This is a genomic window from Granulicella sp. L56 (assembly GCF_009765835.1).
Lineage (GTDB): Bacteria > Acidobacteriota > Terriglobia > Terriglobales > Acidobacteriaceae > Edaphobacter.
In genome coordinates, this window is the sequence record NZ_LMUS01000006.1 from 2,487,369 (window position 1) to 2,545,039 (window position 57,671).

The 57,671-nt window shown below is 54.4% G+C and carries 34 protein-coding genes and 1 pseudogene (1 of these 35 only partly in view); 21 read left to right on the forward strand and 14 right to left on the reverse strand.

Annotated elements, in window-relative coordinates:
• The coding region (locus GSQ81_RS18120) for a beta-galactosidase trimerization domain-containing protein (protein ID WP_174237975.1) at positions 1-608 on the forward strand (608 nt) is incomplete at its 5' end.
• A 281-nt stretch (positions 609-889) separates the two neighbouring features.
• On the opposite strand, the gene GSQ81_RS18125 is transcribed toward GSQ81_RS18120, so the two are convergent.
• A complete protein-coding gene (locus tag GSQ81_RS18125) occupies positions 890-3,844 on the reverse strand; it encodes a sensor histidine kinase (RefSeq protein ID WP_158912013.1) in 2,955 nt (984 codons plus the stop codon).
• A gap of 414 nt (positions 3,845-4,258) precedes the next feature.
• On the opposite strand from GSQ81_RS18125, the gene GSQ81_RS18130 reads away from it, so the two are divergent.
• The 5 genes from GSQ81_RS18130 to GSQ81_RS18150 all read left to right on the forward strand — a co-directional run bounded on the left by GSQ81_RS18130 (position 4,259) and on the right by GSQ81_RS18150 (position 12,081).
• Positions 4,259-5,851, forward strand: a complete 1,593-nt coding sequence (locus tag GSQ81_RS18130) for a hypothetical protein (protein WP_158912014.1) — start codon at positions 4,259-4,261, stop codon at positions 5,849-5,851.
• Between the two features lie 5 nt (positions 5,852-5,856).
• Positions 5,857-6,489, forward strand: a complete 633-nt coding sequence (locus GSQ81_RS18135; protein WP_158912015.1) for a response regulator transcription factor — start codon at positions 5,857-5,859, stop codon at positions 6,487-6,489.
• 154 nt (positions 6,490-6,643) lie between these two features.
• A complete protein-coding gene (locus GSQ81_RS18140) occupies positions 6,644-7,084 on the forward strand; it encodes a carboxypeptidase-like regulatory domain-containing protein (protein ID WP_158912016.1) in 441 nt (146 codons plus the stop codon).
• Complete coding sequence (locus tag GSQ81_RS18145; protein ID WP_216846477.1) at positions 7,002-10,541, forward strand: TonB-dependent receptor; 3,540 nt, start codon at positions 7,002-7,004, stop codon at positions 10,539-10,541. Before GSQ81_RS18140 ends, GSQ81_RS18145 begins: the two co-directional genes overlap by 83 nt.
• A 214-nt stretch (positions 10,542-10,755) precedes the next feature.
• Complete coding sequence (locus GSQ81_RS18150) at positions 10,756-12,081, forward strand: sulfatase-like hydrolase/transferase (RefSeq protein ID WP_254060321.1); 1,326 nt, start codon at positions 10,756-10,758, stop codon at positions 12,079-12,081.
• Here GSQ81_RS18150 and GSQ81_RS20395 read toward each other — a convergent pair.
• Positions 12,062-13,239: pseudogene (locus GSQ81_RS20395) on the reverse strand (beta-N-acetylhexosaminidase). The gene GSQ81_RS18150 and the pseudogene GSQ81_RS20395 sit on opposite strands and share 20 nt — an antisense overlap.
• 270 nt (positions 13,240-13,509) lie before the next feature.
• Here GSQ81_RS20395 and GSQ81_RS18160 point away from each other — a divergent pair.
• From GSQ81_RS18160 to GSQ81_RS18190, 7 genes are all read left to right on the forward strand, one after another.
• Positions 13,510-14,994: a hypothetical protein gene (locus GSQ81_RS18160; RefSeq protein WP_158912019.1), complete on the forward strand. Its 1,485-nt coding sequence runs from the start codon at positions 13,510-13,512 to the stop codon at positions 14,992-14,994.
• Positions 14,995-15,138: 144 nt separating this feature from the next.
• Positions 15,139-16,167 (forward strand): LacI family DNA-binding transcriptional regulator, encoded by a 1,029-nt coding sequence (locus GSQ81_RS18165; protein WP_158912020.1) that lies wholly within the window; start codon positions 15,139-15,141, stop codon positions 16,165-16,167.
• Between the two features lie 78 nt (positions 16,168-16,245).
• Positions 16,246-17,535, forward strand: coding sequence for an MFS transporter (locus GSQ81_RS18170; protein WP_158912021.1), 1,290 nt, complete (start codon positions 16,246-16,248; stop codon positions 17,533-17,535).
• 5 nt (positions 17,536-17,540) lie between these two features.
• Positions 17,541-19,835 (forward strand): FAD-dependent oxidoreductase, encoded by a 2,295-nt coding sequence (locus tag GSQ81_RS18175; protein ID WP_158912022.1) that lies wholly within the window; start codon positions 17,541-17,543, stop codon positions 19,833-19,835.
• 75 nt (positions 19,836-19,910) lie between these two features.
• Positions 19,911-21,395 (forward strand): hypothetical protein, encoded by a 1,485-nt coding sequence (locus tag GSQ81_RS18180; protein ID WP_158912023.1) that lies wholly within the window; start codon positions 19,911-19,913, stop codon positions 21,393-21,395.
• Positions 21,396-21,442: 47 nt separating this feature from the next.
• Positions 21,443-25,024 (forward strand): TonB-dependent receptor, encoded by a 3,582-nt coding sequence (locus GSQ81_RS18185; protein ID WP_158912024.1) that lies wholly within the window; start codon positions 21,443-21,445, stop codon positions 25,022-25,024.
• Positions 25,025-25,120: 96 nt separating this feature from the next.
• Positions 25,121-26,836: a glycoside hydrolase family 2 protein gene (locus GSQ81_RS18190; RefSeq protein WP_158912025.1), complete on the forward strand. Its 1,716-nt coding sequence runs from the start codon at positions 25,121-25,123 to the stop codon at positions 26,834-26,836.
• Between the two features lie 3 nt (positions 26,837-26,839).
• Here GSQ81_RS18190 and GSQ81_RS18195 read toward each other — a convergent pair whose 3' ends face one another.
• On the reverse strand, positions 26,840-28,111 hold the full coding sequence (locus GSQ81_RS18195) for an MFS transporter (protein WP_158912026.1): 1,272 nt from the start codon (positions 28,109-28,111) through the stop codon (positions 26,840-26,842).
• Positions 28,112-28,123: 12 nt separating this feature from the next.
• The gene (locus tag GSQ81_RS18200) at positions 28,124-30,406 is read right to left on the reverse strand and encodes an FAD-dependent oxidoreductase (RefSeq protein ID WP_158912027.1); all 2,283 of its coding nucleotides are present in this window, start codon (positions 30,404-30,406) and stop codon (positions 28,124-28,126) included.
• A 174-nt stretch (positions 30,407-30,580) separates the two neighbouring features.
• On the opposite strand from GSQ81_RS18200, the gene GSQ81_RS18205 reads away from it, so the two are divergent.
• Positions 30,581-32,779: a TIM-barrel domain-containing protein gene (locus GSQ81_RS18205; protein WP_158912028.1), complete on the forward strand. Its 2,199-nt coding sequence runs from the start codon at positions 30,581-30,583 to the stop codon at positions 32,777-32,779.
• A 54-nt stretch (positions 32,780-32,833) separates the two neighbouring features.
• Here the strand turns inward: GSQ81_RS18205 and GSQ81_RS18210 are convergent, their stop codons facing one another.
• Both GSQ81_RS18210 and GSQ81_RS18215 read right to left on the reverse strand, forming a co-directional pair.
• Positions 32,834-32,989 (reverse strand): hypothetical protein, encoded by a 156-nt coding sequence (locus GSQ81_RS18210; protein WP_158912029.1) that lies wholly within the window; start codon positions 32,987-32,989, stop codon positions 32,834-32,836.
• A gap of 513 nt (positions 32,990-33,502) precedes the next feature.
• Positions 33,503-34,618, reverse strand: a complete 1,116-nt coding sequence (locus GSQ81_RS18215; RefSeq protein ID WP_158912030.1) for an IS110 family transposase — start codon at positions 34,616-34,618, stop codon at positions 33,503-33,505.
• Between the two features lie 149 nt (positions 34,619-34,767).
• Between GSQ81_RS18215 and GSQ81_RS18220 the strand changes: the two genes are divergently transcribed.
• From GSQ81_RS18220 to GSQ81_RS18240, 5 genes are all read left to right on the forward strand, one after another.
• The gene (locus GSQ81_RS18220; RefSeq protein WP_158912031.1) at positions 34,768-35,034 is read left to right on the forward strand and encodes a hypothetical protein; all 267 of its coding nucleotides are present in this window, start codon (positions 34,768-34,770) and stop codon (positions 35,032-35,034) included.
• Positions 35,027-36,220 (forward strand): MFS transporter, encoded by a 1,194-nt coding sequence (locus GSQ81_RS18225; protein WP_158912032.1) that lies wholly within the window; start codon positions 35,027-35,029, stop codon positions 36,218-36,220. The genes GSQ81_RS18220 and GSQ81_RS18225 overlap by 8 nt, the downstream gene beginning before the upstream one ends.
• Before the next feature lie 572 nt (positions 36,221-36,792).
• Complete coding sequence (locus GSQ81_RS18230) at positions 36,793-37,653, forward strand: hypothetical protein (RefSeq protein ID WP_158912033.1); 861 nt, start codon at positions 36,793-36,795, stop codon at positions 37,651-37,653.
• Between the two features lie 46 nt (positions 37,654-37,699).
• On the forward strand, positions 37,700-38,026 hold the full coding sequence (locus GSQ81_RS18235; protein ID WP_216846478.1) for a hypothetical protein: 327 nt from the start codon (positions 37,700-37,702) through the stop codon (positions 38,024-38,026).
• Positions 38,027-38,032: 6 nt separating this feature from the next.
• On the forward strand, positions 38,033-38,281 hold the full coding sequence (locus GSQ81_RS18240) for a hypothetical protein (RefSeq protein ID WP_158912035.1): 249 nt from the start codon (positions 38,033-38,035) through the stop codon (positions 38,279-38,281).
• Between the two features lie 405 nt (positions 38,282-38,686).
• On the opposite strand, the gene GSQ81_RS18245 is transcribed toward GSQ81_RS18240, so the two are convergent.
• The 3 genes from GSQ81_RS18245 to GSQ81_RS18255 all read right to left on the reverse strand — a co-directional run bounded on the left by GSQ81_RS18245 (position 38,687) and on the right by GSQ81_RS18255 (position 41,579).
• Positions 38,687-39,241, reverse strand: coding sequence for a hypothetical protein (locus GSQ81_RS18245; protein ID WP_158912036.1), 555 nt, complete (start codon positions 39,239-39,241; stop codon positions 38,687-38,689).
• A 234-nt stretch (positions 39,242-39,475) separates the two neighbouring features.
• Positions 39,476-39,961, reverse strand: a complete 486-nt coding sequence (locus tag GSQ81_RS18250) for a cupin domain-containing protein (protein ID WP_158912037.1) — start codon at positions 39,959-39,961, stop codon at positions 39,476-39,478.
• A 61-nt stretch (positions 39,962-40,022) separates the two neighbouring features.
• The gene (locus tag GSQ81_RS18255) at positions 40,023-41,579 is read right to left on the reverse strand and encodes a triacylglycerol lipase (protein WP_216846479.1); all 1,557 of its coding nucleotides are present in this window, start codon (positions 41,577-41,579) and stop codon (positions 40,023-40,025) included.
• Positions 41,580-41,850: 271 nt separating this feature from the next.
• Between GSQ81_RS18255 and GSQ81_RS18260 the strand changes: the two genes are divergently transcribed.
• Entirely contained in the window at positions 41,851-42,849 is a 999-nt protein-coding gene (locus GSQ81_RS18260; protein WP_158912038.1) for a hypothetical protein, read from the forward strand.
• Between the two features lie 180 nt (positions 42,850-43,029).
• Here the strand turns inward: GSQ81_RS18260 and GSQ81_RS18265 are convergent, their stop codons facing one another.
• From GSQ81_RS18265 to GSQ81_RS18275, 3 genes are all read right to left on the reverse strand, one after another.
• Complete coding sequence (locus tag GSQ81_RS18265; protein WP_158912039.1) at positions 43,030-43,428, reverse strand: hypothetical protein; 399 nt, start codon at positions 43,426-43,428, stop codon at positions 43,030-43,032.
• 285 nt (positions 43,429-43,713) lie between these two features.
• Positions 43,714-44,262 carry a hypothetical protein gene (locus GSQ81_RS18270; protein ID WP_158912040.1) on the reverse strand — a complete coding sequence of 183 codons (549 nt, stop codon included), beginning with the start codon at positions 44,260-44,262 and terminating at the stop codon, positions 43,714-43,716.
• 235 nt (positions 44,263-44,497) lie between these two features.
• Positions 44,498-55,276, reverse strand: a complete 10,779-nt coding sequence (locus tag GSQ81_RS18275; protein WP_158912041.1) for an SdrD B-like domain-containing protein — start codon at positions 55,274-55,276, stop codon at positions 44,498-44,500.
• A 529-nt stretch (positions 55,277-55,805) separates the two neighbouring features.
• Here GSQ81_RS18275 and GSQ81_RS18280 point away from each other — a divergent pair.
• Positions 55,806-56,768 (forward strand): peptidoglycan-binding protein, encoded by a 963-nt coding sequence (locus GSQ81_RS18280; protein ID WP_158912042.1) that lies wholly within the window; start codon positions 55,806-55,808, stop codon positions 56,766-56,768.
• A gap of 17 nt (positions 56,769-56,785) precedes the next feature.
• On the opposite strand, the gene GSQ81_RS18285 is transcribed toward GSQ81_RS18280, so the two are convergent.
• Together GSQ81_RS18285 and GSQ81_RS18290 are read right to left on the reverse strand one after the other, a co-directional pair.
• On the reverse strand, positions 56,786-57,139 hold the full coding sequence (locus tag GSQ81_RS18285) for a hypothetical protein (RefSeq protein ID WP_158912043.1): 354 nt from the start codon (positions 57,137-57,139) through the stop codon (positions 56,786-56,788).
• Between the two features lie 435 nt (positions 57,140-57,574).
• Positions 57,575-57,671, reverse strand: the 3' portion of a protein-coding gene (locus GSQ81_RS18290; RefSeq protein WP_158912044.1) for a hypothetical protein. It continues 317 nt past the right edge of the window; only the last 97 of its 414 coding nucleotides appear in the window; the start codon falls outside the window, past its right edge — the gene reads right to left on this strand; the stop codon is at positions 57,575-57,577.

The window sequence follows — 57,671 nt, forward strand, 5'->3', positions numbered from 1 at the left end:
TGCAGGAGCTGGGGAAAGAGTTCGAAAAAGCGGCTCCCGTTCTGGCCGGCACTACTCTGGTCGCGCAGGTCTCGTTGCTCCATTCTTATGAGAGTCGATGGGCCATTAATTGGCAAAGGCACAATCAGCATTACGATCCGATTGAAGCGATCAAGTCATTTTATGCCCCGCTCAAACATCAAGCTGGAAACGTCGACATCGCATCGCCAGACACTGATTTTACGCACTATAAACTCGTGATTGCACCGGCACTCAATCTTCTGACTGAAACACAAGCTACGCGTCTGATCGCCTACGTGCAAAATGGCGGTCACCTTGTGTTGGGACAGCGAAGTGCCATGAAAAACGGAGAGAACGGGCTGGAGCGTCAACCCGGTCCCTTCCACGAGCTGCTGGGTGGCCAGGTTTTGCAATTCTACGCGCTCGCCGATCCAGTCCCTGTCAAAGGCACATGGGGAAGCGGTGAATCGCGTTTGTGCGCTGAACAGCTGAAAGTAGAAGGCAGCGATACCGATGTCTTGCTGCGGTATCGCAGGAGCAACGGATGGCTCGATGACCAGCCAGCTGCTGTCACACGCGTGGCCGGCAAGGGAAAATTACATATATAGGTGCATGGCTTGACACTGCACCCATGAAGAACGCAGTTCGTGGATGCTGACGGACAGCGGTGTAAACAAGTTTGAGCTGGAATTGCCCGATGGAGATGAAGGTTCGACCCTTAGCGGCGCCGGAAAGAAAATCTTGATCTTGGTCGACGTCGCGGACGGCGCGAGATCGGTTGCACTTCCTCACCCAATGTTCGATCTCCTTACTAGAGAGAGGAAGAACACAATTAAGTTGGATCGATTCGACGTGGCTGTCCTCAAGGAGTAGTACAAGGGTAAGTGGCTCATCGCTGTGAGCGCTGAATTTTCATCTGCACTCGGGTGCCGACGCCAACCTCCGACTCGATCGAAAAGCCTGCTCCAATTCGCGTCATCCTTTCTTGCATGCCGATGACTCCGTAATGAAGGCTGTCGTCCCGAAATCTCTCCCGCGAATCGAATCCGCGCCCGTCATCCATGATGCACACATCTAGACAACCGTCTGTGTACAGGAGCGTCAACGTGCAGGAATGCGCTTCTGCGTGCCGGGCGACGTTATAAAGAGCCTCCCGAACCACCATGAGCACTTCATGTTCATGTTCAGCAGACAGAGGATAGGGCCGTCCGCAAATCGACACCGATACAGGAAGCGAGAAGTCTTTACGAAACTGTGCCGAAAGTTCGCGAAGACGGGAGCTTAATTCGACAGATGTGTGCTCACTCCTGAGGTTCCACACCGCCCGTCTCGCGTGATCGATTGTCTCTCGCATCTGCGCTTTTGCGTATCTAAGGAGCGATGCTTCATTTTCCGTTTCGACGTTGACAAGCGTATGAGCATCCAGGAGCGCGAAAACGCTCGTGCAACCTTGAATCAAGGTGTCATGAAGCTCCCTGGCCATTCTGGCACGTTCCTCCAAGGCGGAACGATATCGGAGCCGCAGGATGTGCAAACGCCATAAATGAATGGGCCAAGCCATCGCAATGAGACATATAAGGGAGAGAATGCGGAACCAAGGTTTTTCATAAACATGAGGCAGTTGAACTATTGTCAAACCAGTTTGCCATGTCCTGCCTGGCTGAGTGACGTCAAAGACCCGGACGGAGAATGTATGAGATCCGGAAGGAATATTGGTATATTCGGCCCTCTCCAGGCCATTGGTGGGCACCCAATCCCTGTCAACTCCATCGAGTTTGTACTGGTAACGAATGCTGCTCGGTGAGTACGGCATCACCGTGAGAAAATGGATAGAGAGCCGCATGGTCCCGGGCTTGAGACTTACGGATGATGATGGAGAAAGTTCGGCGCCATTTGCCACAATCTCTTCAATTACCGGCTGAATGGCGACGTTTCGCATATGGAAAGTGATCGGCATTCGAATAGGTCCGTGCAGACCTGGTAGCCAGACATGACCGTCGTCACTTACTGCCCCAGCATCTTGAATCCCCCCATATAGCTGTGCACTATTCAATTCTGAATTGGGCACGAAGGAACTTAACGGGAACCGCATTTCAGATATGTCCGCTGGATCGAACGCGCTCTCTGGCGCAGTTAGAACTCCGACGGACGTACTGATCCACAGTTGATGCTGAGTATCCTCTAGAACCTTCAATATTCGATTGATCGGCAGGCCCCGGCCAACATTCCAGTGAAAGATCCGGTCCCTGCGCATGAGATAAAGGCCCTCATTTCCAGAACCAATCCAGATGTCTCCATTCTGAGCTTGAAGCAGGCTCCAGACATGAGCGCCGGCTAACCTTTGCGGATAAAGGTTGGATACATCACGTCCATTTCGTAGCCACGTCAGCCCCTGATCGGTTCCGATGAGCATATCGTGGTTGGGCAATTCGACCATATCCCGAACCGAAGCATATCCCATAAGTTTTGTTCCCCGAACCGAACCACCGGCAAACGTGAATCGTGTAAGTCCACCGTCCGTCCCGATCCAGACGCTTCCATCATCTGCCTGACGAATGACGTTTATGAAGTTGTTAATGAGTCCTTGCAGGAACCCGAGATGAAGCAAGCGTCGATTTTGATACAAATAGACGCCCGCCCCGTCCGTCCCGATCCAAAGACGCTCCGCCGTGTCTATGAAGACATTGTGTATCGACACTTGCGATGGCAGACCTGTAGGTAGGACGCGTTCAAGATGTTCATTATGATATCTGTAGATTCCTGAGTAAGTGAACCACAAGGAACCCGACTTGTCTTGAAAGACGGTGCCGGAATCGGCAGTTTGTGCTTGCTTAATCGGTAATGTGCTAACTTCAGTCTCCCGCATCTGCAGCAACCCTGTCTGGGTCCCTATCCAGAGATCGTGATTTGAATCGCGGAAGAGGCAAAGAGCTACTTTGTTGTCTGCATGAGGGGGCAGATCGATCTGCTCTGGTTTTAGTCCCACGAACTTAAGCAACGCGCGTTTGGTTGTCGCCACCCAAAATGCTCCGTTGGCTTCAGTTTCGATATCGCGCACGGTATCTTCCCCTATATAAAGGGGCACAGTGGATGGGATTGGATCGCCCTGATCTTGTCTCAATAAGAAGAGCCCACCTACGGTTCCCACTAACAAACCTGTCTTTGAAAGCTCGTGTATCGTCTTAATATTCAGCTGCGAGGAGCCAATCTCTAGCAAGACGTCATGTGCCACCCCGTCAACATAATGGACGAGTCGCGATCCGCCGATCCAGACGGACCCATCCTGGGCGAGCAAGACTGCTCCAACGGTGATTCGCGGAAAAGCCGAGGTCGCGTCCAACCTCGATACTATTTTCCCGTCATAAAGAAAAACGCCGTCGTCAGTTCCGATCAAGATCGATCCACTTGATAGCTCACAGACGCTTCTGACGAATCCATTCGTCAATCCAACGCGCTTGTCGATTGATGAGAAGCGGCCATCCTTGAGACTAACAATCCCTCCACCATCGGTTCCAATCCAAAGAGAGCCATCAGATCCACTTGCCAGCGCAGAGATATCGTCTTCGTGGAGTTCTGGGGTATTCGTGTGATCGAAGGTGCGAAACCGGGCGCCATCAAAGCGCGCTAGCCCATTGGATGTTGCTAACCATAAATAGCGGTCAGGTGTCTGTGCAATCGCATGGATGGTGTCGTCAGGCAAGCCTTGGTCTGCTGTCCACTGTCGGAACACCGTGTTCTGTTTTGGGAATATCCGCAACTGCGCGCTGGCTGGCGGAGCCATCCCAAAGAACATCGTTACTATCAACCAGACGAGGAACTGAATCTTATGCGTCGCGAACTTCATCGTTAATACGGTGCAGCTGAACGATCGATATTCGTCCGCCGCACCGCGAGTCCTCCAGGCGCTGGAATGGATCGGAGATGGCTGCCGAGCACTATCGTACGGCATTCATCAGAATGAATCATCGCCAAAACCATCGAATGTTTGCCAGTCTTTCGTATAGGTTGGATCTTTCCTACAGTGGATAGACTGAGCGCGAGGTATGCGCCGTTGAGGAAGCCGCTCTATACATTGATCTTTGTCATGTTTCTTGGGATCGTCTTCCGGCCTTGCCATTCAACAATAGGCCTCGCCCTTGCCCAAGTGCGGGACTCCCGCCGAATCGATCCCGTGTTTACAGAAATAGAATCTCTTAAGAGTCGATATGACCAACGAACCAAGAGTGTTACCTTGCTCTGTCAGAATGGGAAATCTGCAGTGAGACTCGGATTCAGCTCGATCAATCTCGGGCCGGCGACTGCAATTCGTATTCACGTACACAATTTTAGCTCGAATCCGTTGCGACTCTTCGCAGAGCTAAATAACTCATTTTGGGTGATGAACTATAGCATCGATTCTCCGCAGAAGGACGATGAAATACTCGTATATATACAAAGGAAGGAGTTTGAGCCGAAGTCTCTTGCGTTGGCCTACCCCAATATGAATGGAATCCCCGGGGGCCAAATGGGCCTCTGGCCCGATGCCGACATCGATGCCACGAATGTTCATGAACTTACTCTATTTACCTTAGACGAGCTGCCACAACCTGCACGAGTTGCAATTAAAGGCATAGAGCTTGTGGACGCGGCAATCGAACAATCTAATTTAAGCAACTCGAACCAACCAATCATCGATGAGTTCGGGCAGTATAGCCGCGCCACCTGGCCAGAAAAGATACGTACAATTCACGATCTCAAACAAGCCGCAAAAGAACAGACTCGAGGGAATCGAGTCTTCCAACAAGAACGCGATCAGTACGGAGGATGGGCTCAAGGACCACAACTAGATCAGACCGGACACTTTCGTGTCGCCAAGATCGGCGAAACGTGGTGGTTCGTCGATCCAGCCGGGAAGCTCTTCTGGTCAGACGGGGTAACCGGCGTTTCATTTGCCAGTCAGACGGATGTAACCCGGCGATCACAACTCTTTCGTCATCCGCCTTCTGATGGTGATTTTTTGCATCGAAATCTGGCTTGGAAATATGGTGCGGAGTGGGGCAAAGTGGTTCAAGGCGTGACATTCGAACGATTCCGTATGTGGGGTCTGAATACGATCGGCCCGTGGTCTGAGCCGGTGATGACTAGTCAACGCAAAATGCCGTACACCATAGAGATATCATCAAAAGATAAAAATGGCCGTATCGATCCTTATTCAGTAGCGTGGCAAACTAGTTTGCGCGAAGCATTGCGTGCAGAGCAACTTGAAGCCAGCGAAGATCCGTGGTGTGTCGGCGTGTTCGTTGACAATGAGATTCACGAGACAAATCCTCGATGGTGGGAAGCGTACTACACAAACGTCGAAAAACTGATGAAGGAGAATATGCCAAAAACTCTTTATCTTGGCAGTCGTCTCGACTATTCTTCTTATCCGGACGTTGACGCAAACAGAAAACAAATAGTCGAGATCGCGGCAAGGCACACCGACGTTCTTAGCTTCAATCTGTACCGTTATACGCTGGAAGACTTTACCTTGCCGAAGGATATCGACCACCCCGTAATCATCGGGGAATTCCACTTCGGTGCGCTGGATCGGGGCATGCTGCATACCGGCCTGAGAAGCGTGAAGTCTCAAGATCAACGCGCCGAAGCCTATTTGCACTACATGAATGCGGCCGTCACGAACCGCTCGATAGTCGGTGCACACTGGTTCCAGCTATATGACGAACCCACAGCGGGGCGTTTTGACGGTGAGAATTATCAAACCGGTTTGATCAGCATTACTGATACGCCGTATGATGAAATGATTGAAGCCGTCACTAAAGTGGGTACGCACCTATACGCGAACCGCTCTACCACCGCTACATCGCACTAGAGCGCATGCTGTCAGTTGACGAAACAATCCGGCTCGTTATTGTCGAGGACCACCCCTTGATGCGCTTGGGGGTCAGAACTATGCTTGCCTCTCATGCAGACATGATAGTAGTTGGCGAGGTTGGAACCGGGACCGACGCGATCAACCTCTGCAAGAAGGAACGGCCAAATGTTGTCGTCGTCGATCTCGGTCTCCCAGATATGAGCGGAGTTGCCGTCATCAGAGCGGTAAAACTATTTTCTCCCACGACACAATTTGTCGTCCTAACGACCTACGAAGGGGATGAAGACATCTATCAGGCGCTAGCTGCGGGAGCGCGAGCCTACGTTATCAAGGGCTTGCCTCACAAGATGTTGGTTGACGCTATAAGGCGTGTGCATTCTGGCATCAACTATCTGCCAGAACCTGTCGGAGTTCGCCTAGACAATCGGACTACTGATTCAGATTTGAGCGCTCAGGAATTTAAGGTTATCTCTCTCATGTCCACCGGGCGCAGCAACCGGGAGATAGGTGAGGCGCTTGGTATAACTGAAGCGACAATAAAGTATCACGTCAGCGAGATCCTCGCGAAGCTTGAAGCGAATGATCGCACTCACGCAGTTGTGATTGCGCTCCAACGGGGCATTCTGCATCTTTGAGCCCTCATGGTTTTTGCGTTCATTCGACTTTCGTCTAAAGCGATTTCTAGTGTCGCCCCCTAGTATTATCGCGATCTAAACAACGGGGTTAAAGCGTCATCACAGCCATGTGTAGCGATGCGGCCCCGCCATCCCAATAGGGTCGGAGAAATTCATGAAGAACCCGCTTCTGACTGTTCGGCGAGCCTTGAGAATTGTCGCGACCGCTGCACTTTTGAGCTCAACCCTCACCGTCGCCCAAATGAATCTTGCGATTCTGAGCGGTACAACCATCGATCAGGATGGCGCCCTTATTCAAGATGCACAGGTCACGGCCCGGAATACCCTTACTGAGGTCGAACGCAGAGTGGAAACAGGCAAACGCGGAACGTTCCGGTTGCTTGATCTCTCGCCTGGGACTTATGACATTAGAGCGAAACACCCCGGCTTTGAACAGGTCGAGGTGTCAAACGTTGCTTTACACATTGGCGATGAGCGAAAGCAATTACTAAAGATTACTTTTGGGAGGAACTATGAAAGTGCCAGTGAGGAATACGTCAAGCCAAATAATCCACACCTTCTTCATATTGTGGATCGCGATTCTCTGCGGAGCTGAGTTTTTTGCACCGTCCGCCATTCACGGTCAGATGGATCAGGGAACTATTACAGGTGTAGTGCAGGATGCCTCCAGTGCAGTCATTTCTCAATCTAATGTCACGCTCACCAGTATCGATAGCGGACTTGTCTTGAAGACAACGACTGACGCAAACGGCATCTACACCTTCTCGCCCATCAAAATTGGAAACTACAGCGTAAGCGCGAGTTCGCCCGGCTTTGCGGTCACGACACAAGAACACATCCATCTCGACGTACAGGCTAGATTGAATATCGTGCTCATTTTGAAGCCGGGTGCTGTTTCGGACACGGTCACGGTCAGCATAGCACCACCGCTATTACAGACTCAATCAGGCTCCGTCGGACAGGTGATGAGCACAGAGGTGATTAACAATATTCCGTTGAACGGACGGAACGCCGTGTATGTCGCGCAACTGGCAGCCGGTGTGGTGCAAGGAGTGGGTGGAAGAGGGGTTGGTACGGGGGACTTTTCCGCCAACGGCCAGAGGCCCACGCAAAATAATTTCATCTTGGATGGTATCGACAATAACACCGCTGTTCCCGACTTCCTAAATGGATCGAGCTTTGTTGTGAACCCCCCCCCGGATGCCCTCGCTGAATTTAATATCCAGACCAACAGCTATAGCGCTGAGTTGGGTCACTCGGCGGGTGCGGTGATGAACACAAGCGTAAAGTCGGGAACAAACCAAATCCACGGAAGTCTATGGGAGTACATTCGTAATACCGCATTCGACGCAAAAGACTTCGACGCCAAGACAATTCCTGCCTATCACGAGAACCAGTTCGGAGCTACGCTCGGGGCGCCAATTCTTAAGAATAAACTGTTCTTCTTCGGCTATGCTGAAGCCAACCGGATTGTCTTTGGACAGACGTTTACACAATCCGTTCCGACAGCACTCATGCGAACAGGAAATTTCTCGGAACTGTTGAACCCAGCGCTCACCTCGCAGGGAGCAACGGTCACCCTCTATCGACCGGGGAGTGCAGGAACTCAACTGCTTACATGCAATGGTCAGCAGAACGTAATCTGCCCAAGCAGCATCAATCAAGTTGCGCTTAATCTTTTGAAGCTCTATCCGCAACCGAATACAAACGGTGCCAATCTGTATAACAACTATGTGGTCAATACAAACGCCATTGCGAATAGCTGGCAGTGGGGAACGCGTCTGGACTTGAATATAAGTCCAAAAGATCAGACCTTCGTTAGATTTAGTTATTTGAATGCGCCCAGCAACTATCCATCGCCTCTCGGTTCTATTCTTGACGGAGGTTCTTACGGAACGGATGGGAAGATCATCAACCAGGCGGACAACCTAGCCTTCAGTGAAACCCACTTGTTTTCGGCAACATTGATCAATGAAGTTCGCTTTGGCTATAACTACGGCAACTTCGGGTTCCAGCAGGCAACATTCAATACACCTGATCTCGCAGCGTCTCTGGGACTGGGCGGCATCCCCAGTGGAGGGGCGCTGGGCGGCGGTCTTCCACTCGTAACGTTGTCTGGAATAACGGGTTTTGGGCAGCCAGGCTTTTATCCAAACCATAAGAGTGAAGACGTCTACCAAATCCTCGATAACGTGACGAAGATTCTCGGAAATCATTCGCTCAAGGCCGGCATCCTTCTACAAAGTGTCCGCTTTCCATTCTTTTCGCCGCCCAATGCACGAGGCACCTATAGCTTTGGCGGCTTCTTTACCTCTAATCCCGGAAAGGCCAATACAGGCTTTGGAGTAGCCGATTTTCTTAAAAACGAGATGACTTCGGCATCTGTACCGGCCTACCAGCATCTCGACTTTTCTCATTGGACACGTGGAGCCTATTTTCAAGACGATTGGCGAGTAACAGATAGACTCACGTTAAATCTCGGCCTTCGATATGATTACTATCAGTCTCTGAAAGAAGTGGCTGGGCAGTTCGCGAACTTTTATATGCAGGCCTTCGGGCCGGCGAGTGGACAAGCGACGCTTACCTACACCAAAGCCCAGGAAAATACGGCACTATCGCCTGTGTTTCTGAACCTGCTTGCCGCGAATCATGTGGCGGTCAACTATACGGGAAACGGCTCGTTGGTCAATGGACAGGATTTAACTTTCTCGCCCCGGTTCGGCTTTGCTTACAGCATGGATGACAAGACGGTGGTTCACGGAGGCTTTGGTATCTTTTTCGGTGGCATTGAAAATACGGGTGGCCCGGAGACCTTGCAAAACTATCCGTTCCAGTTCACGTCAAACTTTCCTCGCGCCGCTACCTGCACAGCAGGGAATTGCGCTGCGAATGGTATTACGCTTGAGAACGGCTTCTCTTCCTTTCTTTCTGGTGGCCTCCTCAATCTGATTGCAACGCCTTCGTTTGCAGGTTCGCAGCCGAATATAAAGAACCCTTATACCGAGTCGTACAACCTCTCCGTTCAACGAGCAATCACCAATGATCTGGTAGCAACGCTGGCGTATGTCGGTGATGTCAGCCGTCATCTGGTCGTCAATGTGAACACAAATTCGGCTGCGGCGCTGATTGATCCGCGATTGAGTACGCAGACAGTTCAACCGTTTCCTGCTTTCGGGAGCGTTGGGACAAATGAGTATGCCGGTGTTTCCAGCTACAACTCGTTGCAGGCAAAGCTGGAGAAACGATATTCGAACGGGCTCAATTTTCTGGCAACCTACACGTGGGCTCATTCGCTCGATGATGCAAGCCAGCCTCTGGGAGGAATAGGATATCGCGGTATCAATCTGATCGGCATCGGCAACGACTACACGAACTCCCAGGCAGATGCAAGACACCGGGTAACGTTCAACGGGTACTATCAACTTCCGTTTGGAAGAGGGAAAAAGTTCTTGTCGCGTGGAGGCATTCTGAACGCCATTGTCGGAGGCTGGGCATCCGATGTGCAATTTACGGCGCAAACAGGATTCCCGTTCAGTGTTAGCACGAATCTTGGCAGCGCTGGACCGAATGGAGGAAGCGCCAACGCCATTCTGGTACGCAATCCATTCGCAGCGGGAGGAACCCCGGACCCCAGCAATCCATCGATCGCCTGTGCAGCGGTCACGCGGACCAGGGCGCACTGGTATAACCCCTGCGCGTTTGCAAACCCGGTACTGGCCTACCCCAATGCCCAAGTGGCAGGGAGCCCGGTAAGCAAAACGCAAATCACCGGGTTGGCCGCGCTGCCGTATCTGGGGGGACGATTCAACACGATCCACGGCCCAGGCTATGAACGTGTCAATACCTCTCTGTTCAAGCGGTTGCCGACCTTCCGCGAGCAGTATTTCGAACTGCGCGCAGATATCTTCAACGTATTAAATACTCCAGCTTATGGAAACCCAAGCACAACCAGCAATGCCTCGACTGGTGGCCAAATTACTGCGCCACGAACATTCCAGAGTTTCACTCCGGATGCGCGCTTCATTCAACTCTCCGCTAAGTATATTTTTTAGTTAGCGGAGGGTTTCAACTCTCGATCAACATAAATTCAGAAGAACCCAAAGGATGGTGAGAATGAGTGAGCAACCAAAATCGAGTGCATTTGCCACACGCCGCGATTTTCTCCGTAACGCTGCGCTGGCCTCAGGCGCGGTAGCCACTGTTGCTTCAAACACCGCGGGGGCAGATGTGCTAAACACTGCCTCCGCCCGGCAGCCGAACGTTCTGATGATCTGTGCTGATCAATTTCGTGCCGACTTTATAGGTGCGAGCCACGAAAATCCTTCGGCCAGGACGCCGCACATCGACGCTTTGGCCAAACGTGGTGCGAACTTCAAGCAGTGCATATCGAATCAACCACTCTGTTCGCCTTCGCGAGCCTCTTTCATGACGAGTCGGTATGCAACGGAGACTGCTGTTTGGAAACTCGGATTAGAACTCGATCACTCCCTGCCGACCATTGCGACAGAGTTCCGCAAGAATGGTTACACCTCAAATTTCATTGGAAAGTGGCATGTTTCGCAGAGCGAACTGGCAGATGGGAAGAAGCAGATGGGATGGATTCCACCCGGTCCATCGCGCGGCGGATTCGACGATCTCTGGGAAGGTGCGAACGTGCTTGAATTGGTGTCCCATCCCTATGAGGGAAATTACTGGGACAATAGCGGAAAAAACATTGGCTTCAAAGATGAGTACCGCGTTGACTTCATCACGAATCGGGGAGTGAAGCTGATCGAGCAAAGGCACGACAAGCCCTGGTTCCTCTTTCTTTCGCAACTCGAGCCGCACCATCAGAATGACATCGACGAGTTCGTTCCGCCGAAGCGGTACGAAGATAAGTATGTCGACCCGTATATCCCAGAGGATTTGCGAAATCTACCGGGAAACTGGCGCTCACGAATCCAGGGTTATTATGGCTGTGTTCAGGCAATCGACGATTGCATCGGCACCCTTGTTGATGCGCTGGAGAGAACGGGCCAACTCGATAACACCATCATTCTTTTTTTCTCTGATCATGGCTGCACCTTCGGCACTCGCCTTGGCGAATACAAGCGCTCGCCGCACGAGTCTTCAATTCGCGTGCCGTTTGTCATTGCAGGCCCTGGATTTGACCAGTCGGCCACAATCGATAAAGTGGTCTCACTGCTCGATCTCGCGCCGACGCTGCTAGATGGGGCCGGTATCAAGCCTGTCACAAGCATGCGCGGCAAGCCGCTGAAGAAGTTGCTCCAGGATCCGAAGATTCGTAATGGCTGGGATTCCACAGCGTATTTCCAGATCAGCCAATCGATCTGCGGCAGAGGCATTCGCACCAGTGATTGGTGCTACTGTGTTTTTGATCCCACAGTGCGGTCTGGTGAAGCGGAATTCAGCAAACAGTATCAAGATTTTGCGCTTTACTCCATTGCCGGCGACCCAGCTGAAACGTTGAATCTCATTGGACGTCCCGAATACAAAGAGATTGCAAACCAGCTCCGCGCGGAACTCGCGAAACGCATCATCGCGGCCGGTGAGCCAGAGGCGACCATTACACCTATTCACTACTACGCATAGGTGGTTGCAGAACTTCATCCCAACCCACCATGATCTTATGGTGTTTGGCGACGATCTTCTGGAGGCGTGAGGTGAAGTAAACCTGCAGGGCAGTGCTGTCTTTGAAGCCATGCTCGCGCATGTACTGCTGGATATGCGGATTAGTGGCCCATTCGGTGACAGCATCCTCGGCGCCCCCTCCAACATGCAGGTAGGCGTCCGGGAAGAGAGCGCCCATCTCACCGAGAAAGCGATCGAGAAATCTGTAGGTGCTCTCTCGGGTGGGGTCCATCGAAGAGTCTTCGGAGGGCTTACGCTCGCGGCCCCACTTCTCTCCGAATTTTCGCTTCAGATGATAGGGGCCTTTGCCGTCAGCGAGTTCGGGATAGCCAACGCAGAGAGAATTTGCATGACTTGGCATCTCAAACTCAGGCATAACGCGGATGCCGCGATCGCGAGCATAGGCAATGATGCCGCGTATTTCGTCCTGCGTATAGAACTGTCCATCGGATCCCATGCCTTGCAGTCTGGGATAGAGCTTGCTCTCCACGCGGAAGCCTGGTCGTCGGAGAGATGCCAATGCAGCAAGTTGAGTTTCACTGCCTCCATGGCATCGAGATTCTGTCGGATGACGTCGAGCGGTATGAAGTGCCGACCGCAATCGATCATCAGCCCGCGCCAGGGGAAGCGCGGCTTGTCTTCGATGACGATCGACGAAACTGCGAATCCCTGAGGCGTTGGGTGAACCATCTGCAGAAAGGTCTGGAGGCCGTGGAGGACCCCGAGCGGATTTGGGGCTGAAAGAAATACATGGCTCGGGGTAACCTCGAGGCGGTAGGATTCCTCTTCTCCCAACTGCTGTACGGGCGCGCTCGCAGCCTTCGTCTCCACGACAAACTGAGGCAGCTTCTCAGATGAAGGAGCCCAGCGCCGGAGGCCCGTCAAACTCATCAGGGTTTCGAAGAATCGCTGTTTCGCTCGCTCCAAGCGCGGTTCCTTGTACCCGGTGAAGATCATGTCGAATCCGCCGTCCAGGACGAACTGGCCATTGCCGGGCGTTGCATGCATGGGGAGAGGCATGACGGAAAGCGGGGAACGCGCCGGTGTGGCGACTTGCGCCCACGCGGATGTTGCAGGCGGGAGGTTCCCGATGGCCCAAGTGCGATTAGAGCAATCCATAATTTTCTAAGCGGCATGCTACCTCTGTGGTGTTCGAGTCTGGCATTGCGCGTCATCGAAAGATCGACGTGCGGGCCTGCCAGGTAAACCATCTGCGAGACATCAGAGATTAACCGCTTAACAATGTGCTATATCTAATCTTCTCTTGCGGACGGAGAGGAGATATCTTTTAGTCCTCTGTTCCGCACGCACGCTGGAATTGATGGTCGTCCATTGGCGAGCCAATCGGGAACCGTTTCGTTTCATACTGTTATTACTTTGGAGAGATTGATGTCTTCTGTCTGGAACCTTCCACTACGCTCCTCCGTCGCAGCCCTCGCGGTTTGCTCTTTTCTTTGCGCCCTTTCCTTACCGGCGCACGCGCAGGATGGGGGCGAGTATCGTATCCGTGTGGATCAACCGCAGCACGTGATCCGGGGATTGGGGTTTGAGATTCAAAGCGACAGTATTGGCTCACTGAACCAGGGAATGCCAGAGGAGGTGGTGGCGGTTCCCCACGATCTGACTTCGGCAGAAAAGGCACGCTTCTATCGAGAGATGCTGCACGGCTTCCGGTATTCAAGGCTCGCGCTGGGACTATATCTGCGCGGCCTGGACGCAGATCAGAAGCACATTGTGGAGCGCTATCCGGGCCAGATGGACGATCTCCGTGCGATGCAAAACGCCTCTGGAATTGAGGGCTTCGATGTAGAGTACTGGTCTCCCGCACCATTTTGGAAGGACAGCAAGAGCTTCTATGGTGGAACGGTGGCTGGCCACGATGCGAAGTTCTTCAATGCGTTCTCTGATGCGCTCGTGCAGGATGTGCGCTATCTGGAGGGACATGGTCTGCATGTCGTACAGTGGGGCTTGCAAAACGAGCCGGTGTTCGGGATGAGTCCGCTGGATGGAAAGAAGGTCAAGGCGGGCGAGCGGCCGAAGATGCCGTACGGAATCATGTTCTACAGCCCACAGGATTATGCCACCACGCTGAGGTATACCGTTCCCAAGCTGCGTGCCTTGAAGCCGAATTTGCAGATTCATGCCAATAGCTGGGATGGTCCGGCAGGGAAGTATGCGGAGGAGATACGAAAAGACCCTGAGTTGCTCAGAAATATCGATGCCTGGACGTGGCACCAGGTGGGTTCGAACTCCAATGCGCAGATTGACGATCGGGCGAAGTACATCGCCGGCGCGGGAGGAAAGCCTGTTTATTCCAATGAGTTTGAATATCAACCTGCGGCCCTGAAGAAGATCGACTCGCCATTTATGAATACGGGGCAGTCGCTGATGAATTGGATGGTCTTTGAGAACTCTCCGACCTGGTACTGGCTTCATGCGTTGAAGCCGGTGACGAATCTGGAGGCGAGCGGATACGCCCTCGGCTTCTGGCGTCCGGTCGGTGTGCTGAAAAATAATCTGCGGCCAACTCTGAAGGCGGGACACTGGGAGTTCAACCCGCAAAACTGGAATGCGCTGGCAGGATTCCTAAAATATCTGCCGTGGGACTCGACACGCCTCACGGTAGATGAGAGTACCGTGCAGCACGACCAGCGTGTGCTGGTATGGAAGAGCAAACAGGGAAAGCTCGGCATCGCTCTTTCGAACCGAGGGCCGAAGGCGTACACCTTTAATATCAAGGGAGCCGAACACCTGACTCTGGTTGGGCATCGCTACACGGTGAAGAAACTTAATGTTTCTCTGGGAAGAAAGAGCGGAGAAGAGGTCGCTATCACAGTGGAACCGCAGTCGTTTGAGTTCTGGATCGAGCGTTAATGCTGAGCCTGAGAGACTAACAGGGAGTTCTCCTCTTGAGGACAGGGTTATGGCTGGATCGGAAGGAGAGGGAGTTTCAACAACTGGCGACCGGCAGACCGGGCATAGTAGTGAGAAGATATTGCGAGAGGTTGACGAAAAGATATGTCGGCACCAAAGCTGGCGGACATCGCTAAACGCGCGGGAGTTTCGATTGCTGCCGTTTCGATTGCGTTGAACAATCGCGATACGAAACGAGTGGGTGCGGCGAAAAGAGAAGAAATCCATAGAATCGCCGAAGAGCTGAGCTACACTCCGAATGAATTGGCGAAGGCGCTCGCTGAGCAGAAGACCCGTCTACTCGGTTTGATGGTGCCGTTGCGTGACCCAATTTTTTTTAATCACTTTATTGCTCAAGCCCTGAGCGGAATCCAGGCGACGCTCATGCGCCGCGGATACAACCTTCTGGTGTATTCGCCTTCTGGAAGGCCGGGGCGTTCGACGCGCGACCAGATTTTGGAGAGCAAGTTTACCGATGGCTTGATCTTTATCAACACGAGATCCTGTTCGACGCGCGACGTGGCGGAGACTGTTCAGGAGTTGAACGCGGCCCAGATCAAGTTCACGATGATCAATTCATATTATGGTCGGGCGCCCGTGAATTATGTGGGGGTTGATGATCCGGCGATTGGCGAGGCAGCCGTCCACTATCTGGTAGAACGGGATCATCGCTGCATCGCATTTCTAAGTGGATCAGAGAAGCTCCCAACGCACATCCACCTCCTTCAGGGCATGCGCCGCGCCCTGGTGACGTATGGAGAGGAATTGCCACCAGATCGTATCGGATGTACGGGGTATGACGAGATGGCAGCATTTGCAATTCTGGACCGTTGGTTTCAGAGCAAGCGGATGCGACCGACTGCGATCTTTTGCGCGGACGACCAGTTGTTGATGCATCTCTATGACTATATCGAGGCGAGACGGATGAAGATCCCGGAAGATGTCTCTGTTCTGGGCCGCGGCAACGCCGGACTGATATCCCTTCTGCGTCCGCGACCGACGGCTTTCTATATTCCTACCTTCGAGATGGGTGAACTGGCGGCAGAGATGCTAATCGACTCGATCGAACAACCGACGACGAACCGGCAGCGTGTGATGCTGCCATTCAAATTACATATCGGTCAGACAGCTTAGTATTTTCTGAAATGCTCGATTGACAATGGAAGGTAAGGGCTGGTAACGTTCTGCAAGTTAACCGGTTAACTCTTGTCTGTGATTATCCCCAATTCGATCCCGGTATCTCCAGCTACGCCTGACCCTGCAATTGCAGAGGCTGAGAGCGAGCACACGCGGCGGCCTATCCGCTGGGTCTTTGCAGGTCTGTTATTACTTGCGTCCGTCATCAACTACGTCGACCGGCAGACGCTTTCAGTTCTGGCGGTGACGATTCAGCGGGAGATGGGCCTGAGCGATGTGCGCTATGGCACCGTCATCCAGTGCTTTCTGTTGACCTACATGGTGATGTATGTCGTCTCCGGAAGACTGGTGGACCGTTTTGGTGCGAGGCGAACGCAGAGTGCTTTTTTGCTCGGCTGGTCGATCACGAACGGGTTGACGGGGATGGCTACTGGATTTTTTTCTCTGGCTGCCTGCAGAGCGGCACTCGGAGCGGCCGAGCCTGGAAATTACACCGCGTCTCTGAGGGCGGTCGGCGACTGGTTCTCGGTAAAGGAGCGCTCTATCGCAGTGGGTCTCTACAGCATGGGGGGGACGCTGGGTGCGGCCATCGCTGTTCCGCTTACTGCATCTTTAACAATCCGTTATGGATGGCGAAGTGCGTTCTTCGCGACGGGAGCGATTGGTGCAGCGATTGCCGTGCTATGGATCTTGATCTATCGCGATCCCGAAGATGCCGTTGTGGTTGAGCGCGAACCCGCTACTCCATGGCGCGTGGTGCTGCGCCAACGCTACATCCTGGAGATGCTGGTTACCCGGATGATGACGGACTCGGTTTGGTACTTCTTTTTGTTCTGGGCCTCCAAATATATGCAAGAGAGCTATGGGTTGAGCCTGAAAGCAATTGGAATGACCCTGTGGGTGCTGTATGTTGGGGCCGATATCGGTTCTTTTGCGGGTGGATGGCTTTCCAGTGCAATGGTGCCTCGACGGGGCGCGGTGGGCGCGCGCTTTGCAGTCATGATGCCCGCGGCAGCTTGTATGTTTACCCTTTCCATTGTCCCGTCTCTTCGAGGCCCCCATTGGCCGATTGCGCTGCTGACATTGCTGGCGCTTTGCCATATGGCGTGGATGACGAACGTGACGACATTGACGCTGGACCTGTTCCCGAAGTCGATGGCGCCTACGGTGCAAGGCATGATCGGCGCTGCGAGTGCCATGGGCGGATTGATCTCCGCAGGACTGATTGCCCGGACGATCGGGGCCTATGGATATCGTCCTGCGTTCCTAGTGATGGCACTGATGCATCCGCTTGCCGCAATCATTTTGTACTTCAGGCTGCGGCCCGCAGTGCGTCGCACAAATTCAGTTTTAGGAGAAAGTTGAGCGCAATGCAGAAGATCTTCGAACAGTATGACGTAGTGGTATGTGGCGGTGGTTTAGCGGGAGTTTGTGCGGCCGTTGCGGCGGCTCGCGGCGGCGCCAGGACGGCACTGGTGCAGGACCGGCCGGTGCTGGGAGGCAACAGCTCGTCCGAGGTGCGGGTAACGCCGCACGGTGCCGCGGCCTTCCATGCGTATGCAAGAGAGACGGGAATCCTGTCGGAACTATTGATCGAGGAACGTGCGATCAACCACGAGGAAATCTTCGAAAACGGATGGACCAACTCCGTCTGGGACATGGTGATTTACGACCTGGTGCAGCGGACTGAAAATTTAGCGCTCTATCTGAACACCTCTATCCAGGGAGTCGCACTGGAAGGAGTCAATCTAACGTTGGTGGAGTGCCGGGTCGGAAACGCTGAGGTCGATCTGTCGTTGGCAGCGAAGGTATTTATCGACTGCACGGGCGATGGTCTTGTGGCAGCAGAGGCGGGGTGCGAGTGGCGAATGGGAAGTGAGGGAAGAGCGGAATTCAACGAGCCCCATGCCCCGGCCGAGGCTAACCGGGATGTGATGGGAAACTCAATCCACTTCAAGACAAAAGATATGGGGAGACCGGCTCCTTTCAAACTGCCGAGTTGGGCTATCGAACACACCGACGGGCGATATTTTTACGATCAGGGGCGGCTGCCCAAAGAAATTCGCGGGGGTTACTGGTGGATCGAGATCGGGGTGCCGTATGACACGATTCATCAGGCGGAGACGATTCGTCATGAGCTGACGCGACACGCGCTCGGGGTGTGGGACTGGATCAAGAATAAGGATCCGAAGACGATGAAGCTCGCGGAGAATTACGCACTGGACTGGATTGGGCAGGTTCCTGGAAAACGCGAGAGTCGACGCGTGATGGGACGCTACCTGATGACCGAGTGGGACGCCATTCGCTGTACGGTGCATCCAGATGAGGTGGCCTTTGGCGGCTGGTTTATCGATATTCACACTCCAGGCGGTCTGCTGGCGGAGACGAGTGAGCCCGCTAGCGCAGAAGGGTACTCGGAGACGAGTGAGTATGCCTCTCGATCGTATGCGGGGCCGTATGGTATCCCACTGCGGATGCTGGTTACAAAAGATATCAGCAATCTTATGATGGCAGGACGTAATGTAAGCGCCACCCATTGCGCATTGGCTACCGTTCGGGTGATGGCGACGACGGCATTGATGGGCCAGGCCGCGGGAGTCGCGGCTGCGGTTGCTGTCGAGAAGAATCTCAGCCTCGAAGAGATATGCCTCAATCACTACGAGACCGTGCAGCAGCGGCTGCTTCGCGGCGGATGTTTTCTGCCCAACGTTGTCAACCAGGACTCGCTCGACAAAGCGCGAAGTGCAACCGTATCGGCGACCAGCGAGGCTACCTTCCGTGGTCTTGGGCCGGAGAGCGTCGGCGAGCATGACGGCCTGAGCCTCTGGCGTGATCAGGCGGTACCTCTGCGCGAAGAACTGCTGCAGCGGCGAGGGCAATGGGTGGGGTTGGGAGGCGAGCCGCTGAAGTCGGTAAGCTTCTGTCTCTCCAATCGCTCTGAACAGTCACAACGCGTTGGGGTGCAGGCGATGCGGGTTCGTCACATCTGGGACTACGCAGTGAGTGACGCAATGGTGATCGCTAGCGACACCTTACTCGTCGAGCCAGGGGACCAGCAATGGATAACCTGGACGCTCCCGTACGGAATCGAGCTTCCGAGCGAGGGATATATCCGCTTTGATCTCCTTGAAAATGCGAATGTTTTCTGGCATGTGGCAGGTGCGATCGAGCCAGGGCATGTCTCGGCCTTCGAGATGGCGCCCGGTAAAATGCGACGCTACTCGAGCGGCGTCACGCTTGCACTGCGTGTAGATCCACCTCAACAGTGCTTCTCGGCTGCGAATGTCATCAGTGGTCAAACACGTCCTCATCGCGGAACCAATCTGTGGCGATCCGACCCTGCGGAATCACTTCCGCAATCGTTGACGATAACTTGGGATAATCCACAAGCGATCTCCGAGGTCGAACTAACCTTTCCCGGACACCTGCTTCGGGAGTATCACGCATACGCTCCGTTCTACCGTGATCCGCAGTGCGTGAGGGACTACGACCTGCAGGTAGAGCGTGGGAGCAGTTGGCAAAGCGTGATCGAGGTGAGAGGAAATTATCAGAGGCGGCGAAGACATGTTCTGGATTCACCGGTGATGGCGAAAAAGATGCGAGTGGTGATCCTCGCAACTAACGGCGACCCCTCAGCCGCAATCTATGAAATTCGGATCTACTAAAAACTCTTGACAACTGCTGGTGGCGGTCACTAATCTCGCTGCACACGTTAACCGATTAACATAAGCGTTGAACCAATGACAGGTCTAAAGCGATTTTCCGCAAGCAGCGCCAATACGATGAAGTCGCTGACGCTGCTTGCTTGTCTTTGCGCTGGGACAGCTTTCGCGGCCAGTAACGCTGGGGTCTATAAGATTCGCGGAGATCAGCCGCAACAAATCATTAGAGGGCTCGGATTCGAAATACAGAGCGATAGCATCGGCTCGGGCAACGCCGGAATGCCCGCTGAGGTCATCGCCGTGCCACATGACCTCAGCCCGAATGAGAAGGTCCGCTTCTATAAGGAGATGCTGCACGGGTTTCGCTATGCCAGACTTGCGATGGGGCTGTATCTGCGAGGATACGATGCACAAAAGAAGCACATCATAGAGCGTTATCCGGGCCAGATGGATGACCTGCGCGCGATGCAGCAAGTCTCGGGAATTGAAGGCTTCGATGTGGAGTATTGGTCTCCCGCCCCGTTCTGGAAACAGGGAACAACTTATTACGGTGGAGGCATTCGTTCAACAGAGCCTGCATTCCTTGAGGCTTTTAGCGACGCGATGGTGGAGGACCTTAAGTATTTACAAGGGCATGGACTACGGATCGCGCAATGGGGGCTGCAGAATGAGCCCGTCGTTGGCCTGACGAAACGCAAAGATCAGATAAGCGACCCGATGGATAGGAAGCAATCTTATGCGAGCTGCTATTACACTCCGAGCGATTACGCCGCGGTGTTGAAGGTTACAGTTCCCAAGGTGCGGACTTTGCTGCCGGAGGTTTTCATTCACGCTCCGAGCTGGGATGGGCCAGCGGGCCCCTTCGCGGCGGAGATTCGCAAAGACCCGGAATTGCTGAAGAATATCGACGGCTGGACATGGCATCAGATTGGTCATAATTCGAACGACCAGATTGATCTGCGCAAAAAGTACATGCAGGGCGCGGACGGCAAGCCTGTCTTTCAGAATGAGTTCGAGTATCAACCCTGGGACGAAAAGAAGATTGCTTCGCCGTTTATGAATACCGGGCAGGCCTTGATGAACTGGATGGTGTTCGAGAACTCGCCAACCTGGTTCTGGCTTCATGCTCTTAAGCCAGTTACAAATTTAGAGGCAGCCGGCTACTCGCTTGGATACTGGCGTCCGGCAGGAGCGTTGCAGCAAAATCTTCGGCCGAAGTTGCAGCCGGGACGCTGGGAGTTCAACCCTCAGAACTGGAATGCGATTGCAGGTTTTCTGAAGTATTTGCCGTGGGATTCGACGCGAATCACCGTGGAAGAGAGCACAGTCGAGTACGACCAGCGCATCCTTGCGTGGCGCAGTAAGAAAGGCAGACTAGGAATCGCTCTTTCAAATCGCGGAGCGCAACCCTACACCTTTCATATTGAAGGGATAGAGTCAAAGTCCCTTGTCGGCCACCGATATACGATTGCTGCCCTCGATGTTTCTTTGGGGCAGAAGTCCGGACAGCAGATTGACATTACCGTACCACCACAGTCGTTCGAGTTTTGGACGGCTCGTTAGGCTTTTTAACATCCAGGTAGTTTACGAAGCAATCAGGAGTAGCAGATATGTTCAACATCGTGAGGCAGCGCAAATTGTTCGTCTTTCATCGTAGAGCAGCCGTAGTGCTTGCTCTTGTCACTCTCTTGGGCTTTAGCGTTCCGTCTACCCATGCACAGCAGGGAACAGGAAACATCATTGGCGTGGTGAAAGACTCCAGCGGCGCAGCTGTAGCGGGAGCGTCGGTTGAGATTGAAAACCGCGATCGTCGAGAAATCGTCGATTTGACGACGAACGGAGCTGGGTTCTTTAGCTCGCCGCCGCTGGTCCTTGGGAGCAACTACAAGGTCACGGCATCCTCGAAAGGGTTTGAAACATTCATCCTTACCGGCGTCGCGGTTACGGTCGGTGCGCGCGTGGAGGCGGATGCGACCCTTCAGCCAGGCGGGGTGAATTCGACTGTGACGGTTGAGGCTTCGCAAGCGTCGGTGCTCGATACAACAAGTGGGACGTTGGGCGCAGTGATCGGAGAGAAGTCAGTTCAAGAGCTGCCCCTCAATGGTCGCAACGTGATCGCACTGACTACCCTTACGCCTGGGGTGCGGGTTAATACAACGGTCAGTCAGTCTGGCTTTGCCAATCGCGGCACGAACCTATCGGCTATTTCGATCAATGGATCGCCTACCGGGTCAAATTCTTACATCCTCGATGGTCAAAGCAATCTATCGACGACTACAGGCGAGATTGCCGTGAATCCGAACGTCGACTCAATTCAGGAGTTCAAAGTGCAGAGCGGTGTCTTCTCCGCCCAGTATGGATTCACCCTCGGTGGCGTAGTGAATCTGGTTTCCCGCACTGGAACGAACCAGTTCCACGGATCGGTCTATGAGTTTCTGCGAAACGATATCTTCAATGCTCGCAATTACTTTGCGACCGTAGGTACAGTATCGAAGCCTGTCCTTCGCTACAACCAATTCGGTGGGACCATTGGTGGGCCAATCATCCATGATCGTGCATTCTTCTTCGGCAACTTCGAGACGTACCGGTTCATTCAGGCGTCTCCACAGTTTCTGAGCGTTCCGACAGCAGCGTTCCGAGCTGGCGATTTTTCATTGCTCCAGGATAATAACGGAAATTCCATTCCTCTCTATAACCCATACACGACCGCCGTAAGTACTGTTGGGGGAGCCACAACCTATTCGCGTCAGCGTTACGCCAACAATCAAGTTACAAATCTCGATCCGGTAGCGGTTGCTTACCAAAATGCCTTTTACCCATTGCCGAACGTTACACCGGCGACCGTGGCCCAGCAGCGAACGAACACCAATAACTTTCAGTTCAACAACAAGGGCATCAGCAACATGTACAACGGGCTGGGCCGCGTGGATTATCACCTTACGTCGAAGGACATGGTTTTTGCCCGGTTCGCGTATTACAGCAACTATACGAACGGCGGGACGGGAGGAGGAACCTACTATCCAAATCCTGTGATCGCCAATCGGTACGATACGTATCGCGTGAAGGAGTTGTTGGTTGGCGACACGCATGTCTACTCTTCGTCATTGATCAACGACCTGCGACTGTCGATTGAGCGACAGGAGTTTCCATTTCAGGCGGCAAGCGCAGGCCAGAATTATCCGCAGAAGCTAGGATTGCCGTCGAACGTACCCAACTTTGCCATACCGACGGTCAGCAACGGCTTGCCTGCTTCCAACCAGACAATCGGCTTCCGTGCATATACACTGCCGCAGGTGACAGATACAGTGACGAAGATTGTTGGTCGGCACGCGTTGACCTTCGGTTTCGATTGGCGTTACAACGCGGGTGCCAACCTACAACGGAATGCGCCATCAGGCACATTCAGTTTTGCCGCCGGACTGACCGCCGATCCCTCGGGCGCGGCACCAGCTTCGGGAACGGTGAACAGCGGTAACACCTATGCAACTTTTCTCGCGGGAGCTGTTAGTGCCGCCAGCATCCAGACGAATACGGGTGAGCTCGATCGCTCATTCAGCACATCGTTCTTCATTCAGGATGACTGGCAGGTATCGGACCGCCTGACCCTAAACTTGGGCCTGCGGTACGACTATCAGCAGCAGCCGTTCGAACAGAACAATGGATACAGCAACTTCAATCCCAATATCTCTTCTGGCGGTTTTGTGGGAGTGGTCCAGTATGCGAACACGAGCGGCGTCGGACGCAATTTTGTCCCGGAAAGCTACACGGACTTTGGACCACGTGTAGGCTTCGCATACAAGTTGACAGACGATGGCAAGACAATTGTGCGAGGAGGCTTCGGGATCTATTATCCGCTTTTCTTCAACTCAATTTATACCGGCCAAGTAAACGGATTTGCATCTACTGGCACCAACTACAATCCCAACGTTACTAACACACCGGCGTTCCAGTTCAAGGATGGCTTTCCTACCGAGCCGCTGCAGCCAATCGGGGCCGCCTTTGGTCCCCTCGGTTTTCTTGGGCAGAGTGTGGGCTTTCAGGATCCGAAGCAGTGGAAGTCGCCGATGTCTCAACAATACACTCTGAGCGTGGAGCGCCAGATTCCTTACGACGTCGTGTTGCAGGCGACGTATGTGGGTAACCACGGAGTCCATCTGCCTGCGGGCGGCTACAATATCGATTCTTTGAATCCAAGCTACTTTGGACTGGGAAGAACAGCGCTACAGTCGCAGGTTCCCAATCCCTACGCGGGCAAGATTAGCGGCTCTCTTGGTGCCGCGACGATCACGAGGGCGCAGTCTCTTCTCCCTTTCCCGGACTACACGGCTGTCAACACCTACAACCCGCACAACGGCAATCTGATTGCTCATTATCTTGAGTTGTCGGCGCAGCGGCAGGCAAGGACAGGACTGACCGTTCTCTTTGGCTACACTATGGGTAAATTGTTGGATGACAGCGCCGGTTCTCCGCTCGCTTACCTCAACGGCTTGGCTGCGAACAATGGCTATCAGAACGTTTACAACCGGAGCGCAGAGTACTCGCTTGACCCCTCCGATGTCTCACAGCGCGCTACGGTGAGCGCTCTCTATAACCTGCCATTCGGACGTGGTCAGCGTTTCTCTGCGCATAATGGATTTGTCGATCGCGTGATTGGAGGGTTTCAGTTCAACCTGATCGGTGTGTTCCAGACCGGGACACCCTTGACCATTACTGGAGCAAATGCCTTTTCGGCGACTCGTCCCAACTACACCCCGGGACAGAAGGTGGCGATTTCCAACCAGTCGGTGACAAAGTGGTTCAACACCTATGCGTTCCAGAACCCCACGGACTATACCTTTGGCAATGTGCCTCGCACGCTGCCTCATGTTCGAGGTCCGGGCACGGAGAACTTCGACTTTTCCATCTTCAAGACGACGGAGATTACGGAGCGCCTAAAGTTGCAGCTACGTGTCGAGGCTTTTAATGTACTCAACCATGTCAACTTTGGACTTCCAAATACCTCGTTTTCAGCGAGCGCCAACACGTTGTCGAATGGCAACGGTGTGTCGGCAGGTTGTAATGTAACGGCTAGCGATGCAAGTGGAACGCCGACTGCGGGAACCGGGAACTGCAATACGAACAGCTCTTTCGGTGTCATTACGAGCGCGGCCGACGGACGTTCGCTCCAACTTGCGGCGAAGCTGATGTTCTAGTGTGCAATCCTCTGTAGCCCTGGGGCAGTGAGGACGCAAACCTTGCTGCCCCTTCTTTGTACTTGAGTTGGTATGAAGTTCAGTTGAGGAGATGAGATGAAATTGCGATGTCTTGCACTTCTGACGATGAGCATGGCCTTAATGGGCACGGCATCGGCGGCGCATAAGGTTGACCTGGGCGGTAGCGGATGGACGTTTCAGACGACGCTGGATGAGAAAGCTGTGCCGGTCAGTGTTCCACACACGTGGATGACGATGCGCGGATATGAGAAGTTCATCGGGAATGCAACCTATCAGCGCGACTTCATTGCTCCCGATCTGAAGCCGGGACAGGTGGTGCGATTGCATTTTGATGCCGTCTACGATGTAGCTCATGTCTGGTTCAACGGCCGCATGGTGGGCGTGCACGAGGGGGGATATACGCCTTTTGAATTCGATGTGACGAAGCTGATGAAACCGGGCCCGAACCATATTCTGTTAGAGGTGGACAATACACCTACGCTCTCGACTATCCCGGCGATCGCGTCTTCGCATGGCTCGAAAGACTATCCGCTATATGGCACAGCGGTAGGCGAAGGCATCGTGGGATGGATTCCGTATGGAGGAATCGTTCGGCCGGTATATCTGTTGATCACCGACGCGATGTATTTGCAGAGGATGAAGGTTGACGCAAAGCCCGATCTTGCAAGTCACACTGCATCGATTCAGGTACGGGCATGGCTTCACAATGGTGGTGCTGCTGGCAGTTCAGCTTCCGTGAGGGGAGACGTAGCTGGACTTCGGATGAAGTTCAAGTCCGTTCGCATTGCAGCAAATGGCGATGCTGAAGTAATGTGGCGCGGTACCCTGCGGGATGCGCATTTGTGGAGTGTGCGGGATCCATTTTTATACGATGCGCGAGTTGCCGTTGATGGGGATGAATTGACGGCGAAAATTGGCGTGCGCGAGATTCGCGTTCAAGGGACACAGCTTCTCCTGAACGGTAAGCCTGTGCATCTGTTCGGCGCTAATCGCGTTAATGACCATCCAAAGGAAGGTATAGCTGAGTCGGACGCAATTATTGAACGTGACATGTCAGATATGCTGGCAGATAACATGCGCATGATGCGGATTGCACACTACCCGCAGCCGCCTGCGCTATTGGATTTTGCAGACAAGCATGGGATGTTGATTATTGCCGAGGCAGGCAATTGGAACATGAGCGCGTGGCAGATGGCAGATCCTGGAATTCGTACGCTGTGGAAGCGACAGATGAAGGAGATGATGGAGCAGGACTGGAACCATCCTTCCGTCATTGCATGGAGCGTGGGCAATGAATACGAATCCTATACAAAGGATGGCATCGACTGGACACGAGACATGCGGGCCTACACTCTGGGATTGGACCCTACCAAGCTGATTACGTTTGCATCGCGGTTCACCCAGGAGCCTGTTGTAAAGACCGGCAAGGATGAGGCGAGCCAGTACTCGGACTTTGTCTCCGTCAATATTTATGGCAACTATGCCAAACGGTTTGATCGGGTGCACGAGCTATATCCGGACAAGCCCGTATTCGTGACCGAGTTTGGCAAGATGGGTGAGCCGGGAAAGCACGATCCTGAGCGGATCAAAGACATCACCGATGCGGTAACTGCGATGAAGGCGAGGCCGTGGATGATTGGAGGATCATTGTGGACGTGGAACGACTACCGTTCACTGCATCGCGGAACTCCGGCGAGCGGAATCCGCTATTGGGGGGTCGTGAATGTGAACCGGGAGCACCGCGACAGTTGGGATGCGGTGCAAAAGTTATTTGCCACCGAGCTACCGTAAAGTCTAAGCCGTAGCCAGCGCTGCGCGGACATGCCTGTTGGTAAAGGTACGCCACAGCAGCACAATGGCGATAGGGTGAAGGACGGCCATCAGGAAAAAGACGGGCCGATATCCTCCGTGGGTGACGAACCACGCGATCACTTCGCTGGAGACCATGCCGCCAAAGCCGCTGCCCGCGGCGACGAGACCCGCGGCTTTGCCAACCAGTGAGGGCGGATAGAGTTCGACGATCGTGGCGGTCAGTGTTACCAGCCAGGTCATGTGTCCGAAGGCGATGACGGATGCGATTCCGATGGCTAAAGTGCTCGATGAGACGAGAGCGCACAGTGGGCTCAGAGGCATGAAGCAGGCCGCAGCGAGCATCGTATAGCGATAGGAGACGCCTACGCTGACGCCGCGTTGAATCAGCGCTCCTGAGAAAAGGCCGCCCGCGACAGTGCCAATCCCCGCGGCAAGGTAGACGGCCCAGCCGAGGTGTGCCACTTGTGCCAGGCTGAGTCCGCGCTCGCCCAGCAGATATTTAGGAAACCAGAAAAGGTAGAAGTACCACACGGGGTCTGTGAGCCCGCGCGCCACCATCAGTTTCCAGGTGGAAGAGTGTGCGAAGACATCTCGGAGCCCGAACTCATTCTCCTTTTCGGAAACTCCGTGCTCCGCGAGGGCAGCCTCCTCATTGACCGGTTGTGGGGTGTCCTTGCGGAAGCACCAGAACCAGAAGGGAAGCCATAGCAGCCCTGCGGCACCGTCGATAAGAAAGATGGAACGCCATGGAAGATGACTTGTAATGGCGGCGATGGCGGGAAGGGCGATGACCGCCCCTGCCGTCGCTCCCATCGTGTAGATCCCGATGGCGAGGCCACGTCGAGGTCTTTCGAAGTACTCGCCCACAGCCTTTGGAGCAGCGACCCAGAGACCCGGTTCCCCGAGGCCGAGACAAAAGCGTGCGATGCCAAGGTGAAGGGTTGTCGTGGCAAAGGCTGTGGCCGCCTCCGCCAGCGACCACCATCCAACAAACAACGCCATGGATCGTCTGGTGCCGAGCGCATCCGAGATGAAGCCGGCGATTGCGTAGGCGATGGCTGAAGCAAAGAGAAAGAGCGAGACGATATGCCCGTAGCCCTCGTCGCTCATATGTAGCTCTGCCTGGAAGCGGGGTGCAACGACGGAGAGACTCTGACGGTCGAAGTAGTTAATTACCGCGACGACAAAGAGGAGCGCTATGAGCTGTCGCTGGCGGCTTCGTGACGCGGGAACGGGTTCCAGTTCTTCTTCCATCGCTGGGCCTTCTTAATAGCAGCCAATTTGGAAAATTGCGGGGAGAGCCGGGCCGTGGCGGAGGATAGCGACGGAGATCGCCGAAGTTTCGACAGGTGCAAGCAACTTGAGAACACAGCGTGTCTGGTGGTTGTCGTCGACGCGGGCGAGGAGATCGCCTTTAGCGCAGCATATTTCAAAGGCGGTGACGCAGCCTGGCATAACGCGCTCCGGATGGCCCATAAGGACGGACTCCATGGGATGATCGTAATCCGTGTCGAAGGTGATCTCGATTGTTTCGATCATCTGCGGCTGGCGCCATGTGAGCGTGATCGAGGGTGCTTTGTCTTCGCGGGCAGGAAGCCATGCGTTGGCAGCCTCCCATGGACGGCTACAGCCATTGACTATATTCGTTGGTCTATAGGGTTCCAGCGGAGGAGTGATGGTGGCGGCAAGGTTGCGCGCCAACGGCCTGCGATCGGGAAGCCAGAAGGCGAAGGTGTCGATTCCGGAGTTTTCGGGCGGCGTCTGAACAACGCTTTTGGCGACGGCTGCGTTCATCTTCTGCGAGAGCGTAAGAATACCGGTCACATAGTCAGGGCATAGTGCCAATGCAACAAGAGGATTTACCTGCAAGGTTACGAAGGCATACGTGCTGCGAGGAAGGAATGATGTGAACTTGATCTCCACATCGCTGGAACCCATGGGCACGGAGAGATCGATGGAGTCGAGCAGGACATCTGGCGTAGTATTCCCTTCGCGGCTGGCAATCCAAAGCTCTGCGCGCAGCGAGGTCGGTTCGCTTGCGGTGGCCGCGACCGTAATTGTGGGTGCTGGCCCTTCGTGCAAAGGCAGCAAGAGCGCCATCGGGCTATCCAGAACCTTTGTCTCGCCACTGGCGGGAAGCTCATGCAGAGTAAGACTGCTCGAAGCGGTGATCGTCGCCGAGAGCGCCTTGTTTGCCGGGTCGTGTGCCGCGATACCGGGGATGTGTTGTCCATTTCGCAGGAGAAGCTGCTGCAAGGCGTGCATGTGCGTAGGATCGAGAAGGTCGCGGGGAGATAATTTACCGCTAAGACAAAGCGATGCTGCCATGCCCACTGCCTGCCCATTGTGGGCGCAGGTTGCCATGACGCGTGTTGACCCAAAGGCGATGTGCGAAGCAGAAAGAATACGCCCCGTTAGAAAGAGGTTTGGTACATTGCGCGAGTACATCGTGCTATATGGGATCTGGAAGACTCCCTTGCTATGCCACTGCGTGCATCCCGGCATGGCGGAGAACACCCCATCCGCGGGATGGAGGTCGATGGCCCATCCGCCGAAGCTGACGGCATCGGGAAACGTATGCTGCTCAATGAGATCTTGCTGGGTGAGCATGTAGTCCCCTTCGAATCGACGGCTCTCCCTCTTGCCAGGAATCGTACCCATCCATTCGAGAGTGAGGTTTTCTGCCCCAGGAAAATCGCCGGAGTTTTTGATGTAATTCCAGACTCCATAAGCAACGCGCCAGAGCTCCCACTTGATCTCTTCGGTCTGGTAGACGGTATCGAGCGCGCCGCCATACTCAAGCCACCACAGACGGCAACCCGAGTCGGTCACGCGAATTTCGCGAAAGCGAGGAACCTTGGTGATATCGTCCAGCGCGAAGGCGGGTGGGACGTAGACGACGGGCCGCCCTGTATCGCGTGAGTAGAAATAGAGAGAGTGACCCAGCAGGTCGTTGGTGGCCTGCTCCGGCGCCAGTGCTTCGTTGAATTCGGACCGCGCCTCCGCGCCGATCCGGAAGACCGCTCCAGAGAGAAAACCGAGGATTCCATCCCCAGAGGCGTCGCAAAAAAGCGGAGCCGTGATCCGATAGCGGGTTTGATTTTGGCTGCAGTAGGCGTTGGCCGCAGCAATCCTTCCGTTCTCGCCCGGCTCTATGCCGTCGACAGCAGTATTAAGCAGAAGTCGAATATTGGGTTCGCGGGTTGCATATTCCAGCAGGACAGAGTCGAAGATGACCGCGTTGCCTGCAGGGTTGCGATACATGTTCTCGACGAGCAACTCATCGATGACTCCCCCCTCGCGCGCCCAACGGTTGTTGTTGCCCATGTGGGAGGTGGCGCCCAGCACCCAAAGCCGAATTTCGCTGGAAGCATTGCCGCCGAGCACGGGCCGGTCTTGTACCAGCAACACGCGAACACCTTGTCGTGCTGCAGTGATCGCGCAGCAGACCCCCGAGAGACCGCCGCCAACGACAACGAGATCGCCCGAGAGATTCGTGATGGGAAGAGTGCGCGTCGTTACGGATGAGGATGCAGCATGTAATGCCATGGAGGAGTTTTCCCGGGACGCTTATGATACAAGGCTGGCCAAAACGATGAAAGAAAGTTTTCGTCTTGCTAACGATTGTGTGGAAATGGTACATGTTAACCGCTAAACCTGTCTAGATTGATATTCTTTTTTTTGGCAAGTTGCAAGGCACGTAAGTAGATATCGGGAGATTTGATGACAATCGGGAAGCTGGTTTTTTTTGTCTTTTTCGCAGTGGGCGTGGCGGGTGTAGCGCAGAGCAGGATTGTTCTCAAAAACGGCCCGCTGACGTTCATGGCTGAGGCGCAGGGATTTCGCTACGGATTCGCCATGGGGACAAGGAGTGTTGTGTCGGCGGACAACGCAGCCGGTCTTCTGCTGGCAGGGAGTCCTGTTAACGTCAAGCCGGTGGGAAGGTGTGCTGCTTCGCGCTGCGTGCTGATGGGGGCGAATGCTGCAGGAACAAAGGTCCGCATTACTGTGATCCTCCAACCACATCATGCCGAGCTCATCGCGGAGCCTGCACATATGGGCGACAAGGTAATCTTTGTGACGGACGGAGCGTCACCGGCGTTCGGTCTCGCAGACCACGCTGTGGAGCAGAACCAGTTCTCGACATTGTCGAACAAGCAGTTCAATACCGACGTGACTGGCTTCGCCGACGATGCATTTCTCTCAGGCCAGGGGCTGACACGACTGGTGAGCAATTTTGTCATCTACCCGAAGCAAGGCTTTGCAGAGCTGTTGATCGACCCTTTTACGAAGATCGTCCACACGAGCGGTACGCAGATTGTGCAGGGCGTGCAACATGCGGGCGCTCAGGTGCCGCTACATTATTTTTTCGGCACGCCGCACGAGATCTACCTGGAGTACCTGAGGGCGCGCAACGCAGCAGACTTCAAGGTGATGATACCGAAGTATGATGCCTTTGGAGTGGGCTGGGAGGCCTTCGGAGCATTGGGGTGGGACACAAATGCCAAGACAGTTCGAGACAGTGTGGATCGCTACCTGGCGGCGGGATATCCGCTTAAATGGATCGTAATCGGATCGGGATTCTGGCCCGCAGCACCTGAGATGCATGAGACGACCAGCTTCGGCCTTTGGGACAAGCAGAAGTATCCCGATCCTGCTGCGTTGCTGGCCCATTTTCACGGCGAAAAACTAAAGACGATGCTCGGCCTGCGTATCACGTTCATCAAGGCAGGCCCCTATTCCAGCGAGGGGCTCAAGAACGGCTATTTCATGATGAAGGATGGGCAGGCCCAGGTCTTCAAGGGGGGCTGGCCGAAGATGCCGTACTACCTACTGGATGCGCACAATCCAGAGGCGCTGGATTGGTACATGAGGCTGGTCAAGAAGTGGAACGACTATGGGGTCGACGGCTATAAGGAGGACTTCTATGGCTATGGAGGATATGGGCTGCGCGACGACAAGGTAGATCCAACCAACGATCGTCTCATGGCGGAAGGAAAGATCGTGATCGAGCGCAATGGCTATCTCTCTTCGAACGGCGACCTGCACCGCATCAACGACTTCAACTATAACCAGAATCAGGACCGCGGGCCGGTAAACTCACTGGCGCTCGCCTATGCAGGATTTCCGCTGGTATATCCCGATATCGTGGGTGGAACCTTTGGCGAAGACCGCTTCTCTTCAACGCGCACAGCGAAGATGGAAACCTACATGATGCGCAACGCGCAATGGGCAGCCCTTCACAGTTCCATGGGAATGGGAGAACCGCCGTGGGCCTTTTCTCCGAAGGTCGCCAGCGTCATGCTGGCTTCCGCAAAGCTGCATGCGCGTTTTGCGCCCTATATCTTTAGCAATGCCAGAAAATTTGCAAAGGATGGCTATCCTTGGACGATGACGCCGCTTCCGATCGCCTTTCCTCAGAACGAAAATGCCTACGGGCATGAGAACGCAACTGATCGCGGATACGAATGGATGATAGGGGACGCGATGTTAGCGACGCCGCTCTACGGTGAGGATTACGCCACTGCGGAGACGCGCGATGTCTACCTGCCAAGCGGCCAATGGATGGACTTCGATAGCGGAACGATCTATACAGGAAGGCAAACTCTAAAGGGATTCTCCCTGCCCGCGGGCAAGACGCCATTGTTTCTGGGTGGGTCTGGCGTGACCTTGGAAGAGATCGATGGGGTCGTGCGTGCTGTGGTCTATCCGGTAGCGATAGATGCGAGTGCGACCATGACCTTACCCGAGTCGATGCAAGCCTTGACGGTAGACGTACGGGGACTCCCCATAGGAACGAAGTGGCGTGGCATACGCGTAGTGGATGGAGACAATAAGAGCGTTCCGGTTGCAGCGCAAGGCTTTGGGTTCAGTTTTGTACCGAAGTCAGGCGAGACATACAAGGTGCAGGCGCTCCGCTGACCGTAGTTTTGAAAGATAAATGGCGTAGTGTTTCAGAATTATCTGACGCAATCGCTAAGCGCAAGTGCCGTCCGGCTCTACTTCGCATTGCTCCTCGCAAAGAGCGGTTGCGTTCTCGTCTCCGAACATGACCGCGCTCACCATGTCTTCAAAGCTGCGGCCCTGCTTCTTCAACATCTCGGAAAGGGTGATTCGGTATGGGTTTGGCATTCTGTCTGGCCTCCGTTTTTGAATGGCTGTGCTGTGTTTGCTCAACAAACACGCCTTGGCCCAGGCCCACGCCTGCAGGGGCGGCAAGTGCAAGGGGAGGGGTATCACCCATCCTTGGAACGGAGCGAAGTGGAGTGGAAAGGACGAGCGCAGCGAAGGTCTGCACAAGCGCAGCGCGGAAGACTGCGGGAAACCCCTTGCGCGCGCCAGGGACGGAGTCCCTTCCATGTCTTTTTGCAAGTGTTAAGCGCACGAATTCTCGGACCGCGCCTTTTCCTTCATCAGGGCAGTTGCTCTTTTTTTTAGGTTCTCCTTGGGTCGGGAACCGGGCGGCGTTCAGCGACAGTCGCTCAAACTTCCATACGCGGATTGGCTACCGCACGAACGTGTGTCGTCGCAGGCTTGCCTCGGACTCAGCGCGGGCGTCGGAAGGAACTCCGGCCCAAGGGGCTCTCGAGGATCACCATGACCTGCCGCCCGGTTCCCCAACCAAGGAGGTGAAGCAGCTCAAGCTCAAGCTGTCATAGGCACCCTCATCTCGCGGCCGATGGCCCAGATGAAGCCGGCCAGTTCTCTCGCGATCGCCGCGACGACAACTGTAGACTTCTTGCCTTTAGCGATCAGAGAGCGGTAAGGTGTGCATAGCCTTGTCTGGGCCTTCCATGCGATGTCGCGAATGTTCTTGGGCAGGCGGACGAGGATCTCCGCCTTCTCCTTCGCGATGCGCGCTGGATACTGATAGCTCCATGCGGCCTCGATGAGCATACGTCTGGCCTCTCTGTTGCCCGTCTTGGTGATGCCACCACGACGGATGGTTCCACCGCTGGAGTGCTCGGACGGAACCAGGCCAAGGTAGCCCATCAAAAGGCGCGGCGACTCAAATCGGCTGAGGTCACCGGTAGAGGCAATGAAGGTGGCTGCGGAGATGAGGTCGAGACCGCGCAAACCTCGCAGCGCTTCGACGAGCGGTCCGAGGGACCAGGCCGCAACCATAGTGGAGATCCTCTGAACCAGGGCATCTCGCCTGGCCTGCGCGGTCCAGACAGTCTCCAGATAATCCTGGAAGACTATGCCGTGCGCCTGTTCTTGAAAGGTCTGCCCGGCAAGCCAGCAACGATGACGCTGCGTCCAGTGGTTGCCGGTCGTATAGCTGCGGCCATGCCGTAGCAGGAAGGCGAGCAACTGCTGCCGCGCCCGCATCAAGTGCATGGATGCGTCTACTCTTGCCCGGACCAAATCTCGCAGCGCTTCGTGTGTGGGGTCCGGAACCCATACCGGCGTCAGATTGCCCGAGCGGTGCAAAATCGCAAGCTTCTCCGAATCCCGGCGATCGGTCTTGATGCGTTCGCCAGACTTGCGCGGGATCAAGGACGGCGCGACCACGATGCACTTGTGCCCGAGGCTCGTGAGCTGGCGATGAACGCCGTAACCACAGCCGCTTGCTTCGTAGCAGAAGTCGAGCTCGCCGTGCCGTGCGAGCTGCTTCGCCATCTTGCCTACAGCTTCGGGCGTGTTCGGTATCACCCCGATGAACCGAACTGTTCCGCCTCGACCGTCTTCTGCAACGCTGATGGAGATGGTCGCCTTATGGACGTCCATGCCGACGAACGATCTGATGATCTTTTTCATGCCTTCCTCCTGTGCCCATGAGAACCGATGGAAGCGGCTCTAGAAAAGACATACAGACTCAGGAAGGCCTGGTTACCGCTTCGTGCGCGCTACGCGCACCTATTCATGGGGCGTTGCGGGGTGTCCCCGCTGGATTGGGGAGTCGGAAGATGAGGCCGGTGTTCCTCGCCGGTATCCGCTGGAGCTGGGGCAAGGGCGTAGCCCTTACCCCGCCACGGCATCAATGGAATAAAAAACTGATAGGCAAAGCGAGCTATGCCCCAGGATTATTAAGTTGGCTCTTTTCTGTTGAGCATCGGACCTTCCGTAGAACTATTTCCCCAATAGTTGTCCATCTTCGGATAGCATTCTTCCACGGCAATTCGGCAAAGCCCTTCAACGGCCAGTTTGTCGCAGTCCTCTACCCCTATGCCTGACGAAACCATCCCCGGACTTGACTCCGCACGCGCCTGGATCGTGGTCTTCGCCGGCTTCGTAGGGTCGTTCGTCACCTTCGGCATCTCCTACTGTTTCGGAGTCTTTCTTAAACCAATAGGGCTTGAATTCCACGTCAGCCACGCCGCTATGTCGGCGCTCTTTTCCATGATCACAGCGATCTCGTTCTTCGCTGCCCCGTTCACCGGCAAGATCGCCGACCGCTATGGCCCCCGTCCAGTCGTTGTCATCGGAGCCCTGCTCCTCCGCGGCGGAATGATTTTCACCGCGCATGTGCATAGCTTCGCCCTCCTGTTCCTGACCTACGGAGTCGGCCTCGGCGGAGGTGTAGCCTGCACCTACATCCCATCCGTCTCGGCAGTAGGTCAGTGGTTCAAGAAGCATCGCGACGTCGCTCTTGGCCTCACCATCAGCGGCATCGGCTGCGGAACTCTCGTAGCGGCTCCGCTCTCAGCCATGCTCATCGAACGCCACGGCTGGAGAACAGCCTTCGAGATCTTCGGCTGGGGAGGCGCAGCCCTTCTCCTGCTCTGCGCGGCCTTACTCTTCCGTCCACCCGTCGTCGGCGAAAAGAAGAAGGGTGCTGCTGTCGCCAAAGTTCGAACTCGCGCCTTCGCCATCCAGTACATCTCCCTCTTTTTCTCTGGAATTGCCATCTATGCCTCGTTCGTCTTTCTCCCCGCCTATGCAGGAGACATCGGCGCCAGCCGGGTAGCAGGAGCTGGTCTTATCGGCTACATCGGCGCCTCCAGCGTTGTAGGCCGCCTCGGTCTCGACGCTCTGGCGCCGCGATTCGGTCTGATGAGGATGTACCAGGCCTCCTATCTGATCCTGCTGATCAGCTTTGGCGTATGGCTCGCGGCAGGCTCCTACACCGCGCTTGTGGTCTTTGCCCTCCTCATGGGAGTGGGCTATGGCGGAATCGCAGCAATGTCGCCAGCCGTAGCCGCCTCTACCTTCGGCATCGAAGGACTGGGCGAGCTCCTCGGCATCCTCTTCACCGGATTAGGAGCCGCATGTCTCGTCGGCCCACCGGTCGCTGGCATCCTGGTAGACCACTTCCATGACTACAAGTGGCCAGTCTTCGTCGGTGCCGGAGCCTCTGTCCTCGCGCTGCTCTTCGCCATCTTGCTACAGGCCTACGCCAACAAACCAACGCGTCGTTAAGCGCCTTGTTACTCGCATTTCGGACATCGTCGAAGATGGACCTGGATGGCTTCAAGGCTGTTCCTGTGCAAGCGATCTGCTTCATCTAGGAGGAGCAGAGTCGTTGGATCAGGCATGGCTCTTTTGAGCGTTGCATAACACGGGGATAGCGACGGTCGACGCACGATGAGGGCGGCTTCCTTAGCTTTGTGCCGAGCATAACATGTGCCAATGGCCTCAGCTACTCGAAGTTTTGTCAAATTCAGTTCTAAATCTTGGGCTCGAGTAAGGCCGTGAAGACACGACGTCCAACTTCTGGCTTGAAGAAGCGATTGGGGACTACCCCCCTCGCCACAGGCAGCTTCACAAAATCTCACAAATAAAACGTCAGTTCATTCCTAAATCCTCCAAATTAATTATGATTGCTATCAAATTTTAGAGGAGCCAATGGCAGATGCGCTCTTCGATATCGCCTCAGGCGACGACAATGCGGTGCAAGTTTATCCGGTGGAACCTGGAACCGTCCGCTCATATTGCGGCCGTTCAATGTAACCTTCACCGACTGCGTGTTGGCACCAGGAGGAAGATCGAGCGTGAATGCCTGCGTGTATGAAGCAGGGCTTTCAGGATTGTTGAGCCGAATCAGCACGAACATGGACTCAACTTCGCCGTATTACATCGGGACTCTGTTCGATACCTTCTGGGATGACACAGTTAAGGCCGATGTGACGGCTGCATTCGCCAGCGCCGAGCAATACTTCTCCAATAGCTTTTCAAACTTGACCAATCCACTCACACCTGCAGCCGCGGCGCCTGCGGGCAGTGATGCGCTCCACCAAGACAAGGTGTCCAGTGCGAACAGCAGTAACAGCACCCAGACAAACTTTGGAATGTCACACGTGAAGATGTATGGCGGAAACGGAGGTACATTCCCAGCTTCGCCCGACGGAACTTCCCACAGCGGGCTGGCTAATGCGTATCAGAACAATAAGGGCGCGGTCGACCTCAACGACTTGATGAGCACACTGCAGGGCATATTCACGGACCCGAAGGCTTTTGCTGACGTAGTGATGTACGAAGTTATCAAAGGTATGCAGACGGCCGCGATTGGTGTTCTCGATGTAATCGAAGACCTGATGAACGCTCTTATCGCTGCTATCAGCGACGCGTTCAATACATTCCAGGGCATCCTGACAAAGCAGATCGATATCCCGGTGATCAGCTGGCTATATAAGCAAATTTCAGGTGGCGATCCGCTAACGATACTCGACCTAATGTGCTTGCTGATGGCGATTCCGACGACGCTTCTGTACAAGCTCACGTTCGGTATGCCGAATGCGACGGCACCGTTCTCCGCTCAAGATGTTACCAATGCCGTAGCAATGTTTGGTCCTGGTAATTTCCCGTGGCCTCCCGAGGCTGGGGGGGGCCGCAACGACTACAGCCGTCGGTGAGACTTCAGTTGGCAGCTTCCCGCTCGGAGGTGCTGGAGCGATGCTCATGATTTTGAATATGGGCACTTACGCCATCACTGACATCTTCAACGATCTGGGGGCGTATAACGGATTCCAAAACCCTGCGCCTGCGGACGCTCCGGCCGATGTAGGCGCATCGTTCTTGAGCATCACTAATATCATCAGCAGCTTTATAGGGCAATGGCTCAGTGCGCCGTACGACATCTTTGGCCAGACAACTACAAAGGCGCGGAAGCTGACTGCAGCGTTGTGGGGACTGAATTTTGTCTCCCCACTCTCGAGCCTGATCTTTTTCGTCGGCTCGGGAGAACTGAGTCAATACAACAAGCTCGGTGTCGGGGTCAGTTGCTAGCTTGGTTTGGTTCTATTTGCGGTCGGTGTTGCGACGAGCGTCGAGCAAGCTCAGGACCCGGCAAAGCAGTACAACGCGTTGTACTGGGTGCAGAATGGACTCGCTCCAATTCCAACCATACTGAAGCCGCTAGCCTCCGTGGTAACTGGCGACAACCAGCCAGCGGGCGGGATTGCGATGGGTTTTCTGGGTGTGGCAGATATTCTGTTTGATGGAGCCAACGGCATTCTCGGGTTTTGCGAGGATGCTACATAGTCGAATAGCAAGGCGTGTCCAACGTCCCAGCGATGCTGGACACGCCACACCACCGTCTTTTATGACGTCCTCCATGCCGGAGAAGGACAAGGAAGAGGCCGACCTCCCGAGACGGCCCCACCTTACCGAGCCTTTGGACCGTGGGTGTAACACACGGTGGATGGACGGAGGCGGAGTTGCGAGCCGCTGGTTGCATCAAGATTACAGAACGTGGCAGCGTTTTTTGGGATACTTCGACCATAGCGCGTTCGCAAAGTAAACGACTGTGAAGTTAGCAATTTTTGACAGTGCGGCGCACTTTTTGCGTGCCGTGGGGGACGCTGCTGAGAAGGGAAACCTATATCTGAATCAATACTAAGGAAATCACGTCGGTTATGTTCTTCCGACACATCCCCCGCGGAGAGCCTACACCGATTCAAAACCCCGTATCATCCAACGCAGCAGGGGAGCGCCCCAGGTCCCCATGGCGAGCAATGCTCCAAAGAGGACGACTGCATCGATGCTCTCCCGACCTTCGTGCGACCAGTAGGCCGCAGCGTCGAGGTTGAGCCATAGGGCGAATTCATCCAGCGTCAGGGCGGCGCCAATTCCATAGCTCATCGAAAAGACCCGGCTCATCAGGATCGACTGTGGAGTTTCGCCGGTACCGACCTCGGCCAGGGTGGCGTAGCCGCTGATAAGCAGTAGCAGAATTCCCCAGACGAGGTGATGAATGTGCCGCCCACCCATCTCTACGTATCCGAATGGGCCGATGTGGTGCGTGATCGAAGCGACGAGGAGCCTGACTGCAAGGAAGGTGATGAAGAAACTCATTGACGCCAGAAGTAGGCGCCTGTGGGGCCGGTCCGGAATCTGTTGATGAATGATCAGCCCGACTTTGGTGAGATGCAATACAAGGAGAGCTATCGTCATCACGATAGTAAGGAAGATCAGCAGGATCGACGATCCGGAGATATGCATCCACAAGCATTACCACAGCATGGCGTTCGATTGCGACGGTGACCTGAGGGGAGATGGATGAGAGTGGGGCATCAACATCTGCTGACCAAATCAAGAGATGTCAAGCATCGTCCAAGGACCTATGTCTCGCCCGTGTTGCAACAAGCGACGGTACCAATTGGAATGAGTCCTGTGCAATTGATGCGCATTTGAGGCTTTGATTACTGAAGCAGCTTCAAGAATCGCGCGATACTGTTAGCCAGGTAATGGCCCGAGAATATCGATCTTGTACTTCTCACAAAGCATCGCGAGTTTCTCCACGTCGGGTGCGCTGGGGACGGGCAGGGTGCGTTCCTCGGCCGGCTCCGCCATTTCTATCATCATGCCGACAAAACCTGTTCCGGGCATAGCCAAAACCAGCATTGTGGAAGGAGAAGAGCCGGTGCAACGGATTCCATGGGGAATATTGCGTGGCAAAAAAATATATCCCCCAGGCCCTAGAACCGTTTTCTTCCCGTCGCAGATGAAGGTGAATTCACCATCCAGAACGAAGAATGCTTCATCTTCGACGTGGTGGAGATGGTAAGGAGTAGCGTGCCCGACGGGCGCCGTATGGTGGACCATAGAAAACGCTCCTCCGGTCGATTCGCTCGTTGCCATAACCACGTTAAGACTGTTAAGAAACCAGTAGGCTGGACCGTCGGCTATGGATGCGGCCCGGGGTAAAAGCTCTGAAAACATGGGGAAACTCCTTTAATCCGAACAATTACAACTCAAACCATTGGGCTCCTCGGCCTCCGGTTCATACGATCTGTGGGAAAGTAAAGATTGTACTGACCTTCCCGAGGGGCGTTGGTTCACGCTGAACGAAAACTTCAAGCAGAGTCGTGGTGTAGGGATAAAGGAGAGATCCGCCGTGAGTGAGATTCGTAATATCGAATTTTACGGGGGAACCGCCGCTGTGATCGACGGTGAGTGATTGGGCCGAGTTGTCGTCGCCAGGATAGGCATTGTACTGAATGAGGTCTGAGCCGCTGGACGCGATGAGCTCAATCCACATTTTCTTTGAGCAGTTGCCGGGAGCATTAAGGGTAAGCATTTCGGGATTTATGCGGATATAGAAGCAACGATAACTATTGTCACCCGTGTATGCATCGGCGATGAGGGGTACAGATGGAAAGCTTGGGTCATCGGATTGGGTGAGGTCATCACCGATAAAGAGCTGAAAGTTGAAGTCAGGAACACCGTCGCCGTGATCGTCAACCATATGGATGACCAGTTGCTGCCAGCCTGCGCCACCGCTTGTACCGGACATGCTCTCCGTGTTCATCTTTTCCAGCGAGGGCTGACCGAAGTTGAGAGCGGCGGCCTCCCAGGCGGCGTAGTCTTCTGCATTGGAGAGATGAAGGAAGCGGACGATGAAATCGCGGACGTCGGGGTCAGGAGCGGAGATGATAGTGCCGTGATTTTTGTCGTCGACGGCGATCATGGGAACTGCGATGCGTCCTTCTGCCCAAGGACTTATGATGCAGCGAGTGGATTTCCCTGTGGCATCAATGAGACGTGGTGAACGGCGGAGATCGAAAGAAATCTTGCGAGTGTTGAGAGCGCAGCCGGCCCAGCGCACCGTCCCGTCAGAGCCCGGCGAATTGGCTGCGGCAGAGATCCCGGTGTAGCCTATATTCCCGATAAAAACGGTGACGTATGGTGTGTCCGAACCGGTTTGGTACATCGGAGGGTCGATGAGCATGTCCTTGTGGGCAAGGTTCCAGGTGTAGCTGCTAGCGAGTTCGAGACCGAGCAGAACCTGGTCGCCGGCATTAAGGAAGTCGGGGCCAAGGTCCTTGTTGCCTTTGACGAGAGCACCGAGCCAACTACGCCCCTGTTTTGCCTGGGGTGAACCGAAAGTCGCCGGCGCTAGACCTACTAGATGCTTCAGGCGACGAATGCGGCTCCGAGGATCAGTTGGATGGTAAGGGTCGTTGGTGAGCCACTGGCGTACAACAAGCATTCCAGTTGAATGGACAATGGCATCGAAGGTGAAGGTGTCATCGTTCGTTCCAGTGCTCCAGGGGGTAAATTGGAGTGCACGGTCGAAAGCCTCGCCGAGATCCTTGATGGTGACTTCGTTATTAAGGGTGACGTAGTTGCCAATGGCGATTGGAGTAGTGTCTACACCGGCAGCGGTGAGGGCATCGTTCCAGGGAATGAAGCCTGTCCAGTTCGCGGAATAACCGTGGATGAGAAGAACGCGGCCGGCGATCATCGGAGTGGCTGAAAGGGGCGGGAGTATGATTGGGGCCGCCGGATCATTGTCGTTGCGGTGAAGAAGGTTTTTGAAGTACTGCTCGATGCTCATTGACAACTCCGGCGACGCAAAAAATAGAGGATGGATTGGGAGCTAAAGGGTATCTGGTTTAAAAGGACGGTGCAAGAATTTTGGTTGAGAATTTATAGTGCGAAGTGCCTTAAATTATGACGTACGGAGCGCGCGAATAATAGTGAACTTCTCCCAATAAGGAGGAAAATACTGCGTTATCCTACCCGTTGATTCACGCTTTTTGCTGAGATCGAATGTAGAGACTTTGCGAACAGAAGCACGGAAATTTGTCCTTTGGAGAAGACGCCACATGTTGAATTCCACAACGCTCGAGGTTGCCATTGGCATGGCGCTCGTATTTCTTCTCGTCAGCTTGCTATGCACGGCTGTCAACGAGATCATAGCGGACTTTCTTGGCACGAGAGCTTCGACACTTGAGAAAGGAATAACGAGCCTGTTCACGGAAGGCACGATGCAAGTGCAAGGAAAGGATGGCAGTACGACACTAAAACCTCTTGTTGAGCTTCTCTATGAGCATGGTCTAATTCAGAGCCTATATCTCAGCGGTTCGGGTCAGTCGCTTTCTGTCTCCTCAGCCAAGGGTTCACTGCCTTCTTACATTCCGGCGCGCACCTTCGCGAGCGCATTGTTCGATCTCTTGTTCAGATCTCACGATATCCCGCCAAGTCTTGAAGGCATGTTGCAGGATCTTAATGCGTTGCCCGACTCTCGCGTGAAGGAAGCGCTCCGAACTCTGGTAACCGAGGCCCAAGGGGATGCTGTTAGGACCCGGAGGGCGTTTGAGAACTGGTATAACGACGCGATGGATCGCGTATCGGGCTGGTACAAGCAACGCACCCAGAGAATGCTATTCGCCATAGGTCTCACGTTAGCGGTGGTGCTCAATATCAATGCGATTGGAGTTGCACGAACGTTATGGAGTACTCCAGCGGCACGCGCTTACGTAACAAACGCTGCCCAAAAATACGCTACCCAAACGCCTTCGCCTTCAGCGAAAGAGATTCGCACAGATCTTGGCGACCTGGCATCTGTAGGTTTACCCCTAGGTTGGGATGCTCAACATTGGCCTTGGGAAGCGTTCTCGATCAACACAGAGAAAAAATCGACTTCCGAAGACTTCTCACTTTGGTTATTCTCTGTGACTTTATTTGGATGGATTTTGACAGCGATCGCAACAAGTTTAGGCGCACCATTCTGGTTTGATCTCCTTAACCAATTCATGGAAGTCCGTTCCACGATCAAACCGCAGGAGAAGAGTTCAACAGAAGGCTCGAAAGATGCAACCTAAAGCAGGCGGATTTGGTGGAGGACTAAGTTGTTTGCCTGGGACAACAGATTGCCACGCTTTGCCCTTACTGATAATTTACGATCTTTCAACCTCGTCAGACGATCAACACCCTCTGCCATTGGCGTTTTCATCTTTTCACGAATTTACGCGACGCGGATCGTCGGCGAGGAGAGCAAGAGGTTACGCTGGCTTGGCTGTGGCTATCGGTTGTGCGACATTGTCTGTCGTCGTCTGACCATCGATCGACGGCAAATCACCCAATGGCCCTACTCGTGTTTTGAGATAAGCCGCGATCTCTTTCAATTCAGCAATCGATTGTTGATCCAACGTGATGTTGAGACCATGCGCCTTCGACGCATCTTCGATGCCATCCGCAGCGTTCGCCGCAATACCCAACAGTCCGAAAGCAGCACGCTCCATGAGGACTGCAGGAGGATAAATCGCTCCAGTGAGCGCCTCTATCTCGGGCGCATCCTTACCAATACGAGACGCGACCAGCGAAAACACATTGGCAGTCTTAACGACGTCTTTTGCTACGCTCGCAAAAGCTTCTTCGACACTATGAAATCCAAAACCCATGGTGTTCCCCTTTTGATGGTAGATTCAAATAAATTTTCACCGCAAGAATACAGCAAAAACGGTTAAGACGTCCCTCATCTTGTGATACCGCATTGTGGGACCGGGCGGATCCGACTTCCGAACAGATTTGGTTCTCCTTTTCTTTCTAGACGTATTTTTTGCCTCTAAAACATCCTGAGCAGGGAGGCGGGGACACCCCATCTAGTCGCGAACATATTCAGGCAGCCGGAAATGGCGCAGAACCTGCCTCCCCAGTCCCAGCGCTGGTTAATGAACAGCGCTACGTTACTTCGCGCCGAGTATCCCGTGAATATTTGCCTTGAAGGTTGCAGCCGCAACAGGCTTAACTACCTGTGTCAGCGTCTGGCCGGCGGTCGAGCTTTTTAATACCGGGATCACCGAAAGCATTGCTTCGAGCTGACCCACCACCTCTTGCACCACCGCGTTGACCTTGGTTGAAGTAGTATCAGGCAAGCCCGCGATATCGAGGATTTGCTTAAGATCAGTGACGACCTCATTCACCGCAACCTCAATGTTTTCGAGAGTGCTATCCGCTGGATTGGTCTTGTAGCTAGCGATGAGTTGATTCAAGTCAGTGAATTCGCCGTCGACCTTTGTCACAATTGACTGAATCGAAGCAGCTGCGGAGGCGCCAGATCCGGTCACGCTGGAAAGAAGCGCTAGAAGCCCAGCCACCGCGCTACCTGCGATAGGGACAATCATTTCCAGGTCGGTAAGAAAGGAGGGAGCGCTGCAGCCCATGATGCACGCCGTGACCGAGAATAAGACGAGTATCATACCGAGCCGATAAAGGTTGCGATTTTGAACTTTCATTGTGAAGTCTCCTGTTAGAAAACATATTCAGTAAAGCCACAAGCAAGAGCGGGTTTTTGCTTGACGCATTATGCATGAGCGCCACGGGAGGATAGGAAGCAACACGAGTTTCCAAATGATGGATGCCCCTCTATCCCTTCTTAGCGATCCCGTGTTAGCAACTCCTTACTCCGTCCCGTAAAGCAATGAACTGATATTTGGCATTATTAGGTCCGCTTGATTGAACACGATTAAATCAGCTCTCGAAATCTTTGGCTTTTACACCGAAGTCGACGCCGGTCACTTGGGCACCTGGTACGGCCGTGATTATCACTTCGACGGATACAGGTGTTGTTAGGGTGTAGCCAGGGCCAACTTGAATGCAGACCGAGTACGCCCGCGGCAATAACTGACTGAACTGGTAGTTTCCGTCCCTGTCGGGGAACGCGAAAGGCTCGGCAGGGTCTAATTGGCCGTTGTTGTTCAAGTCCAGATAAAGGGTAATGTCACCGGAGGCACCGGAATAGGTCGGGTTCCACGTTCCGTTTCCAGCAAGATCATTGAAGACATTACCACATATCGTCCCTCCGTTGGAGCCGGGGATGACGACGGGAAAGTCATACAGCCCACCGCCCGCATCGCCTGAAACCAGATATCCGCCGGTAATATTGAAATGTGGGGCGACCGCAAAGCCAGTAGTCTCATCATATTCGACCATCATTAGATCATCCGAATGTGTCGTAATTGAGGCGCCGACGCCGGCGGCATTCAAACTGTCCGGCGTGTACATTGTTCCCAGAACGACAAGCGGCAGGGTAGGGTCAGGGCTGTCAGGGTTGTCAACATCATTCGAATCGGTGCCGGGCTCCAACACCGCAATCGTATTGCCGCCGGCGATCAGGATATTGGGCGAACGGCTGCCCGGAACAAACTGACCAGCTCCAAGCGAGAACCCTACGCAGTTGGGCACCGATGTGGTGAGGATCCCGCTTCCGGCGCGGTAGGTGACGACGTCAGTCGCGTTGCCCGCTATGCCCATAAAGACAACTGTTTGAACACCCGTGAACAAAGGCGCCAACAGCAGGTCGATTTGGGCAGAGTAAGTATTGGTGCCGAAGTCGTTCAGTGAAGTACCCGTGGCATAGAGATTGTCTGGGGTAAATAACCAGAGCTTCTGGTTGTAAGGACTGCCCGGAGGAAGGTCTGGGGAGTTCGGGTCGTTGGAATTCTCGAAGATGACCAAATCGAGTTCGCCCTCATTGGCGACGCTGCCCACTACCAGACGTGTCACGAGCCGATCGATCAAAAAGAACCGACCGGTGTGCCCGAGGGTGGCGGTAGCGTTCTCCCATGCCATTTCAAACACCGTCTGCGTGTTCTGTTGGGCGGCGTATATCTTTGCCGAAGAACCGCTGGTTGCGGGAATGACAGCAATTTCAGTCCCACAAACGTTTAGTGACTGGTGGGATGGCGGCACAACCTCGTTCGTCAATGCGCCCTGGAGAAATACATTTTGTGGGTTGTCGGCGACGATATAGAAGGTGATGGAATCGCTGCTGGCGGTGTAAGTGTAGTTCACATAGAAGCCATTTGCGTTCCCAAACGTGTTTTCGTCGAACTGGTAAACACCGCCTTCGCTATCTGAGATCGTCTGCAAACGTTCACCGGGAGCACCGTCTCCGACCCCGTAAAACGTAGTCGCGTAGGTTGTACCCGGCGTCAATCCGCTGAGCACAACTTTGGCCGTGCCGACGTAACCGGTGGAGAGTATCGTGTTGAGTTCGCCACTAACGTTGTTTTCCTGGTTCAGGAAATAGTCGATCTCTGATCCAACCACCGTGTGAGGATCGATCGTCACCAACGAGTAGTTCGATCCTGACCTACCCGCCCCCTCAAACTGGACATCGTTGACCGTCATGGGCCCGGGACCCTCCCAGTTGAGCGCGTGCGTATACGTCTTGCTGGAAGTGATACCTGAACCCGCGTCACTGATCAATTCGCCGGAACCATAAGTACCGGAAACCACAAGTTGATTCGTCACGGCATATTGATGGAAGGTGGTGTTCGGATCAACGCTCATGATTGTGAAGATGATCGAGTCATTTGCGGCGGTGAAGGTCCGACTGAAAGTGACGCCTTTACCTGCGCCGAAAAGGTTCTCGTCGATGACCGTCGAGCCGCCGAGACTATCGGTGATGTACTGCGCGCGTTGAATGCCGTCCTGGAAACCGACGCCATACCAGGTCGTGACATACGTCGCACCTACCGCCAATCCGGTTAGCGTAAGTTGCTCGCCATTAACCGGAGAGTAGAAAAAGTTGGAAGCGAGAGAGTTCACCTCGCCTGTCAGATCGTTGTCGAAGCCCGTATAGGTCAACATTGCGGGCGTGGCGAGGGTATCTGAATCGAAACCGTGGAGCGACCAATTTGGTCCACTCTGGCCAGCCGCCGTAAACGTGACGTCTTCAACGGTGATTGGAGCCGCAGCGTTGAAGTTAAGTGCGTGGGTGTAGAAGTCGCCCCCGATTCCCGAATCATCATCGTCGGTGAACGTGGCCGCGGCGCTGTACTCCATATTCACTACTACTTCATTTGTCAGTGCGAACTGATTGAAGCTGTTCTTTGTTGCAGACGAGGGCGAGAACGTGAATGTAATCGAATCGCTTGTGGCCACAAAAGTCATGGTGAGTACTGTCCCGTTTCCGACACCCCCGGCGTCCTGATCGAAGATCGAGTTTCCACCATAGCTGTCGCTGACCATTTGTTGCCCTTGGCCCGCTGCGTAAAAACCGGCACTGTAAAATGTCGTCTTGTATGTCACGCCCGGCGTTAGTCCCGAGAGCGTAAGCTGCTCCTCCCAGGTTGGCGATTCCGAGTAGTAGAAGTCTGAGGTCGCTATGTTTAAATTGCCGGTCAGATTGTTCTTAAAATTACAGGAAGTTTGCATCGGCGACTGAGCGCCCGTCGACGAATCATACGCAACGAGTTGCCAGTTTGAGCCGGACGAGCCGGCCGGAGTGAAGTCCACACCGTTGATCGCGAGTGGCGCCGTACTCGCAAAATTGAGCGCATGCGTGTACGTCTTGCCCGAGACGATACTGGAATCCACATCGCCGCTCAGGTTGCCGGATACGTAAGGTGCGATGGTGACAAGTTCGTTGGTCAGCGCGATCAGGTAAAAGCTGCTGCTGGCAACCTGAGCAAAAAAAGTGAAAACGATCGAGTCGCTGGTCGCGACGAACGTGCGCGAGAACATATAGCCACTTCGGTTTCCACCGATGTTCGCATCGAACGTTAGCGATCCGCCTATGCTATCGACAACTATCTGACCGAGGGGCAGCCCAAGCGCGTCCGCAACGGTATAGAAGGTGGTTGAGTAGGTCATGCCAGGAGTCAGGCCGATGAGCGTGAGTTGCTCCGTTCCATTGACGCTGACAGGGCTCTGATAGGCCGTCTCTGCGATGGTGGCAAAATTTCCAATGAGACCACCAGAAGGGCCGAAGGCCGGAGCCATATCTCCCGTTACGCCACTGCGGGGATCTACGGCTTGAAGAGAGTAAAAGTCCCCGGTCGGCAGTGCGGCCTGGAACGTCACGCCATTTACATCGATGTCCTCGTTGTTGTTACCGAAATTGAGTGTGTGCGTATAAGTCTTAGCGGAAATGATGCCCGAATTGAGATCGCCAGCAAAAACTCGCCCTGGCGTGTACGCGCCATTTGGCGAATTGTTGAACATTGCGGCAAGCAGTCCCGTAAATGGCTGGAACTCGCCGAGACCGATATTGATGAAAACGTCGATGCCTGATTGACCGGAGGTGACGATATCGATGCGCCCGTTCCCGGTGAGATCTTCCAGATATACCTCAGGGCGGAGATATGCCGCCGGGCTGCTGACACTATATCGGTCGAATACCGATGTACCGTCGGGTTGGAACCGCTGTACGAACAGCGCCGATGACGTGCGGACGACGAGGTTTTCCTGCCCAGTGGCCTGTAGGTCGGCTGACTTGATAGTGGCACTGTACTCATTGTCAGTCCCGTCCGTAAAGCCGATGGTCTCGATTACTTGCCCGTCTGAGAATGCGACGCCTGTTACGATTCCGTCAGAGCCATTCGCATTTGTCGACACCCCTGGTGGGGGGTTTTGGGCCGTCCATGTGCCGGGTGGTAAGGTCACCTGAATGTAGGCTCCCGTTGGGACGTTCTCGAATGAATAGCTGCCAACCGGATGACCGTTGCTGCCATCACTGGTGACAGTGGTTTGGGTCGCATTGCTCGGCTCGATTAGGCGCACGGTCATGCCCGACAAACCTGTTTCGCCGGGGTCGTGGATTCCATTGGAATTGGCATCGTTGTAGACGATTCCGCTCGTAACATTAGACGTGGGCGGGGTGACGCCGGTAATGCCGATGTCGAACCCGCTGAACAAACCTCCGTACACTGTTAGATCGTCGCTGATGGCGATCATGCCGTCAGCGTTCACCTGCACCGTGCCTATTGCCACAGGCACAGTGTAGTCAGCCGACATCTCCGCGGAGTAAGTGGCAAATGTCGCGGGCGTGCCAACACCGGCGGCGCTGATAGCGACGATGCGACCGCTCAAGGAAGCAGGGCCCGACGATACCCGCATCTGGCCGCCGGTCACAAGAGCAGCGGTAATGTACGACGTTGAACCATTAGTCGCCTGGGTATTCCAGAGCAGTACCTGTTCGTCGCCCTTAACGCGAATCGACGACAATGATGTCTGTGGCGTACCGTCGGCGGCGATAGCCAGATCGTTGCCGACGTAAGGCACGAGATCGGTCGAGCCGTCATCCTGCGAAAGCAACACGTTGAGATAATACTGCTGGGAGGCGGTGTCGGCTGTGAGGACTGCGATGTCCTCATGACCATTACCGTCGAAATCGCCGGCGATCATGTCAACAAAGATGCGGCCACCAATGGCGTATGTCGTGATGTCGTTGGTCGCGTGGTTTAATTCTGCCAACGCGAGTACGCCGTTGGCGTTGAGATAGACAACAGCCAAATCCTGGGACTGAAAGTGATCGCTTCCGGCCTTATTGAAACCGACCATTTTGACAGGCGTACCCTGGGTCAGCTTGAAGGTCTGTGCGCCAGGCGAAAATGCGGCGCCGCCATATCCGCCTCCGATTTTGGATGGATCGAAGGTCCATAGCGTAACTTGTCCAGTGTTGTCGATCGAGGCGACGGTGGAATAGTCCGGTTGGGAGGGGTTATATGAGAGCGCATACAATGCATTGAGCGGCCCTCCGCTACAAGGGAACAGCATGGGACCCTCGTTGGTCGACGGCGTGACTGCGAGTTCCGTGCCCGTGCCACCACCGTCTTCTCCGATAATGTACGTTACCGCGAGACTCGGAGCGCCGCCGCCGGACCAAACGCCGATGAACGCATCGAAACGAGAAATGACTTCATCGACAAGAAATGTATTGACGACGCCTACGGTACCGCTCGGGCTGCTCCCAATATTCCCGAAGTCAATACGCGGCGTGTCATCTACAGTTTGCGTCGCAAGTACCGCGAGCCACACCGAGTAGCTGTTGGTCGCCGGGTTCCAATGGGAGGCGAGACCGTTCTGCGCGTAAGGCCCGCTGTTGTTCGTACCGTTTTGCAGGAGGAGCGTCGTGGCGGCGTCGGCTGTAAACAACGTTGACGTTGCCGTAGTAAACGTACCACCAGATGGCAGATTAACGCTGACGTTGTACGTCCCACGCTCGTAGGTAGTCGCCTGCCACGTACCGGTTGCATCTGTCGTCGCTGCAGTGGTTGCTCCGCTCGGTGCCACTACACTGACAGCTACATTCGGCAAACCTTTTTCGCCAGGATCGCGCACGCCGTCGTTGTCCGTGTCAGCGTAGACGATTCCGCTGAGCGTGACCGGGGAGGCAATCATGAAGTTGTAGTAGGTCAGCGTTGCCTGCTCGATGCCGTCATTGGTAAAAGTGATGCCAGCCGCAGGAACACTCGGCGACGAGGTGACCTTCCAACCGGCTGGTGGAATGACCTTCACCCAGGTGGTGTAGGTTGTGGTCGGCGCGTCGGTGGCGGCCCATTCGTGGACGAAGAGGAAGTTTCCGTCCGGACCAGTGACGACAAAGTCCTCTCCGGGATCGAGCACATTGTTGTTGTTGTCGTCGAGGTAGACTGTGGCGCCCGCCAGGCCCGTGTCCATCGAGTTGAGTTGACCGTTGTCCAACAGGTCGCTGTAGACCCGCCCGGCGATCGCGGCGAGCACTTTGAACTGATAGATCATCCGCAACAACTGGTTATTGCCGACAAAGGTGTTGTACTGAACGAGCTCACCGAAGTTTGACACTTCCTGTCCAGACGCAGGAGCCGCAGCGAACACAGTGCGCGCCGGGGGCATCAAGAACCGGTACGGCTGGTTCACATCCACATGCGGCCAGACGACGCCACTGCTGTTCGTGCCATAGATTGTCGGCACGTCTTGATCAACATACGCACTACCCTGCCCTGCACTGGCTTCGTTGAGCGGTGCACCTGCGGCAACATTGGAGAAAGTGAATGTCTCACCGCTGACCGTGAGGATGTAATAAGGCATGGTGTTCTGAACACCCACTGGCGATGACAGCCCGCTGAACATGAACATATCGCCAGCGTTGATGTCGGTGGCGTCGGTGACCGACACAACTCCCGCAGCGATCGAAGTGACATCGGCCAACTTTACAGGCGTTACCTGAAGCAGAAGGTCTTCAAGCTCGGTCGATGAAACTGTGGTTCCACCGGTGTAAGACACCTGAATCTGCGCCGCGGCTACTGGTGTCACCTGGCTGGTGGTGTAATCGGATTTTGACGCAGCGTGTCCCGCGTCCTTGATCACCGCGTAGACATTCAGCGGCTTGGCTGGCTCTAGATCGCCGATGTCCCATGCCGCCGTGACAGCTATCCACCCATCACCGTCTGGAACGGAGACTGTCAGGTCACTGCCGCTGATCGTTGAGATGTAGGTCCCGTTGTAACCGGAGGTGTTGTAGTCGTAGTACAAGCTGACGTCTGTTGTATCCGGATCGAGTCCGCGCCACTGGAAGCTGATGGTGGCGTTGTCTGCCGTCACGGGGTCACTCCCCGGCGTGCTGGCAGTCGTCGCGGGCTGCGTGACTGTGACGTCCTGAAGCTCCGGAGCGGCTGCGGAAAAAGAGCCCGTCCAACTTGTAGTCGGATCAATCTGTACATTGTCGGACGTAAGCACAACGTTGAGCGAGGCGCTCGGCAGTTGTATGTACAGATCGGGATCATCATACGACGCATCGGGCGCTGTGAACGACGCCGTCGGGGCAACGTGGATCAGAACGTTCCCGGGACTGGACTGTGGCGCGAGCACCATGTAGGACACCCCGCCTGCAGAATCATCCACCCAGCCGTTGGTGTCCGGTGTCGTTCCAGGACCATAGACCTGCACCGCATTGTTACTGCCGGACGCGATGAAGATGGTGTCGTTGGCGCTGTCGGGCTGTTGCCAAACGACGTTCATCAACCCGTAGGAATCGCCACCATCGCTGTCCGGCGTGTAAGCGAGGTTGTACTTGTTAGCTTTGGGGCCGGTGCCACTGGGGATATCGGCCGCGAGGCCATTGATGGTGCTTGTGCCAATCAGGTCCCATTTGTCTGCAACCAGATCCCGCTCAACCCCATACTTCCAATGCCCAAGGAACACAAACCAAGCGGCCAGGAATTTTTTGCCCCCTGAGCTGTGATCAACGAAATACATCGCATCTGCTTCGGCGACGCTGGTCCCACCGATGATCGGGATGTTTGGGGGAACCTCCAACTTGCAGGAGAACAGCCCGTAATCGAGAGTGCTAGAGAAGTATAGGATTGCCGATGCCTCGATCGCGTCGTAGAAGAACTTGCCTTGCAAATTAACGCTATAAACGCTGGTGCCCCAGTTAAAGTCGAGCGTGCCCGTGATCTGCCCTAGAGTTCCACCGGCGAGCAGCACGGTCCCGGTCACGCTGATGTCTTTGTACTTGTATTGCCCGCTTACAAGCACCTGGACCATGGAGTACTCTTTGCCTCCGACGGTTATCTTGTCGCCGAAAACAGCGCCAAAAAGGAGATCTGCGGAAATGGAGCCGGGAATACCGTCGACGTCGAATGCAACGTCCGTCAGGAATCCGTCGACGGGAGGGACAGGCAGGCCTGGATTCATATTTCGAAGCGACGCGCCGATATCGTCGATCTTCAATTTGCCGTCATCCACTTCAAAAGTTACCTGGACGCCAACGGTTAGTCCTGCCGAACTGCCCGAGAGAAGTTGTACCTGGCCCCCGGCCTGGATCGTGTAATCGGCGTTGCCATTGGCGTCGGTCGTCTTGCTGAACCCGAGGACGAAGTTTTTAAGTTGGAACAGCTGGGCGGCACTGAAAGACGGAACGGTGATGCGCCACCCATCGATCTGCCAGGTCCCAGTGGTAATGTCGACCTCAAGCCCCCCGGATGCGCCGTCGTTGCCAAACTGAATGGACGCGTTGCGGAGATCGGGCAATGCCACGCCACCGGAGAGAAGAATTTGTTCGTCTGTGTTTGTCGCTTGAATAGCCGACTGGTAGATGAATTTGAGGCTTTGGGCGGTAACGTTCAACATGCCCAAGATCTTGAATGGTCCGTTGACGTCTAACTCGTACCGCCCCGGCAGAAATTTGGCACCATTTTCAGAAAGCTCGACGCCCGTGGAAGCCGCGAGGGTGATAGCGTCAACCGTCGATTGCCAGTTGCCGTTGGCGTCAGGGGTGGAGTCACCAATCGCAACCGTAAGCGCACCACCGATGAGAAGCGACCAGTCGTCGGTTTGACTAGGATCGCGATTGTAATCGACGCTGATGTTTGCACCCATGATGTTGATGCGCTCAGAAAAACTAAGCTGGTCGCTGGGCGAGCTGGGGGCAGGCGGTTTGATTTGATCCGCCACGAACGAAACAGCGAACTCTTCAACGAAGCGTGTACCGTCTGGATTAACGAGGAGCGTCAATCCATTTGTCGCACCATGCCCGAAGTTGGCGGTACCAGTCCAGTTCCAACTGGGAACCGTAACATTAATCGATCCATTGAACGCCCATGTGTCGACACCGCCATCCGAGCTGATCATCGCTCCTGAGATTCCCGAGAGGCTGACACCGAGTTTTTCCTGGGCCTTCGCCGTGTCGGTCGCGCTGCTCCAAACGCTTAGCGATCCGGAGATATTGAACGCGCCCGCTGCTATGGTGAAGACGCCAGCTTTCGATTGGAGGACAAGCCCGTCTGAAGTATCTGAATTTCCTTTCGCCGAGAGCGTTCCGGAGACGCTCGTTCCCTGTTCTTGCAGATAGCTCATCGACAGCGAACCGGAGATTCCGATCGTATAATCCGTTGGCTGGGAAAAGTTTCCTTTCTGGTAACCACCATTAAATGAGGCAGTTATCGTTACATCACCCCCCACATCAAATCCGTATAACTTCCCGAGTGGTAATGTAACGCGGCCGCCAGGTCCAAGTGTGAGAGTGGAAGGTGGGGTATAGACGCCACCGCGCTGTGCAGCGAAGAAGAACCCCGTTCCTGTCGTTACTGTGGAATCCGAATAGAGACCGGTAACGTAATAAGTCAGAGTCTGATCGAAGTTCCCCCCTGTCACGTTGAGATCTCTGAACACAATGGCATCCCCAGGGTTCAGGAAATGCAGTTGTTTGGTCACGACGACCGTTCCCTGCTGGCCATTGGTTGTCTGCTGCTCGAATCGCAGGATCGAGATTTCTTTGACCAGCGCTGCTGCCGATGCGTCCACGTCCGTGTATCCGATCGCTCCCGTGTACCCATCGATCAACTGGAATGTTGTGTCCGAGGTTGCCAAAACGTTATCGACTAGGTAGGACGGTCCTACGTCGAGCAGCTGGGCGCTGCCATCTGCGGCGGGTGGAATGATCAGATTGACGAAGTGAACATAATCGCCGTCAGCCAAAGGTATTTGTTGATTCTGGTTGACGATGGTCAGCGTTCCCTGGGAGATGCCGTTTGTGGTGATGAGCCCGACCGACGGTGTACAGCCGAGCGACGCCGTAAGTACAGCCTCATTGTTGCCGTCATTGTTGGCGTTGATGAAAACGTAGTACCCCAGATAGTTGATCTGCAGATACTGGGCGTCGTTCGCGCTCTGATAACCCAATCCTGCGCTGACGTTGCCTCCCTTGTATTCGACTGTCTGGAGACCCGAGAATTGCAGGAGCGGGACGGGGACCGCGTCGGTAGTTTGCGTGAACAAGATGCGTGCCGGTGTAAAGCCAAGATAAACGCTCTGCGTCGAGAGCTGGTTGGGCGTCGACAATTGCATCTGCTGCCCATTTGGGATCAGCGCACCCCAGTTCTCGCTGTCGCTCGGGCTGGCAACGCTTGTCACCGTCCCACCCCCGGCTGAGGCTTTTGAGACGTCGGAATTATCGAGCGCTGCGATCGTGAACTCCGTAGGCGACTTCACGGCGGCGACCATGTAACCGGTGCCATTGTTTACGCCTCCGCTCGGGTTCACCAAACTTCCAAATTGCAGGTCCTGCCCGGAAGTGAACGCATTGGGCGCGGTCGTCGTGACCATTCCGTTGGCGAAGCTCTGAATGGTAAAGAGCTGCCCCGCATTGACGAGCGAATCGGTGTAAAAACCACCATCAAGTGGCTGAATCGTCATCCCACCGGAAACCTCGGCGGGCGTCGTTCCCACGGCGAGCTGGTTTACGACGGTGTATAGGCCAAGCGTCCATCCGACGAAATTGGTGAAGTCGATCCCGTTGTTGTTGGTGTTCAGCGTTATCGAGCCGTAGACCAGCAGCATTGGCGTGAACGTGGGTCCAACCAGCCCGATGAGCACATAAGTGGGCGAAGTCGAGGACCCAAACGAATAGGTCGCTGCTAACTGCTTCCATTGCTGTCCACCGTAAAAGCGCAATCCGTTCATGTCGACCGTGGAGCTCGGGTCGAGTGTTTCGGGGAGTTGAACCTGGAAGGTCGTGATATCGAAAAGTGAGTTGGCCATGCGTGCCTCGATTCAATGGACAGCGTTACTGGCTGCCACAGCTTTCTCTGTGATTCATCAAAATTTAATTCAATTCACGGCGTGCGTGAGTTCTTCTGGTCGTGAAATCACAGCTGGGGGGAAGTGAGGCATTTCTTGACAATCAGCTAATATGCATTTTTGACTCAGTAAAGGGTGGAACCTAAAGGAGATTTGGATATCTACCCTGCTGATTTGCGAATTCTGATTTGAATCTGGAGCCCAAGAAGAGATGGCGCGTATTCTTACATGGCAGAGTCGCCGCGCGCAAGAGTCCATCAAATTGAGCTCAATAACGCCAAAGTTCTTTCCATTCTTAGGTATAGGATCGATAATTCGGTTTTGAGAACTCCAGAAACCGCAATCGCATTACCAGCGGATGAGGCAAGGGACGGAGCAAACCATACATGCAACGTGTTAAGAGACTGCTTCGATCAGTGCGCTGGGAATCTATGAGTGAAGGAAGGCTGGCTGACCATGCAGCCACAGAGTGTAGTGAGAGGAGCATCCGATGGATCTTTGTTTGGGATCGTGCGGCGGTCACGTACGGGCCTTGGAGCAGAAGCTTAGAGCTCTTAATTTGTATTCCGGTCCGATCGATGGCATCTTCGGTGGGGGTGTCGAAAGTGGTGTTAAGCGATTTCAGAGTACATACAGTCTGCCGTGTGACGGCATAGTCGGTTCCGAAACCTGGAGTGCTCTTTTTCCGAATGTGCCGCAGCCGGAAAGCGAACTCCTTCAGCGGCCCTTGGCAGAGAGATGCCTTGCTTTGACGGGTGCCTTCGAAACCTCCGCCGGATTCCCTGATTGTTTCACTGGACTCGCTGGGGATTTTGATGGTGAAGGTATCAGTTTCGGCGTCTTACAGTGGAATATCGGCCAGGATACCCTCCAGCCGCTATTTGAGCAGATGTTGCGGGATCATCCACAAACCATGACACAAATCTTCCACGACAATCTCGCACACTTCACAAGCGCGCTTTCACTCCCTCATGATGAGCAGCTTGCCTGGTGGTCCAGCCTTCAATCTCCGGATAAGGCTGAGATCTTTGAACCCTGGAAAGGATACCTTCTCACTCTGGGCAGGACCAGCTCTTACCAACAAATTCAGATGGATCACTCTGCACAAATCTACTCCGACGCTCTTGCGCTTGCTCAAGAATTCGACCTGCATTCGGAGCGCAGTGTCGCTCTTATGTTTGATATTCTCGTACAAAACGGGGGAATCGATTCGGCGATGAAGATGTTGATTAAGGCAGATTTCGTCGCTCTGCCGCACGGTGATATTGATTTAACCGGTGAAATTGTAAAAATGCAGGCCATTGCCAATCGTGTTGCTGAAAGCAGCCGTCCAGAGTACGTTGAAGACGTTCGCACCCGCAAACTAGTCATCGCAAATGGCACTGGTTCGGTTCATGGCAGGGATTACGAGTTGTCTTCACAATACGGCATTGCGCTGGTGAGCGCCGCATGAATTATGGCTGACGGGAGTCACTTCAAATCTGTAGGTTCTGATGGCTTGGAATTGGTGGGAAAATGCTGACCGAGCAGATCGGCGGCTACACTCACAGCAAGCCCCAGAAAACTGCTGATCACGTAAATAAACAAATGATTAAGCTCTTGGCTCTTCTGAACCAGCGCGAGGCGGGTCGCTTCCAAAGGCTCTACAACTCTGTCGACGGCGGCGCTTCCAGATTCATCCTGGATATAAAAACGACGTATCGAGGCGATCTGCTCTGAAAGACTTTGTGCTTGCCGGTCGAAAGAGTCAGCACGATGATTGCAATAAAGTCCGGTGAGAAGCGCTGTTGCGAGAAATACACTTTTGATGGTATCTCGTCGCATGTTTACCCCACCCTCTGCTGTGTGTTTGGAATGTGCCTACCGATCGATTGGCGGAATGGCGTCCCGGATGCCAAGATCGCGCCTCCTGTCAGAATACTCAACAATGATTGTGCAGGCGTAATGTCCTGCCTGATTGGGAATTGTGCTGCCGTTGTCAAGATGGTAATCGACTTTCCATTCGCTGGCCGATTAGGGGAGCGAGGTAATTTATCTCTGGCCGCCAGAAGGAATGGCTTCCAATTATGCTGTGTTTCTCTGAAGCGATTCAGAAATTCTCAACCGAGATCCTGCAACCTGACGAACCTTCTGCATAGTCAGTCTTCTTTTTAGGGCGTGATGGTGAGGAAGGCTCATTTATAGCTCGGAAAATGAAGGCTGGTCATTAGCAAATGCGCTCCGGACGCCACTGCATATTCTCAAATGCCAGGAATGATCTTAGTTCGATCGAACCCCCTGGAAGGATCCAGTCCCGCCTCGATCATGGAAAGTACCATTGAAGGCATTTCCCTGAACGACGCCATCGACACGCGGC

What these genes read in the sequence shown, in the direction of transcription:
- GSQ81_RS18210 (WP_158912029.1), bottom strand. Translation starts at nt 32,989, where the DNA reads ATGCCAAACCCATACCGAATCACCCTTTCCGAGATGTTGAAGAAGCAG.
- GSQ81_RS18215 (WP_158912030.1), bottom strand. Translation starts at nt 34,618, where the DNA reads ATGAAAAAGATCATCAGATCGTTCGTCGGCATGGACGTCCATAAGGCG.
- GSQ81_RS18190 (WP_158912025.1), top strand. Translation starts at nt 25,121, where the DNA reads ATGAAATTGCGATGTCTTGCACTTCTGACGATGAGCATGGCCTTAATG.
- GSQ81_RS18220 (WP_158912031.1), top strand. Translation starts at nt 34,768, where the DNA reads ATGAGGCCGGTGTTCCTCGCCGGTATCCGCTGGAGCTGGGGCAAGGGC.
- GSQ81_RS18150 (WP_254060321.1), top strand. Translation starts at nt 10,756, where the DNA reads ATGATCTGTGCTGATCAATTTCGTGCCGACTTTATAGGTGCGAGCCAC.
- GSQ81_RS18145 (WP_216846477.1), top strand. Translation starts at nt 7,002, where the DNA reads ATGAAAGTGCCAGTGAGGAATACGTCAAGCCAAATAATCCACACCTTC.
- GSQ81_RS18125 (WP_158912013.1), bottom strand. Translation starts at nt 3,844, where the DNA reads ATGAAGTTCGCGACGCATAAGATTCAGTTCCTCGTCTGGTTGATAGTA.
- GSQ81_RS18195 (WP_158912026.1), bottom strand. Translation starts at nt 28,111, where the DNA reads ATGGAAGAAGAACTGGAACCCGTTCCCGCGTCACGAAGCCGCCAGCGA.
- GSQ81_RS18260 (WP_158912038.1), top strand. Translation starts at nt 41,851, where the DNA reads ATGTTGAATTCCACAACGCTCGAGGTTGCCATTGGCATGGCGCTCGTA.
- GSQ81_RS18270 (WP_158912040.1), bottom strand. Translation starts at nt 44,262, where the DNA reads ATGAAAGTTCAAAATCGCAACCTTTATCGGCTCGGTATGATACTCGTC.
- GSQ81_RS18185 (WP_158912024.1), top strand. Translation starts at nt 21,443, where the DNA reads ATGTTCAACATCGTGAGGCAGCGCAAATTGTTCGTCTTTCATCGTAGA.
- GSQ81_RS18160 (WP_158912019.1), top strand. Translation starts at nt 13,510, where the DNA reads ATGTCTTCTGTCTGGAACCTTCCACTACGCTCCTCCGTCGCAGCCCTC.
- GSQ81_RS18255 (WP_216846479.1), bottom strand. Translation starts at nt 41,579, where the DNA reads ATGAGCATCGAGCAGTACTTCAAAAACCTTCTTCACCGCAACGACAAT.
- GSQ81_RS18175 (WP_158912022.1), top strand. Translation starts at nt 17,541, where the DNA reads ATGCAGAAGATCTTCGAACAGTATGACGTAGTGGTATGTGGCGGTGGT.
- GSQ81_RS18245 (WP_158912036.1), bottom strand. Translation starts at nt 39,241, where the DNA reads ATGCATATCTCCGGATCGTCGATCCTGCTGATCTTCCTTACTATCGTG.
- GSQ81_RS18225 (WP_158912032.1), top strand. Translation starts at nt 35,027, where the DNA reads ATGCCTGACGAAACCATCCCCGGACTTGACTCCGCACGCGCCTGGATC.
- GSQ81_RS18280 (WP_158912042.1), top strand. Translation starts at nt 55,806, where the DNA reads ATGGATCTTTGTTTGGGATCGTGCGGCGGTCACGTACGGGCCTTGGAG.
- GSQ81_RS18250 (WP_158912037.1), bottom strand. Translation starts at nt 39,961, where the DNA reads ATGTTTTCAGAGCTTTTACCCCGGGCCGCATCCATAGCCGACGGTCCA.
- GSQ81_RS18165 (WP_158912020.1), top strand. Translation starts at nt 15,139, where the DNA reads ATGTCGGCACCAAAGCTGGCGGACATCGCTAAACGCGCGGGAGTTTCG.
- GSQ81_RS18205 (WP_158912028.1), top strand. Translation starts at nt 30,581, where the DNA reads ATGACAATCGGGAAGCTGGTTTTTTTTGTCTTTTTCGCAGTGGGCGTG.
- GSQ81_RS18180 (WP_158912023.1), top strand. Translation starts at nt 19,911, where the DNA reads ATGACAGGTCTAAAGCGATTTTCCGCAAGCAGCGCCAATACGATGAAG.
- GSQ81_RS18285 (WP_158912043.1), bottom strand. Translation starts at nt 57,139, where the DNA reads ATGCGACGAGATACCATCAAAAGTGTATTTCTCGCAACAGCGCTTCTC.
- GSQ81_RS18135 (WP_158912015.1), top strand. Translation starts at nt 5,857, where the DNA reads ATGCTGTCAGTTGACGAAACAATCCGGCTCGTTATTGTCGAGGACCAC.
- GSQ81_RS18235 (WP_216846478.1), top strand. Translation starts at nt 37,700, where the DNA reads ATGATTTTGAATATGGGCACTTACGCCATCACTGACATCTTCAACGAT.
- GSQ81_RS18140 (WP_158912016.1), top strand. Translation starts at nt 6,644, where the DNA reads ATGAAGAACCCGCTTCTGACTGTTCGGCGAGCCTTGAGAATTGTCGCG.
- GSQ81_RS18275 (WP_158912041.1), bottom strand. Translation starts at nt 55,276, where the DNA reads ATGGCCAACTCACTTTTCGATATCACGACCTTCCAGGTTCAACTCCCC.
- GSQ81_RS18265 (WP_158912039.1), bottom strand. Translation starts at nt 43,428, where the DNA reads ATGGGTTTTGGATTTCATAGTGTCGAAGAAGCTTTTGCGAGCGTAGCA.
- GSQ81_RS18200 (WP_158912027.1), bottom strand. Translation starts at nt 30,406, where the DNA reads ATGGCATTACATGCTGCATCCTCATCCGTAACGACGCGCACTCTTCCC.